General features: G+C 59.6%; 59 protein-coding genes and 2 tRNA genes (1 of these 61 only partly in view). 43 read left to right on the top strand and 18 right to left on the bottom strand.

Annotated features, from left to right (window positions below):
• Positions 1-21 precede the first annotated feature (21 nt).
• From GTP58_RS24695 to GTP58_RS24660, 8 genes are all read left to right on the top strand, one after another.
• Complete coding sequence (locus GTP58_RS24695; RefSeq protein ID WP_202413844.1) at positions 22-2,985, top strand: TonB-dependent siderophore receptor; 2,964 nt, start codon at positions 22-24, stop codon at positions 2,983-2,985.
• A gap of 38 nt (positions 2,986-3,023) precedes the next feature.
• Positions 3,024-4,385 (top strand): Gfo/Idh/MocA family protein, encoded by a 1,362-nt coding sequence (locus GTP58_RS24690; RefSeq protein ID WP_161079707.1) that lies wholly within the window; start codon positions 3,024-3,026, stop codon positions 4,383-4,385.
• Between the two features lie 57 nt (positions 4,386-4,442).
• Positions 4,443-5,357, top strand: coding sequence for a patatin-like phospholipase family protein (locus GTP58_RS24685; RefSeq protein ID WP_161079706.1), 915 nt, complete (start codon positions 4,443-4,445; stop codon positions 5,355-5,357).
• A 13-nt stretch (positions 5,358-5,370) separates the two neighbouring features.
• Positions 5,371-5,781, top strand: a complete 411-nt coding sequence (locus tag GTP58_RS24680) for a heme-binding protein (RefSeq protein WP_072786702.1) — start codon at positions 5,371-5,373, stop codon at positions 5,779-5,781.
• A gap of 221 nt (positions 5,782-6,002) precedes the next feature.
• Entirely contained in the window at positions 6,003-7,187 is a 1,185-nt protein-coding gene (gene carA / locus GTP58_RS24675; RefSeq protein ID WP_161079705.1) for a glutamine-hydrolyzing carbamoyl-phosphate synthase small subunit, read from the top strand.
• Positions 7,180-10,398, top strand: coding sequence for a carbamoyl-phosphate synthase large subunit (gene carB / locus GTP58_RS24670; RefSeq protein ID WP_161079704.1), 3,219 nt, complete (start codon positions 7,180-7,182; stop codon positions 10,396-10,398). The genes carA and carB overlap by 8 nt, the downstream gene beginning before the upstream one ends.
• Before the next feature lie 100 nt (positions 10,399-10,498).
• Entirely contained in the window at positions 10,499-10,975 is a 477-nt protein-coding gene (gene greA / locus GTP58_RS24665; RefSeq protein ID WP_072786705.1) for a transcription elongation factor GreA, read from the top strand.
• On the top strand, positions 10,975-11,454 hold the full coding sequence (locus GTP58_RS24660) for a DUF4149 domain-containing protein (protein WP_072786706.1): 480 nt from the start codon (positions 10,975-10,977) through the stop codon (positions 11,452-11,454). Before greA ends, GTP58_RS24660 begins: the two co-directional genes overlap by 1 nt.
• Before the next feature lie 34 nt (positions 11,455-11,488).
• Here the strand turns inward: GTP58_RS24660 and yhbY are convergent, their stop codons facing one another.
• Positions 11,489-11,953, bottom strand: a complete 465-nt coding sequence (gene yhbY / locus GTP58_RS24655; RefSeq protein ID WP_072786707.1) for a ribosome assembly RNA-binding protein YhbY — start codon at positions 11,951-11,953, stop codon at positions 11,489-11,491.
• A 44-nt stretch (positions 11,954-11,997) separates the two neighbouring features.
• Between yhbY and GTP58_RS24650 the strand changes: the two genes are divergently transcribed.
• The 6 genes from GTP58_RS24650 to GTP58_RS24625 all read left to right on the top strand — a co-directional run bounded on the left by GTP58_RS24650 (position 11,998) and on the right by GTP58_RS24625 (position 17,349).
• The gene (locus tag GTP58_RS24650; protein WP_161079703.1) at positions 11,998-12,690 is read left to right on the top strand and encodes an RlmE family RNA methyltransferase; all 693 of its coding nucleotides are present in this window, start codon (positions 11,998-12,000) and stop codon (positions 12,688-12,690) included.
• Positions 12,691-12,886: 196 nt separating this feature from the next.
• A complete protein-coding gene (gene ftsH, locus GTP58_RS24645) occupies positions 12,887-14,770 on the top strand; it encodes an ATP-dependent zinc metalloprotease FtsH (protein WP_072786709.1) in 1,884 nt (627 codons plus the stop codon).
• A gap of 68 nt (positions 14,771-14,838) precedes the next feature.
• Complete coding sequence (gene folP, locus GTP58_RS24640; RefSeq protein ID WP_161079702.1) at positions 14,839-15,678, top strand: dihydropteroate synthase; 840 nt, start codon at positions 14,839-14,841, stop codon at positions 15,676-15,678.
• A gap of 25 nt (positions 15,679-15,703) precedes the next feature.
• Positions 15,704-17,053, top strand: coding sequence for a phosphoglucosamine mutase (glmM, locus tag GTP58_RS24635; RefSeq protein WP_161079701.1), 1,350 nt, complete (start codon positions 15,704-15,706; stop codon positions 17,051-17,053).
• Positions 17,054-17,124: 71 nt separating this feature from the next.
• Positions 17,125-17,201, top strand: a tRNA-Pro gene (locus tag GTP58_RS24630).
• A gap of 71 nt (positions 17,202-17,272) precedes the next feature.
• Positions 17,273-17,349 (top strand) — tRNA-Arg (locus tag GTP58_RS24625).
• A gap of 81 nt (positions 17,350-17,430) precedes the next feature.
• Here the strand turns inward: GTP58_RS24625 and GTP58_RS24620 are convergent.
• The 15 genes from GTP58_RS24620 to GTP58_RS24555 all read right to left on the bottom strand — a co-directional run bounded on the left by GTP58_RS24620 (position 17,431) and on the right by GTP58_RS24555 (position 26,719).
• Entirely contained in the window at positions 17,431-18,501 is a 1,071-nt protein-coding gene (locus GTP58_RS24620; RefSeq protein ID WP_202413842.1) for an integrase, read from the bottom strand.
• Complete coding sequence (locus tag GTP58_RS24615) at positions 18,494-18,712, bottom strand: DUF4224 domain-containing protein (protein ID WP_161079700.1); 219 nt, start codon at positions 18,710-18,712, stop codon at positions 18,494-18,496. The genes GTP58_RS24620 and GTP58_RS24615 overlap by 8 nt, the downstream gene beginning before the upstream one ends.
• A 433-nt stretch (positions 18,713-19,145) precedes the next feature.
• The gene (locus tag GTP58_RS24610; protein WP_161079699.1) at positions 19,146-19,322 is read right to left on the bottom strand and encodes a hypothetical protein; all 177 of its coding nucleotides are present in this window, start codon (positions 19,320-19,322) and stop codon (positions 19,146-19,148) included.
• A 55-nt stretch (positions 19,323-19,377) separates the two neighbouring features.
• Positions 19,378-20,817, bottom strand: a complete 1,440-nt coding sequence (locus tag GTP58_RS24605) for an RNA-directed DNA polymerase (protein WP_308937375.1) — start codon at positions 20,815-20,817, stop codon at positions 19,378-19,380.
• Positions 20,781-21,137 carry a four helix bundle protein gene (locus GTP58_RS24600; protein ID WP_161079698.1) on the bottom strand — a complete coding sequence of 119 codons (357 nt, stop codon included), beginning with the start codon at positions 21,135-21,137 and terminating at the stop codon, positions 20,781-20,783. Before GTP58_RS24600 ends, GTP58_RS24605 begins: the two co-directional genes overlap by 37 nt.
• A 17-nt stretch (positions 21,138-21,154) precedes the next feature.
• On the bottom strand, positions 21,155-21,523 hold the full coding sequence (locus GTP58_RS24595) for a DUF1566 domain-containing protein (protein WP_161079697.1): 369 nt from the start codon (positions 21,521-21,523) through the stop codon (positions 21,155-21,157).
• A gap of 180 nt (positions 21,524-21,703) precedes the next feature.
• Positions 21,704-22,294, bottom strand: a complete 591-nt coding sequence (locus GTP58_RS24590) for a hypothetical protein (protein ID WP_161079696.1) — start codon at positions 22,292-22,294, stop codon at positions 21,704-21,706.
• Positions 22,291-23,190, bottom strand: coding sequence for a recombination-associated protein RdgC (locus GTP58_RS24585; RefSeq protein WP_161079695.1), 900 nt, complete (start codon positions 23,188-23,190; stop codon positions 22,291-22,293). Before GTP58_RS24585 ends, GTP58_RS24590 begins: the two co-directional genes overlap by 4 nt.
• Before the next feature lie 9 nt (positions 23,191-23,199).
• Positions 23,200-23,406, bottom strand: coding sequence for a hypothetical protein (locus tag GTP58_RS24580; protein ID WP_161079694.1), 207 nt, complete (start codon positions 23,404-23,406; stop codon positions 23,200-23,202).
• Positions 23,403-23,534, bottom strand: a complete 132-nt coding sequence (locus GTP58_RS31650; RefSeq protein WP_255490731.1) for a hypothetical protein — start codon at positions 23,532-23,534, stop codon at positions 23,403-23,405. Before GTP58_RS31650 ends, GTP58_RS24580 begins: the two co-directional genes overlap by 4 nt.
• A gap of 60 nt (positions 23,535-23,594) precedes the next feature.
• Complete coding sequence (locus GTP58_RS24575; RefSeq protein WP_161079693.1) at positions 23,595-24,242, bottom strand: DUF1566 domain-containing protein; 648 nt, start codon at positions 24,240-24,242, stop codon at positions 23,595-23,597.
• A gap of 66 nt (positions 24,243-24,308) precedes the next feature.
• The gene (locus GTP58_RS24570) at positions 24,309-25,112 is read right to left on the bottom strand and encodes a DUF1566 domain-containing protein (protein WP_161079692.1); all 804 of its coding nucleotides are present in this window, start codon (positions 25,110-25,112) and stop codon (positions 24,309-24,311) included.
• A 129-nt stretch (positions 25,113-25,241) separates the two neighbouring features.
• On the bottom strand, positions 25,242-25,730 hold the full coding sequence (locus tag GTP58_RS24565) for a hypothetical protein (protein ID WP_161079691.1): 489 nt from the start codon (positions 25,728-25,730) through the stop codon (positions 25,242-25,244).
• Positions 25,731-25,768: 38 nt separating this feature from the next.
• On the bottom strand, positions 25,769-25,993 hold the full coding sequence (locus GTP58_RS31970) for an Arc family DNA-binding protein (protein WP_373924776.1): 225 nt from the start codon (positions 25,991-25,993) through the stop codon (positions 25,769-25,771).
• A 306-nt stretch (positions 25,994-26,299) separates the two neighbouring features.
• Complete coding sequence (locus tag GTP58_RS24555; protein WP_161079689.1) at positions 26,300-26,719, bottom strand: helix-turn-helix domain-containing protein; 420 nt, start codon at positions 26,717-26,719, stop codon at positions 26,300-26,302.
• A 92-nt stretch (positions 26,720-26,811) separates the two neighbouring features.
• Here GTP58_RS24555 and GTP58_RS24550 point away from each other — a divergent pair, with 92 nt between their 5' ends.
• Positions 26,812-26,994, top strand: coding sequence for a Cro/CI family transcriptional regulator (locus tag GTP58_RS24550; protein ID WP_161079688.1), 183 nt, complete (start codon positions 26,812-26,814; stop codon positions 26,992-26,994).
• Here GTP58_RS24550 and GTP58_RS24545 read toward each other — a convergent pair.
• Positions 26,991-27,194 carry a hypothetical protein gene (locus GTP58_RS24545; protein WP_161079687.1) on the bottom strand — a complete coding sequence of 68 codons (204 nt, stop codon included), beginning with the start codon at positions 27,192-27,194 and terminating at the stop codon, positions 26,991-26,993. The genes GTP58_RS24550 and GTP58_RS24545 overlap by 4 nt on opposite strands.
• Before the next feature lie 68 nt (positions 27,195-27,262).
• Between GTP58_RS24545 and GTP58_RS24540 the strand changes: the two genes are divergently transcribed.
• The 9 genes from GTP58_RS24540 to GTP58_RS24500 all read left to right on the top strand — a co-directional run bounded on the left by GTP58_RS24540 (position 27,263) and on the right by GTP58_RS24500 (position 34,321).
• Positions 27,263-27,880, top strand: coding sequence for a hypothetical protein (locus GTP58_RS24540; protein ID WP_202413841.1), 618 nt, complete (start codon positions 27,263-27,265; stop codon positions 27,878-27,880).
• A 28-nt stretch (positions 27,881-27,908) separates the two neighbouring features.
• The gene (locus tag GTP58_RS24535) at positions 27,909-28,157 is read left to right on the top strand and encodes a hypothetical protein (protein ID WP_161079686.1); all 249 of its coding nucleotides are present in this window, start codon (positions 27,909-27,911) and stop codon (positions 28,155-28,157) included.
• 155 nt (positions 28,158-28,312) lie between these two features.
• On the top strand, positions 28,313-28,660 hold the full coding sequence (locus tag GTP58_RS24530; RefSeq protein ID WP_161079685.1) for a hypothetical protein: 348 nt from the start codon (positions 28,313-28,315) through the stop codon (positions 28,658-28,660).
• Positions 28,661-28,671: 11 nt separating this feature from the next.
• Complete coding sequence (locus GTP58_RS24525; protein ID WP_161079684.1) at positions 28,672-29,037, top strand: hypothetical protein; 366 nt, start codon at positions 28,672-28,674, stop codon at positions 29,035-29,037.
• The gene (locus GTP58_RS24520; protein ID WP_161079683.1) at positions 29,034-31,190 is read left to right on the top strand and encodes a DNA cytosine methyltransferase; all 2,157 of its coding nucleotides are present in this window, start codon (positions 29,034-29,036) and stop codon (positions 31,188-31,190) included. Before GTP58_RS24525 ends, GTP58_RS24520 begins: the two co-directional genes overlap by 4 nt.
• Positions 31,187-31,984 (top strand): helix-turn-helix domain-containing protein, encoded by a 798-nt coding sequence (locus GTP58_RS24515; protein ID WP_161079682.1) that lies wholly within the window; start codon positions 31,187-31,189, stop codon positions 31,982-31,984. The genes GTP58_RS24520 and GTP58_RS24515 overlap by 4 nt, the downstream gene beginning before the upstream one ends.
• Positions 31,985-31,993: 9 nt before the next feature.
• A complete protein-coding gene (locus tag GTP58_RS24510) occupies positions 31,994-32,764 on the top strand; it encodes an ATP-binding protein (protein ID WP_161079681.1) in 771 nt (256 codons plus the stop codon).
• Entirely contained in the window at positions 32,761-33,801 is a 1,041-nt protein-coding gene (locus GTP58_RS24505) for a site-specific integrase (protein ID WP_161079680.1), read from the top strand. The genes GTP58_RS24510 and GTP58_RS24505 overlap by 4 nt, the downstream gene beginning before the upstream one ends.
• 124 nt (positions 33,802-33,925) lie before the next feature.
• Positions 33,926-34,321 carry a hypothetical protein gene (locus GTP58_RS24500; protein WP_161079679.1) on the top strand — a complete coding sequence of 132 codons (396 nt, stop codon included), beginning with the start codon at positions 33,926-33,928 and terminating at the stop codon, positions 34,319-34,321.
• Between the two features lie 66 nt (positions 34,322-34,387).
• Here GTP58_RS24500 and GTP58_RS24495 read toward each other — a convergent pair whose 3' ends face one another.
• Positions 34,388-34,600, bottom strand: a complete 213-nt coding sequence (locus tag GTP58_RS24495; RefSeq protein ID WP_161079678.1) for a hypothetical protein — start codon at positions 34,598-34,600, stop codon at positions 34,388-34,390.
• Between the two features lie 289 nt (positions 34,601-34,889).
• On the opposite strand from GTP58_RS24495, the gene GTP58_RS24490 reads away from it, so the two are divergent.
• The 19 genes from GTP58_RS24490 to GTP58_RS24405 form a co-directional block, all read left to right on the top strand.
• Positions 34,890-37,712: a hypothetical protein gene (locus GTP58_RS24490; protein WP_161079677.1), complete on the top strand. Its 2,823-nt coding sequence runs from the start codon at positions 34,890-34,892 to the stop codon at positions 37,710-37,712.
• The gene (locus GTP58_RS24485; RefSeq protein ID WP_161079676.1) at positions 37,712-37,936 is read left to right on the top strand and encodes a hypothetical protein; all 225 of its coding nucleotides are present in this window, start codon (positions 37,712-37,714) and stop codon (positions 37,934-37,936) included. Before GTP58_RS24490 ends, GTP58_RS24485 begins: the two co-directional genes overlap by 1 nt.
• Positions 37,937-37,969: 33 nt before the next feature.
• Complete coding sequence (locus tag GTP58_RS24480) at positions 37,970-38,362, top strand: HNH endonuclease (protein ID WP_161079675.1); 393 nt, start codon at positions 37,970-37,972, stop codon at positions 38,360-38,362.
• Between the two features lie 116 nt (positions 38,363-38,478).
• Positions 38,479-38,916: a hypothetical protein gene (locus GTP58_RS24475; protein ID WP_161079674.1), complete on the top strand. Its 438-nt coding sequence runs from the start codon at positions 38,479-38,481 to the stop codon at positions 38,914-38,916.
• Positions 38,917-40,605, top strand: a complete 1,689-nt coding sequence (locus tag GTP58_RS24470) for a terminase large subunit (protein WP_161079673.1) — start codon at positions 38,917-38,919, stop codon at positions 40,603-40,605.
• A 7-nt stretch (positions 40,606-40,612) separates the two neighbouring features.
• A complete protein-coding gene (locus tag GTP58_RS24465; protein WP_161079672.1) occupies positions 40,613-41,935 on the top strand; it encodes a phage portal protein in 1,323 nt (440 codons plus the stop codon).
• A complete protein-coding gene (locus GTP58_RS24460; RefSeq protein WP_161079671.1) occupies positions 41,913-42,761 on the top strand; it encodes a head maturation protease, ClpP-related in 849 nt (282 codons plus the stop codon). The genes GTP58_RS24465 and GTP58_RS24460 overlap by 23 nt, the downstream gene beginning before the upstream one ends.
• Positions 42,762-42,772: 11 nt before the next feature.
• The gene (locus GTP58_RS24455; protein ID WP_373924778.1) at positions 42,773-44,044 is read left to right on the top strand and encodes a phage major capsid protein; all 1,272 of its coding nucleotides are present in this window, start codon (positions 42,773-42,775) and stop codon (positions 44,042-44,044) included.
• Between the two features lie 49 nt (positions 44,045-44,093).
• On the top strand, positions 44,094-44,267 hold the full coding sequence (locus GTP58_RS31140) for a hypothetical protein (RefSeq protein ID WP_202413840.1): 174 nt from the start codon (positions 44,094-44,096) through the stop codon (positions 44,265-44,267).
• Positions 44,264-44,743, top strand: a complete 480-nt coding sequence (locus GTP58_RS24450; RefSeq protein ID WP_161079669.1) for a head-tail connector protein — start codon at positions 44,264-44,266, stop codon at positions 44,741-44,743. The genes GTP58_RS31140 and GTP58_RS24450 overlap by 4 nt, the downstream gene beginning before the upstream one ends.
• A complete protein-coding gene (locus GTP58_RS24445) occupies positions 44,743-45,084 on the top strand; it encodes a head-tail adaptor protein (protein WP_161079668.1) in 342 nt (113 codons plus the stop codon). The genes GTP58_RS24450 and GTP58_RS24445 overlap by 1 nt, the downstream gene beginning before the upstream one ends.
• Entirely contained in the window at positions 45,081-45,563 is a 483-nt protein-coding gene (locus GTP58_RS24440; protein WP_161079667.1) for an HK97-gp10 family putative phage morphogenesis protein, read from the top strand. The genes GTP58_RS24445 and GTP58_RS24440 overlap by 4 nt, the downstream gene beginning before the upstream one ends.
• On the top strand, positions 45,560-45,967 hold the full coding sequence (locus GTP58_RS24435) for a DUF3168 domain-containing protein (RefSeq protein WP_161079666.1): 408 nt from the start codon (positions 45,560-45,562) through the stop codon (positions 45,965-45,967). Before GTP58_RS24440 ends, GTP58_RS24435 begins: the two co-directional genes overlap by 4 nt.
• A gap of 70 nt (positions 45,968-46,037) precedes the next feature.
• On the top strand, positions 46,038-47,249 hold the full coding sequence (locus tag GTP58_RS24430) for a phage tail tube protein (protein ID WP_161079665.1): 1,212 nt from the start codon (positions 46,038-46,040) through the stop codon (positions 47,247-47,249).
• Between the two features lie 94 nt (positions 47,250-47,343).
• The gene (locus GTP58_RS24425; RefSeq protein WP_161079664.1) at positions 47,344-47,790 is read left to right on the top strand and encodes a hypothetical protein; all 447 of its coding nucleotides are present in this window, start codon (positions 47,344-47,346) and stop codon (positions 47,788-47,790) included.
• Positions 47,791-47,822: 32 nt separating this feature from the next.
• The gene (locus GTP58_RS24420; protein ID WP_161079663.1) at positions 47,823-48,107 is read left to right on the top strand and encodes a hypothetical protein; all 285 of its coding nucleotides are present in this window, start codon (positions 47,823-47,825) and stop codon (positions 48,105-48,107) included.
• Positions 48,108-48,122: 15 nt separating this feature from the next.
• A complete protein-coding gene (locus GTP58_RS24415) occupies positions 48,123-54,044 on the top strand; it encodes a tape measure protein (RefSeq protein WP_161079662.1) in 5,922 nt (1,973 codons plus the stop codon).
• A complete protein-coding gene (locus GTP58_RS24410; protein WP_161079661.1) occupies positions 54,041-55,180 on the top strand; it encodes a hypothetical protein in 1,140 nt (379 codons plus the stop codon). The genes GTP58_RS24415 and GTP58_RS24410 overlap by 4 nt, the downstream gene beginning before the upstream one ends.
• A protein-coding gene (locus GTP58_RS24405) for a hypothetical protein (protein WP_161079660.1) crosses the window boundary here: on the top strand, positions 55,180-56,234 show its 5' portion. Its footprint extends 889 nt past the window's final position; only the first 1,055 of its 1,944 coding nucleotides appear in the window; it begins with the start codon at positions 55,180-55,182; the stop codon falls past the right edge of the window. The genes GTP58_RS24410 and GTP58_RS24405 overlap by 1 nt, the downstream gene beginning before the upstream one ends.

The following is a 56,234-nucleotide window of genomic DNA, read 5'->3' as shown; positions in this document are numbered from 1 at the left end:
AAATAAACGAGGGAGATAGTCATGCATATGAAAAAACTGGTGGCCGCGATGATGGCGGTAGGTCTGGCTTCACACGCGCTGGCAGCGGAGGACCCGGAGGATAAAAAGGACGATAAGATCACGCGGGTTGAGGTGACCGGCTCCAGCCTGAAACGCATCAACGCGGAAACGGCGTCGCCGGTGCAGGTCATCGACGCCAGGCAGATCGAGAACATGGGCGCGCGCACGCTGCTGCAGGTGCTGGACAACCTGCCTGCGGCGCGTCCGGCGCAGCAGGACTTCCGCTCGATGTTCACCGGTTCCGACGGCGCCTCGCAAGCCAACCTGCGCGGCCTTGGCGCGCAGGGCACGCTGGTGCTGCTGAACGGCCGCCGTCTGTCGTTCTATGGCGCACCGTCTGGTTTCCAGACCATGTTTGTCAACATCGACGCGATTCCGGCAGCGGCCATCGAACGCATGGAGATCCTGACCGATGGTGCGTCGGCGGTTTATGGTTCGGATGCGGTGGCGGGCGTCATCAACGTCATCACCAAGAAGAGCTACCAGGGCCTCGAGGCGCGCGGCAATATGGATACCGCGCCTGCTGTCAAATCCTACGGCGAACGTCAGGGCAGCCTGATTTACGGCCATGGCGATCTGGGACAGGACGGCTATAACATCTATGGCTCGGTCAACGTGTATCAACGCGACCGCATCTCCACTGCAGACACTTACCTGAAACGTCCCGCAGGCTTCTACGAAAACAATCCGACCTTCGTTCCAGGCTTCCGTGTAGGCGTGGGCAGCGAGCCTGGCGTGATGAACCCGGGGACCTTCTTCGTGTTCGACAAGGCCAACAACAACGCCCGCACCCAGCGTGCTGTGAACGGTTGCAGTACCTATATCACCGAAGCTTCTGGCACCCGCTGCGTGTGGAATTCGCTGCCGTATGCGCTGGACACCGGCCCAACTTCGGACCGTATCACCGGCTACCTGAGCGGCCGCCTGAAACTGGCCGGCGACATGGAAGCCTTTGCGGAAACGGTGTACACCCATATCAAGCTGCGCGGCGAAAATGGCCCGCGTTCGTTCAACAGCGGCACCAACAACAACTGGTTTGCGCGTAATACCGGCACCACGCTGAACACCTTCACGACGCCTTACCTGGGGCCGAACAACTCCTACCTGAAGGGTAAACTGGATGCCGACATGGTCGCCAAGATGGGCGGTGCGGCGGGCCTGAACTACATTCTGCTGGATGCGCCCGGCCACTTCGGCCAGACCAATATCGATGACAGCTACCGTGCGCTGGCTGGCCTGCGCGGCAGCATTGGCAATGGCTGGGACTTTGAAACCGCCGTCACCGTGGCCGGCAGCCACTCGACGCTGTACCAGACCATCAACATCAACACTAAGGGCTTCGAGAAGGCGTTTGGTCCGTTCACCACCGATCCGGCAACCGGCCGCACCTACATCTCGGACAATCCGGCTTACAAGTTTGGCGTCATCAGCGACGCCAACGCGGCGCTGCTGCGTGACGCCTATCCAACCTTCGACATCCAGTCGTGGACCAAGCTGATTACCTGGGACGGCAAGGTGGAAGGCACCATCGCCAAGATCGGCGACCGCGAAGTGCGCGCCGCAGTGGGTGCGAGCCTGATGCGCGAGAGCTTCTCCACGCCGGGCAACCAGGACGCGGCGAACGGCCTGATTACGCAGCAGGGCGGTTCATGGTTCGATGGCCAGCGCAACATCGCTGCCGTATTTGGCGAGGTGGTGGTGCCAGTGACCGACACGCTGGAGCTGAACGCTGCCGCGCGTCTGGACAAATACCCGAACTTTGCCGCCAACCTGGCGCCCAAGCTGGGCGTGCAATGGCGCGCCCGCCCGGAAGTGCTGGTGCGTGGTACCTACTCGGAAGGCTTCCGCGCACCTAACCTGGCGGAGTCGGGCAGTGGCGGCGTGTTCGCGCAGGTGGGCGGCATCCGCGACACCGTGCGCTGCGATGAAACCAATGCGATCGCGCGGGTGTTGATGAAGTCCGTCGCACCGACCGATGTGGACCTGGGCAAGACGCTGCTGAACTCCAACTGCTCGACCACCGTGGGTGGCCTGACGCCGCCAAATCCGCAATTGCGCCCGGAGAAGGCCAAGATCTCGACGGCAGGCCTGGTACTGCAGCCAGCGAAAGACGTCAGCATTTCGGTGGACTACTGGTTCGTCTACCGTCGCAACGAAATCGTGCGCCAGGACTTCAATGAGCTGTTCAAGCAACTGGTCGACAAATACGGCCCAACCCTGGCCGGCAGCGCTGCGGCGACCCGCAACCCGATCAGCGATGCGGACCGCGGCAACATGGCGGCAGTGGCAACCATGTGCCGGAACGCGGCCAATGCGGCTGCTTGCGCAGGTGGCGTGCCAACTTACTCGGTAGGGAATATCGGTGGCCTGATTAACTCCTACTCGAACCGTGGCCGTACGCTGATCGATGGTATCGACGTCGATGCGCGTACCCGTTTCTCGTTTGGCGAAATGGGCAAGCTGAATACCGGCGTATCGGCGACCATCCGCCGCCGCGAAACCTACAACTCGGAAGACGGCACTGGCTTCAGCGGCAACTACGTGGGCTACTACGATTCGCCGCGCATCCGCGCTACCTTCAATGCCGACTGGGCCTACCGTAACTTCGTCACCAGCCTGTTCGTGAACTACACGGGCAAAACCAAATGGGCTGCCGCACCGTGGGATACCGACAACCTGCCAGGTACCTGCATGGCGGCCGGCGTCTCGATGCCGAAAGACCTGTGCGATGGCGCACCTGCTTACTACACGGTCAATCTGGGCCTGAACTGGAAACCGATGAAGAACCTGGAACTGGGCCTGAACGTCAAGAACCTGCTGAACAAGCAGCCTACCTACGATCCGAACGGCTGGGAAGGTTATAACCACAGCACCAATCTGTTCGGACGCCAGTACGCTTTCTCGGCCAGCTACAAGTTCTTTTGATCCGCTACAATGAATCACACTCTCAGAGGTTATAACTGATGGACAAGCAATTCAATCGACGCGACTTTCTCATCACCGGCGCGGCGCTGGCGGGCAGCCTGATGCTCCCGAAAGCGTTTGCGGTCACGCGCCAGAAGGTCCGTCTCGGCATGATCGGCACCGGCATGCGCGGCCAGGTGCTGCTGCAGGAGCTGCTGCGCCGCGATGATGTGGAAGTGGCGGCGCTGTGCGATATCGAACCGGTCATGCTGGGCCGCGCGCTCAAGCAGGTGGAAAAGTTCAACAAGCCCAAGCCAAAAACCTATGGCGAGGACCGCGACCCCCAGGCCTACAAGCGCATGCTGGATGCGGGCGGCCTGGATGGCGTCATCATCGCCACACCGTGGGAATGGCACGCGCCGATGGCGATTGCCGCGATGCAGGCCAAAATCGCCGTGGGCTGCGAGGTGGTGGCCGGCATCACGCTGCAGGATCACTGGGATGTGTTGAACACCCAGCTGAAAACCAGAACGCCGTATATGCTGCTGGAGAATGTGTGCTTCCGCCGCGATGTGATGGCGGTGCTGCAAATGGTGCGTGCCGGCGTGTTTGGCGAGCTGGTACACCTGCAGGGCGGCTATCAGCACGACCTGCGCGCGGTGAAGTTCAATAGCGGCGATCCGGCCAAGCCTTACGGCGGTGGCGTGGAGTATGGCGCCAAGGGCTGGTCGGAGGCGCATTGGCGCACCGAGCATTCCGTGCAGCGCAATGGCGAGCTGTATCCAAGCCATGGCATCGGCCCGTGCGCGATGTACACCAACATCAACCGCGGCAACCGCTTCACGCGCATTAACGCATTTGCGACCAAGGCACGTGGCTTGCACGACTACGTCGTCAAGCAGGGCGGTGCGAATCATCCCAGCGCGAAGACCACCTTCAAGCTGGGTGACGTGGTGACCACCACGCTGGCCTGCGAAAACGGCGAAACCATCCTCCTGCAGCACGATACCTCGCTGCCGCGTCCTTACTCGCTGGGCTTCCGTGTGCAGGGCACGGATGGCTTGTGGATGGATGTGAACCATTCGATCCATATCGAAGGCAAGAGCAAGCCGCACCAGTGGGATGACTTCCAGGCCTGGCAGGACAAGTACGAGCATCCGCTGTGGAAGAAGTATGCCAAAACAGCGGAGGGCGCGGGCCATGGCGGGATGGACTTCTTCGTGATCCACGCGTTTGTGGAGGCGCTGAAGGCCGAGGCGCCAATGCCGATCGATATTTACGATGCGGTGACGTGGAGCGCCATCACGCCGCTGTCGGAGCAGTCGATTGCGCAGAACTTCCAGACGCTGGACTTCCCGGACTTTACCGCCGGCCAGTGGAAATCGCGCAAGCCGATCTTCGCTTTCGACGACCGGTATTAATGCAAGAGGGCGGGGCGGTGTACAATCTGGGCGCTTAAATTCGCTTATACACTGCCCATGCTTGCACGCCGTCTTGTCCTTCTGACTCTTGCCGCAGCCGCACTCGCCGGCTGCAAGACCACGCCCGTCGCGGAGACTTCTGTGCTGCAGCCGCAGCCGATGGCCGAGCCGCTGCCGCCGAAGAAAATCAGGATTGGCCTGGCCTTGGGCGGCGGCGCGGCGCGCGGCTTTGCCCATATCGGCGTCATCAAGGCGCTGGAGGCGCAGGGTATTTATCCGGATATCGTGGTGGGCACCAGCGCGGGCAGCGTGGTGGGCGCACTGTACGCGGCCGGCAATACCGGCTTCCAGCTGCAAAAGCTGGCGATGGAAATGGACGAAGCCTCGATCTCCGACTGGGCCTTGCCGCTGTTCCGCAAATCCACCGGCGTGCTGAAAGGCGAGGCGCTGCAGGCCTACGTCAACAAGGCGGTCAACAACCAGCCGATGGAAAAACTCAAGATCCCGTTTGGCGCGGTGGCGACCGATCTGAAAGACGGCAAGCCTATCCTGTTCCAGCGCGGGAATACCGGCATGGCGGTGCGCGCATCGTCGGCCGTGCCAGGCGTGTTCCAGCCGGTGACGATCTCTGGCCGCACCTATGTGGACGGCGGCCTGGTGGCGCCGGTGCCGGTGCGCTTTGCGCGCGACATGGGTGCGGACTTCGTCATCGCCGTCAATATCTCGACGCAGGCCGATGTGCAGGCCACCGTCAGCTCGCTGGACGTCATCATGCAGACCTTCAGCATCATGGGCCAGCGCATCAACGAATATGAACTGAGGGATGCCGACGTCGTGATCCAGCCGGCGCTGGGCAAGATGGCCGGCAACGACTTCAATGGCCGCAATCAGGCCGTGCTGGCGGGCGAACAGGCCGCCGCGCAGGTGATGGCCCAGATCAAACAGAAACTTGAAGCTAAACGCAAACCGTAACCAAGGAAGCTCTATGCAAACCAAACCTTACCTGTCGCTGGACGACGTCAAGAAAATCGCTGCTGCCGCCGAAGCGGAAGCCGTTGCTAATAAATGGGCAGTGGTCATCGCCATCGTCGACGACGGCGGCCACCTGCTGTGGCTGCAACGCCAGGACGGCGCGGCGCCGCTGTCGTCGCATATCGCGCCAGCCAAGGCGCGCGTGTCGGCCCTGGGTCGCCGCGAATCGAAGATCTATGAAGACATGATCAACAATGGCCGCGTATCGTTCCTGAGCGCCCCGGCGCCACAGACCGATGGCATGCTGGAAGGCGGCGTACCGATCATCGTTGACGGCCATATCATTGGCGCCGTCGGCGTGTCGGGCGTGAAATCGGCCGAAGATGCACAAATTGCAAAAGCCGGTATCGCCGCGCTGAACTAAGCAACAGACGTAAAAAAACCGCCCGGCGCAACACCGGGTGGCCTTGCCAAGCAGGGCAGTTTTGGTTATAATTCAAAGGTTTAGCCAAATCACATCTCTACCGTAGCGACTACCACTCAATCCATCATCAATCTGACCCTCACCCCCGGCGCAAGCATGGCCTGGGTTGCTTGACGGTCGTCTGACGTGGCGCAGCTACGGTAACTTAACAGGAGTTGCCCTTGCCGCCATTTTTTTCTGGCCCCGCCGTTCCAGCCATACTGGCCCTCGCTGACGGAACCATTTTCAAAGGTTTTTCGATCGGCGCTGCCGGCCATACGACCGGCGAAGTGGTCTTTAACACTTCCATGACCGGCTATCAGGAAATCCTCACCGATCCTTCCTACAGCCGCCAGATCGTCACCCTGACGTATCCCCATATCGGCAACTACGGTATCAATCCCGAAGACGTCGAATCCAGCAAAGTGCATGCAGCTGGTCTAATCATCCGTGACCTGCCGCTGATCGCTTCGAACTTCCGCTCCACCCAATCGCTTGCTGACTACCTCAAGGCCGAGAACATCGTCGCCATCGCCGGTATCGACACGCGCAAGCTGACCCGTATCCTGCGCGAGAAGGGCGCCCAGTCCGGCGCTATCCTGGTCGGTACTCAGGGCAACGAGCCGTCGGCGTCGCAAGCGCTGGACCTGGCCCGTTCCTTCCCCGGCCTGTCCGGCATGGATCTGGCCAAGGTGGTCACGGTCAAGGACAAATACGAATACACCGAAACCGAGTGGACGCTCGGCGAAGGCTACGGCAAGCTGGACAGTGCCTCGCCGGCCGCCCAGTTCCACGTGGTGGCGTACGACTTCGGCGTCAAGCGCAACATCCTGCGCATGCTGACCTCACGCGGCTGCAAAGTCACCGTGGTGCCAGCCCAGACCACCGCAGAAGAAGTGCTGTCGCTGAACCCGGACGGCGTGTTCCTGTCGAACGGCCCTGGCGACCCTGAGCCATGCGATTACGCGATCGCTGCCGCCAAGGTGTTCATGGAGAAGAAGATCCCGCTGTTCGGCATCTGCCTCGGCCACCAGATCATGGGCCTGGCCTCCGGCGCCAAGACCCTGAAAATGAAATTCGGCCACCACGGCGCCAACCACCCGGTACAGGACCTGGACAGCAAGCAAGTGCTGATCACCTCGCAGAACCACGGTTTTGCGGTTGATCCGAACACGCTGCCGGCCAACTGCCGCGTGACCCACGTGTCGCTGTTCGATGGTTCGCTGCAGGGCTTCGCCCGCACCGACACGCCGGCCTTCTGCTTCCAGGGCCACCCTGAAGCATCGCCTGGCCCGACTGACGTCGCCTACCTGTTTGACCGCTTCATCGGCCTGATGCAAGCATCTGGAGAAAAAGTACATGCCTAAGCGTTCTGACATTAAAAGCATTCTGATTATTGGCGCTGGCCCGATCATTATCGGCCAGGCCTGCGAGTTTGATTATTCCGGCGCCCAGGCCTGCAAGGCCCTGCGTGAAGAAGGCTACCGCGTCATCCTGGTCAACAGCAATCCTGCGACCATCATGACCGACCCGGAAATGGCCGATGTCACCTACATCGAGCCGATCACCTGGCAAATCGTCGAGAAGATCATCGCCAAGGAAAAGCCGGACGCGATCCTGCCAACCATGGGCGGCCAGACCGCGCTGAACTGCGCGCTGGACCTGCACCGCAACGGCGTGCTGGACAAGTACAAGGTTGAACTGATCGGCGCGACGCCGGAAGCCATCGACAAGGCCGAAGACCGTTCCAAGTTCAAGGATGCGATGACCAAGATCGGTCTGGGCTCGGCCCGTTCCGGCGTGGCGCATTCGATGGAAGAGTCGTGGGCCGTGCAGAAAGAAGTCGGCTTCCCGACCATCATCCGTCCTTCGTTCACCATGGGCGGCAGCGGCGGCGGCATCGCTTACAACGAAGAGGAATTCGAAGCGATCTGCAAACGCGGCCTGGAAGCTTCGCCGACCCACGAACTGCTGATTGAAGAATCGCTGCTGGGCTGGAAAGAGTACGAGATGGAAGTGGTGCGCGACAAGGCGGACAACTGCATCATCATCTGCTCGATCGAAAATCTGGACCCGATGGGCGTGCACACCGGCGACTCGATCACCGTGGCGCCAGCCCAGACGCTGACCGACAAGGAATACCAGATCATGCGTAACGCCTCGCTGGCGGTGCTGCGTGAAATTGGTGTGGACACGGGCGGTTCCAACGTGCAGTTCTCGATCAACCCGAAAGACGGCCGCATGATCGTCATCGAGATGAACCCGCGCGTTTCGCGTTCGTCGGCACTGGCATCGAAAGCCACCGGCTTCCCGATCGCCAAGGTGGCGGCCAAGCTGGCCGTGGGCTTCACGCTGGACGAGCTGCGCAACGAGATCACCGGCGGCGCCACCCCGGCGTCGTTCGAACCGTCGATCGACTACGTGGTCACCAAGATCCCGCGCTTCACGTTCGAGAAATTCCCGACCGCCGACCACCACCTGACCACCCAGATGAAATCGGTCGGTGAAGTGATGGCGATTGGCCGCACCTTCCAGGAATCGTTCCAGAAAGCCCTGCGCGGCCTGGAAGTCGGCGTCGATGGCCTGAACGAGAAAACCAAGGATCGCGAAAAGATCGAAGAGGAACTGGGCGAGCCAGGTCCTGAGCGTATCTGGTACGTGGGCGATGCGTTCGCCCAGGGCTTCACGATGGAAGAAGTACACCAGCTGACCAAGATCGACCCATGGTTCCTGATCCAGATTAAAGAGATCGTCGACCTGGAACTGTGGATGGACACGCAGAAGCTGGAGCAGCTGGACAAGACCGTGCTGTACAAGCTGAAACAGAAGGGCTTCTCGGACCGCCGCCTGGCCTTCCTGCTGCAAACCACGCCGGCCGCCGTGCGCGCCAAGCGCCATGAGCTGAACATCCGTCCGGTGTACAAGCGCGTGGACACCTGCGCTGCGGAATTCGCGACCAACACCGCGTATATGTACTCGACCTACGATGAAGAGTGCGAGTCCAATCCGACCGACAAGAAGAAGATCATGGTACTGGGCGGTGGCCCTAACCGTATCGGCCAGGGTATCGAATTCGACTACTGCTGCGTGCACGCTGCGCTGGCCATGCGCGAAGACGGCTACGAGACCATCATGGTCAACTGCAATCCGGAGACCGTGTCGACCGACTACGATACCTCGGACCGCCTGTACTTCGAATCGCTGACGCTGGAAGACGTGCTGGAAATCGTCGAGCTGGAAAAACCAGTGGGCGTGATCGTGCAGTACGGCGGCCAGACTCCGCTGAAACTGGCGCTGGACCTGGAAGCCAATGGCGTGCCGATCGTCGGTACCTCGCCGGACATGATCGATGCTGCGGAAGACCGCGAGCGCTTCCAGAAGCTGCTGCAGGACCTGGGTCTGCGCCAGCCGCCTAACCGCACCGCGCGTACCGAAACCGAAGCGCTGGCGCTGGCACAGGAAATCGGCTACCCGCTGGTGGTGCGTCCTTCCTACGTGCTGGGTGGCCGCGCAATGGAAATCGTCCACGAGCAGCGTGACCTGGAGCGCTACATGCGCGAAGCGGTCAAGGTATCGAACGATTCGCCGGTGCTGCTGGACCGCTTCCTGAACGACGCCATCGAGTGCGACGTCGACTGCATCTCCGACGGAGAAACCACCTTCATCGGCGGCGTGATGGAGCACATCGAACAGGCTGGCGTGCACTCGGGCGACTCGGCCTGCTCGCTGCCACCGTACTCGCTGGCGCAGGAGACCATCGATGAACTGAAGCGTCAGACTTCGCTGATGGCCAAGGGCCTCAACGTGGTCGGCCTGATGAATGTGCAGTTCGCGATTCAGAAGCAGGACGGCCAGGACGTGGTCTATGTGCTGGAAGTGAACCCGCGCGCCTCGCGTACCGTGCCGTTCGTGTCGAAGGCAACCGGCCTGCAGCTGGCCAAGATCGCCGCGCGCTGCATGGTGGGCCAGAAGCTGGCGGACCAGGGCGTGACCGAAGAAGTGGTGCCGCCTTACTACAGCGTCAAGGAAGCCGTGTTCCCGTTCGTGAAATTCCCAGGCGTGGACACCATCCTCGGCCCTGAAATGAAATCGACCGGTGAAGTCATGGGCGTCGGCAAGACCTTCGGTGAAGCGTTCGTGAAATCGCAGATGGGCGCGGGCGTCAAGCTGCCGAAATCGGGCAAGGTATTCCTGTCGGTGAAATCGTCGGACAAGCCGCGTGCCGTGAAAGTGGCGCGCGACCTGGTCGACATGGGCTTCACGCTGGCGGCGACCAAGGGCACTGCTGCGGTGATTTCGGCGGCTGGTATTCCAGTCACTGCGGTCAACAAGGTGGTGGAAGGCCGTCCGCACGTGGTCGACATGATCAAGAACCACGAAGTCGTCCTGGTGATCAACACCGTGGAAGAAAAACGTAGCGCCATCACTGACTCGCGTGCCATCCGCACCTCGTCGCTGGCGTCGCGCGTGACCACGTACACCACCATCGCCGGCGCCGAAGCGGCGGTCGAAGGCATCCGCCATCTGGACGAATTGCGTGTGTACGATTTACAAGGGCTGCATAAAACCTTACACTAAGCCTTAATAGGTTTAGGTAGTACCCGGACCACAGAGCTCGCGCTGCAGTTTGGCGCGGCCTCTGTGGTTTTCCATTGTAAAAACAGAGTAAATAGACAACATGACTTCAGTTCCACTTACCAAGTTCGGCGCCGAACTCTTGAAAGAAGAGTTGCACCAGTTGAAGACCAAAGAACGCCGTATCGTGATCGACGCGATTGCCGAAGCACGCTCGCATGGCGACCTGTCGGAAAACGCCGAGTACGATGCCGCCAAGGAGCGCCAGGCGTTCGTGGAAGGCCGTATCGCCGAACTGGAAGGCAAACTGAGCGCCGCGCAAATCATCGACCCGACCACGCTGGACGCGGAAGGCCGGGTGGTGTTTGCTGCGACCGTGGACCTGGAGGACCTGGAGTCCGGCGACAAAGTCAGCTACCAGATCGTCGGCACCGATGAAGCCGACCTGAAACTGAGCAAGGTCTCGGTGACGTCGCCAATCGCCCGCGCGCTGATCGGCAAGTCGGCCGGCGACGTGGTGGAAGTGCAGGCCCCGGCGGGTCCGCGCGAGTACGAAATTCTGGAAGTGCGTTACGTCTGATGTTACTCGCCCGCACACGTTTGCTGGTCGCCACCTTGTGGGCCGGCAGTCTTTGGGCGGTGGGCTATCTGGCTGCGCCGACCCTGTTTGCCACCCTGAGTGACCGCGTGCTGGCCGGCAGTATTGCCGCCAGCCTGTTTACCAACCAAGCCTGGCTGTCGATCGCCTGCGCGCTGGTGATGCTGGCGCTGCTGTGGGCGACCCAGACCAGTACGGGCGGCATCTTTGCCGGTCCCGCAGCCAATATGGCCGCCAAGGCGCGCCGTACGCTGTTGATTATTGTGCTGGTGATGCTGGCGTGTACGCTGGTGTCGCACTTTGGCCTGCAGCCGATGATGGCGTCGCTGCGTGCAGCCGCAGGGCCGGGCGGGGTGATGGAAGGTGCTGCGCGTAATGAGTTCGGCATCCTGCACGGTATTTCCAGCACCATTTACCTGGTACAGAGCCTGCTGGCCGCATGGCTGGTGGTGAAGCAGTAAAAAAATCGGGGGCCTGATGGCCCCCGTGACATGATTAGCTCAATACACTCTTCTTGGTCGACTTCTGGCGTGCTTTGGCGCGCTTGATGTTGCCGCCCTGGGTAACGCGTTCATTCCCCTTCAGCAGAACCTTGGTCACCGACGGACGTTTGGTGCCGCTGGCACTGGCTTTGACGATGGTGACTTCACGCATGCCTTTGCCGGCCGAGGCGCGGGTCTTTTCGGTTTCCACTTTCGGGCGGTACAAGACCAGCAGTTTGCCAATGTGCTGTACCGGCGCCGCTTTCAGTTGTTCGCAGATGGTTTCGTACATCGCGATGCGGGCTTCGCGGTCGTCGCCGAACACACGGACTTTAATCAGGCCGTGCGAATCCAGCCCCAGCGAGATTTCTTTGATAACGTTGGCAGTCAGGCCATCGGAGCCGATCAGGACGATAGGTTTCAGGCCATGGGCTTCGGCGCGCAGTGCGCTGCGCTCGGCTGGTGTAAGTTTGATCATAAAATTTCTTTTTGTAGGTTCCTTAAAGGCAGTATTCTACGCGAATGGCTAAGAACAAAATAAACAAAAACTGGATTCACGACCATATTAACGATCCTTACGTGAAATTGGCCCAGAAAGAGGGCTATCGCGCCCGTGCGGCTTTCAAGCTGAAAGAGATCGATGAGGACGAGAAGCTGATCAAGCCCGGCCAGGTCATCGTCGACCTTGGCTGTACGCCGGGCAGCTGGGGCCAGTACGCCCGCCGCAAGCTGGCTGGCAAGGAGGGCGGCGGCATCAACGGCACCCTGATTGGCCTCGACATGCTGCCGATGGCGCCGATTGCTGACTTCCATTTCATCCAGGGCGATTTCCGCGAAGCGGATGTGCTGCAGCAGCTGGAAGCCGTGGTGCAGGGGCAGAAAGTGGACCTGGTGCTGTCGGATATGGCGCCCAACCTGTCCGGCATTCACGATTCCGATGCCGCGCGCATGGAGCATCTGATCGATCTGGCAATCGAATTCTCCCAGGCCCATTTGAAACCGGGCGGCGCCTTGCTGGTCAAATGTTTTAAAGACATGGGCTTCAACGATATCGTGCTTAAATTCCGCGCCGAGTTTAAAACCGTGATCCAGAAGAAACCCAAAGCCAGCCGCGACAAATCGTCCGAGATATTCCTGCTCGGCCGCGGCCTGAAGAATCCGACTGACGGCATGGCCTCGGCGCAACCGTTGGATTCTGATGGCTGGCACCCTTGATATTTGCTGAAATACCCGCACATCCAACCCGGGAAAAGCATTTTTGCCTTGATTGCATGGTTTTTTGGGGGGAATAATGCGCTTTTCAGCCGGTTTTAAGCTGGCGCACGGCAGGTTTCTGGCAACGCCTGCTTATTGCGAGTAAAATCGAAGTTCGGCCAGATTTATCGATGCGCCTCGCATCCAAGGAGTTTTCGTGAATAACATGTTTTCTAAATCAGCCATCTGGGTAGTCGTGGTGTTGCTGCTGCTTATGCTGTACAAGCAGTTTGACAGCCATGGCGTAAGCGGAGGCGCCAAGTCCATTGCGTATTCCGACCTGCTGGATGACGTGAAAGCCAAGCGCATCAAAGATGTGACGATTGAAGGTGGCAACATTACCGCCACCCGTAGCGATGACACCAAAGTCCGCACCACCGCCACGCTGCTGGACCGGGGCCTGATCGGTGATCTGCGCGACAACGGCATTCACTTCGACGTCAAACCGCCTGAGGAACCATCGTTCCTGTCGCAGGTATTCGTCTCGTGGTTCCCGATGCTGCTGCTGATCGGCGTATGGATCTTCTTCATGCGCCAGATGCAGGGCGGCGGCAAGGGCGGCGCGTTCTCCTTCGGCAAGTCGAAGGCGCGCATGATGGACGAGACCAATAACACCGTCACCCTGGCAGACGTCGCCGGTTGCGATGAAGCCAAGGAAGAAGTGGCCGAGATCGTCGATTTCCTGAAAGACCCGAGCAAGTTCCAGAAACTGGGCGGCCGCATTCCGCGCGGCGTGCTGATGGTCGGTCCTCCAGGCACCGGTAAAACCCTGCTGGCACGCGCCATTGCCGGCGAAGCCAAAGTGCCGTTCTTCTCGATTTCCGGTTCGGACTTCGTTGAAATGTTTGTCGGTGTGGGTGCATCCCGTGTCCGCGACATGTTCGAGAACGCCAAGAAGCATTCGCCGTGCATCATCTTCATCGACGAGATCGACGCGGTCGGCCGTCATCGTGGCGCCGGCATGGGCGGCGGTAACGACGAGCGCGAGCAGACGCTGAACCAGCTGCTGGTGGAGATGGACGGCTTTGAAGCCACCTCCGGCGTGATCGTGATTGCCGCCACCAACCGTGCTGACGTGCTGGACAAGGCGCTGCTGCGTCCGGGCCGTTTCGACCGCCAGGTCACCGTTGGCCTGCCGGACATCCGCGGCCGCGAGCAGATCCTGAATGTGCACATGCGCAAAGTGCCGATTGGCACCGACGTCAAGGCTGACATCCTGGCCCGTGGTACGCCAGGCTTCTCCGGCGCCGATCTGGCCAACCTGGTCAATGAAGCCGCGCTGTTTGCTGCGCGCCGTACCAAGCGCCTGGTCGACATGCAGGACTTCGAAGATGCCAAGGACAAGATCTACATGGGTCCTGAGCGTAAATCGATGGTCATCCGTGAAGATGAGCGCCGCAATACCGCCTACCATGAGTCGGGCCACGCGGTGGTTGCCAAGCTGCTGCCGAAGGCTGATCCGGTCCACAAAGTGACTATCATGCCGCGCGGCTGGGCCCTGGGCCTGACCTGGCAGCTGCCGGAGCACGACAATATCTCGGGCTACAAGGACAAGATGCTGGAAGAAATTTCCATCCTGTTTGGCGGCCGTATCGCGGAAGAGATTTTCGTGGGCCAGATGTCGACCGGTGCGTCGAACGACTTCTCGCGCGCCACCAAGCTGGCCCGCTCGATGGTGACCAAGTTCGGCATGTCCGATGCGCTGGGTGTGATGGTGTATGAAGATACCCAGAACGACGGTTTCATGGGCGGCACCAACAAGACCATCTCGGAAGCCACCCAGCAGAAAGTGGATGCGGAAATCCGCAATATCCTGGACACGCAATATGCGCTGGCCCGCAAGCTGCTGGAAGAGAACCGCGACAAGGTTGAAGTCATGACCAAGGCACTGCTGGAATGGGAAACCATCGACGCAGACCAGATCAACGACATCATGGCAGGCCTGGAGCCACGTCCGCCGAAAGCTGGCGTGACGATCCGCAAACAGCCTCCGGGCGACGGCGGCAGCGGCGTATCGCCTAGCGTGACGGCGCCGGCTTAAGCGCGCGGTCACCGCATTAACATAAAAGGGTGAGGAGCAATCCTCGCCCTTTTTCATTATCGCTACACATGCAATCTACCTTACAGTTTGGCCGTTTCAATTTCCCGTGGCGGGGGCAGGGCGCGCGTGCGCGCGTCATGGGCATTCTCAACGTGACGCCTGATTCGTTTTCCGATGGCGGCAGCTACCAGGCGCTGGAGTTTGCGCTATCCCACGCTGAGCAGATGATCCAGGATGGGGTTGACATCATCGACGTAGGCGGGGAGTCGACCCGTCCTGGCTCACCGCCAGTCCCGCTCGAAGACGAGCTGCAGCGCGTCATGCCGGTGCTGTATGCCGTGCGTGACATGGGGCCGGCGATTTCGGTCGACACCTACAAGCCGCAAGTGATGCGCGAAGCTATCATTGCTGGCGTTGATATGATTAACGACATCAATGGCTTCCGCGCACCGGGCGCTATTGATGCAGTGCGTGATAGTGATTGCGCATTGTGTATCATGCACATGCAAAGCGATCCGCAGCACATGCAGCTGGCGCCAGCCTACGGCGACGTGGTGGCGGAAGTGATCGCGTTTTTACGTGAGCGCGTTGAAACGATGCTGGCGGCCGGAATCGATCCGCGCCGGATTTGCATCGATCCGGGCCTTGGCTTCGGTAAAACAGTAGAGCATAATTACATGTTGCTAAAATCTACATCCCGGCTCATTGCCGAGCTGAATCTGCCGCTGTTGGCAGGTCTGTCGCGCAAATCCATGATCGGTGCGGTGACCGGCAAACCGGTAGAGCAGCGCATGGCGGGCAGCGTCGGCGGCGCACTGGCGGCAGTTGCGCAGGGGGCAGCGATCGTGCGCGTGCATGACGTTGCCGAGACGGTGGATGCGCTCAAAGTTTGGCAAGCCGCGCAATAAAACCTACAACCACGAAGAGTACACAATGACACGTAAATATTTTGGCACCGATGGTATCCGTGGCCTGGTTGGCGAAGCGCCTATCACTCCTGACTTCGTAATGCGTCTTGGTTATGCAGCCGGTCAGGTTCTGGCCAGCAAACGCACCGGCTCCGGCCGGCCGACCGTGTTGATCGGCAAAGATACCCGCATCTCGGGCTATATGCTGGAAGCGGCGCTGGAAGCCGGCTTCTCGGCCGCTGGCGTGGACGTCATGCTGGCCGGCCCCATGCCGACCCCGGCCATCGCTTACCTGACGCGCGCGCTGCGCCTGTCCGCAGGCGTGGTGATCTCCGCTTCGCACAATCCATTCCAGGATAATGGCATCAAGTTCTTCTCCGCCCAGGGCACCAAGCTGCCGGACGCCGTCGAACTGGATATCGAGGCTGCACTGGATCAGCCGATGAGCTGCGTGCCGTCCGAAAAACTGGGCCGCGCCAAACGTCTGGACGACGCCCAGGGGCGTTACATTGAATTCTGCAAGAGCACCTTCCCGAACGAACTGGACCTGCGTGGCCTGAAAATCGTGGTCGACTGCGCCCACGGCGCCGCGTACAACATCGCGCCGCATGTATTCCACGAGCTGGGTGCGGAGGTGATTTCGATTGGCAACAAGCCTGACGGCTTCAACATCAACCTGGAACATGGCGCCACCGCGCCCAAGGCCATGGCTGCCGCCGTGCAGGCCCACGGCGCAGACCTGGGTATCGCGCTCGATGGCGATGCCGACCGTCTGATCATGTGCGACCACAACGGCCGCCTGTACAACGGCGACGAGCTGCTGTACCTGATGGTCATGGACCGTCTGGCCACTGGCCCCGTGGCCGGCGCAGTCGGTACCCTGATGACCAATATGGCAGTGGAGGTCGCGCTCAAAGAGAAGGGCATCGGCTTTGCCCGCGCCAAGGTCGGCGACCGCTACGTACTGGAAGTGATGCAGGAGAAGGGCTGGCTGCTGGGCGGCGAAGGTTCGGGCCACCTGCTGGCACTCGACAAGCACACTACCGGCGATGGCATCATCTCGGCACTGCAGGTGCTGTCCGCGCTCAAGCGCGCCGGGAAATCGCTGGAAGAGTGCTGCTGCGATCTGACCATCTTCCCGCAAACCCTGATTAACGTACGCGTGAAGCCAGGTTTCGACTGGACCAAGAACGCCGCCATGGTCGCGGAAAAGGAACAGGTTGAAAGCGAGCTGGGCGATAGTGGCCGCGTGCTGATACGCGCTTCCGGCACCGAACCGTTGATCCGTGTGATGGTCGAGGCGCGTGACCCCGAGGCCGCCCAGTCGATGGCACGCCGCATTGCCGACAAGGTAGAGAGCAAGTTGGCGGCGTAAAATTGCGGCCTATAATTAAATCACATGCTTTGATTGACGTATTTGGCGAGAGCGACTAGAATACTGGTCTTCGGAGTGTAGCGCAGCCCGGTAGCGCACCTGGTTTGGGACCAGGGGGTCCAAGGTTCGAATCCTTGTACTCCGACCAAGAACTTCTAAACGGGTTGTCGAAAGACAGCCCGTTTTTCATTTCCACCGCAGATTCCTGTGGTTTCCTCTCTGCCCATAGCTCAGTTGGATAGAGCATCAGCCTTCTAAGCTGAGGGTCGCTGGTTCGAACCCAGCTGGGCAGGCCAAAATACATATTTAAATCAATGGCTTACGCTGTGAGTAACCAGCCTTAAATTCGGGCATTGTGTTATTCAAATTGTGATGGGTTATTCGAAGCCGATTTTCCCCGGTTTCACGCGCTCAGGTTTGCGGCGATAAATACGATCTGTGACGCGGCTATCCACGTGTGAGAGGAGTGCGCGGGCATGGTCCAGCGACTCGGCGTCGCTGGCGCACTTGGCGCGCAGGTCATGCTCGGTGAAACGAGCTGTGAGTGTTGTTTCCTCCATGACACGAATCATGAAACGTTGCCACATGGAGTCCCAGCCGCTGGCGGTCTCCTTAACTGGATCGATGTAGCATTCGCCGACGCGGGTACAGAACAGCAGGTGATCTACTCTTGCTGGTCGAACCGCGGTGGCGGTTGCTACAGCAGCGCGTAGATCGTCGTTCCACTCATAGATCGTCGATTTTCCAGTTTTGCCGGCCGTCTTGTGCCTGGTCACGTGGATGCCATCTTCCTTGAAGGCTTCGGCCGGGTTCAGGCGTAATAGGTCGCTTCGGGCCAAGCCGGTGAGCAGCTTGAGTCGGATGTAAGCCTGCAACATCAATACGCTACCCTGCTTGCGCTTGCTGGGCAGTGCCAGTACCTCGATCAGCTCCCAGTCCTCCACGTAGCGCACGCGCGGCGCCTCGCCCTCCAGGCGAACCTCGCCTTTGAAAGGGTGACGGTCGATCAGCCCCCATTCCACGGCCTTTGTGAAGGCGTGCGAGAGCGCGTCGACAGCTCGGTGGGCGGCGATACGTGTTGCCTTGCGAGATTCGACGTACTGGTAGACGTTCTGCGGCCGAATCCAGTCGAGCGGCGCATCGCCAAAAACAGCCTTAAGGTTGCGCAGCGCGCGGCGCCGCTCGACCTGGTGCCGAGGTGACTTTTTCGGCAGTTCCTCCAGCGAATAGCGGTCGAGCAGCGCGCCGATCGTCTTGGCTGAGTCAGTCACTTCCAGACGCTTTGCCCATTCCGCATAGGCATCGGGTAGCGTGGCGCCCAGCCGGAATTTTCTCTTGCCATCCCAGCGCTCCTCCAGTCCAGCAGGTACCTGATAATAGTAAGCACCATGCGCAAACACCCAACGGGCAGGTAGCCCAGCATTTTCCTTTAATCTCTTTCTAGGCATTCGCCGCGCTCCAGTTTGGTACGAATTCTTTCTTGCGCGCTGCAGCCGCTGGTGCGCCGCCCAGTTCACGCTCCACGTGCGATCGCAGCACCAGCAGACCACCGTCGGCGCGGATGCGGTAGACGATACCCAGGGCGTTCAGCATGCGTCGCTGTGCCACGCGCGTCTTGCGGTCGGTCATCTCGCGGATCTCTTCCGCGTCTAAAAACATTGTTCCCATTGCTCAATCCCCCGTCTGCGTTGCGGATACGGAAACCAGGAGGGTGTGCGAGACAACCCAATGTGAATTCCCACCCCAGCGCCGCGACCCAGCACTTCGATTTACGGTTCTGACGCTGCAAGAGTCATGGCAATATCTGCTTATGCTCATTTTTTTACTCCTTACTAATTATTCGCGCGCTGTGAGCGCCACGCGATGAATGGCTCGCGGACAAGCTGGTGGAACCGCAGCGCAGCAGCGGTGTTCAAATCAAGATCACGGCGGCTGCCGACACCGCAAATGCGGAGCACAAACTCCTTTGCGCCGCTCTCGGCCCACGCCTCATGCTATGGATCGATCTCCTGCAGGTAGGCCAAGAAACCGGGGTCGCGGCAAAATGCGCAGGCCATGATGCATAGTTCTCGGGTTCGCATCTCGACTCCGATCACGTCACTTCCGGCGCCAGCGTAACTTCGCTGGCTGGCACCGGGTCTTTCCTGCCGGTCAAGTACACCTCGGTTTCAATGGCACCGCCGGACGGCCCGGTGCGCAGCACGTGGATGTGGTTGTACTTGCCCTGGTAGAACACGCGCTGACACTTGTGAATAGCGCGCAGCAGCATCTGGTCGTGTTTAAACGCCTCCGCCCTGGCAAGCTCAGAAAGACTCTGACACGGTTCATTCGCTCCCATGTGGCCTCCGATAGGTTTTAGTCAAGGCGCCGTTGACGGCATGACCGCGCCGCAGTACGGCGCGTGCAACGCGCGCCCGGTCGCGGTGGCTGTTGCTGGACTGACGTAGCAGGCCGAAGTAGCTGTTGGCTGAGGTGAAAACGTCGATGTGGTCCAGGGCGCCAATGCGGCTCACAGCCTCCCGCACGGTGCGGCGGCGCGTGCTGGTGTGCCAGGGTTTGATGACGTGCCCGACGAAGTCGACGCCGCGCGCTACCGGCTGCAGGATCGTCTTTGAAGGATTCAGCCGCGCATGTAGCGTGTCAGGCAAGAAGGCGCCGATCCGCGTGAGCGCAGCGCCCAGCCATTGCGGCGATTCGTGCAGCAGTACGAAGTCATCGACGTACCGCACATAGTGCCGCGCGCGTACCTGGTGCTTGGCGAACTGGTCCAGGGCATTCAGGTACACGTTGGCGAAGAACTGCGACGAGAGGTTCCCGATTGGCAGCCCAAGGTGGCCTGGCTGGTTCATCAAGCGCTTGTGCGGCGGCACACGCGCCAGCAGGGCAGGCGCGCCGCGTAGTTCGAAGTCCTCGCGCGGATCGTGATGCAAGACCGTGGCCGCCAGCTGCATCCACCACGGCTCATGGATGCGCTCGGCCAGTTGGCCGTCCAGCACGCGCTTGTCGATCGTCACGAAGAAATTGGCCAAGTCGCACTTCAAGTACCACAGCGGCTTCGACCAGTTCTGGCTCGCGCTGCGGATCTTCGCTGCGAGCCGCTGGGCGGCGTAGAGCGTGCCGCGCCCAGGAATGCACGCGCAAGTATCGGCAATGAAGCTGCGATAGAATCGAGGCGCGATGCGGTTGTACAGCAGGTGATGCACAACCCGGTCACGGAAGTCAGCCGCCCAAACCTCGCGCGCCTTGGGCCGCGTGACCACAAAGCAAATCGATTTGCCTGGCTTGTACTCTCCGCTGACCAGCTCCTCGTTCAGCGACATCAGGTTATGCTCCAGGCGCTCTTCGAAGTGAAGAGCGCTCTGGCTGTTGCGTTTGTTGCGCCGGCAGTCGAAGTATGCGACTACCAGATCCTGCAGCGTGAAGTCTGCAGGGATTGCATCGTTTCGATCTGCGGACGACGCGCACACGGCCCTCGTTGTCCTTGTGGTTGTAGTTCTGGTTGCCATCGTTGAAGTTCTGGTTCCACGCATAGGAAGGGTTGGAGGCGTGCTGCGTCCGTTCGTGCTATCTACGTCGCCCCGGCGAAGGCTGTAGCCGATCAGCGGGGAAACTGCGCCAGACCTGGCCAAACACCGTTGGCCGGTTTCTGCGACGCGCATGGCGGTGGCCTTGTGAGCCAGCGGCACGACCAGATTTAAAAATCGCACAGACATGACAGCCTTGACGGTCAAGTAGCGGGCGACGATGCGGAGTGCTTGCGCCATCCATTTGCCTGGCGGCCAATCTTGCTGGTCAGCTCGATTGCCTTGGCATACTGCCCCTTCGATACGAGCGCCAGATCGACCGCAAGGCGGAACAGCAGTTCCGTGACCTGCACACGCTCCAAGAGGCGCTCCAGGTGCGGTACCTTGTCGCGAGCGCAGTTCGCCTTGTAGACGAGCAGCGACAGCTCCAGGCACTCGGCATTGATCTTCTGGCCCACGGTACCTTTGTAGTCGCGGCGCATGTTCTTGATCAACTCCATGGCGAGCAACATCAGTTCGTAGGTCAGCTTGTAGATCGGCAGTTCGGTATGGATGGCCATGATGAATGACTAAATGGTTAAATGACTAATCTGCGGACGACGCGCACACGGCCCTCGTAGTCCTTGAGGCAGTAGTACTGGAAGCCATCGTCGAAGTGCTGGACCCACGCATAGGAAGGGTCGGAGGCGTGCTGCTCGCCAGACCAATACCAGCGCGGCTCGAACTCCTCTTTCAGGTTGGCAGACAGCAGCGCATGTTCGCGGCGGGTCGGCAGTTCACCGCCAGCCTCGGCGGCAAACGCCACCGCCTTGTCCCAGCTCAGGCCCTCGGCCTTGTTTGGCAGCAGGAACAGGTGATAGTCCTGCTCGCCGTTCTTGCCCAGAATCAGGCCGGCATACATCTCGCCGGGGCGAACGTTCTGCTCCATGAATAACGCTTTGCTCATGTAACTCTCCTAGTGTTGAATCAAAAAATAGCGGCGCGCCGCCGGCTGACTACGGACTACTGAACACCTACCACCAGTTCCAGATCACCAGCGCGATAAACACGCCGTAAATGGCAAGGATCTCGAGCCAGGTGATGCGCCGGAAATTGTGGTTCTTGGCGGCGCGAAAATCGTCGTCGTTCATGTGACCTCCATCTGATTTGCGGCAAACGCGATATCAACGCCCTTGATGGGCTTCCCGGTGATTTCGCTGTAGCGGCTCAGGAACGCAGCTTTTGCCGCGCGCGGCGCCAGCGGGGCAATCACCAACGGAAGCGGCACCACGCCCGCCAGGCATGCCCACTCGCCGGCGCCGGCGGGCATCAAGTCACGCTGCTCAGTCGCCAGCAGCACCATGTCCGCAGCCTTGATCTGCGGCGGAAGCGGGAGTGACAGACCGAAGCGCGCGAGCACGGCCTGCTCGACGTTCCGTTCGATTGCCTTGTAGTCAGGCAGCAGTGCTTTCAGCGGTCGCGAGACGTCGCCAATGAACGCCTCGGCGGCATCGTGCAGCAGCCCGTGGAGCGCGAACTCTGGCGGCACCACCTGACTGACCAGCACCGAGTGCTGGGCCACCGAATAGAACTCGCGCACGTGCCCGGTGAAGCGACACACATGCGCGAGAGCGTGCGCGATGTCCTCGATGCCGAAGACTGATTGCGCCGGCGCAGTGAAGTCAAAGTAGTGTCCGGACTGGGTATAGATGTTCGAGCGCAGCTGTGCGTGACTCATGCCCGTGCCTCCCCGCCGAGCGCCGCGACCACGTCCGCCAGCATCTTGGACAGTTCGCCCGTCATCAGCATGAAGTCGCCGTCGAACCGTTCTTCGTCGTTGCGCACGCCAGCGTCTTTCTCGTCGAGCACGTCGAGTGGCTTGACGCCCTTGATGGCCAGCGACTCGGTCAGCACGAACGAGATCTTGCTGTCCCACGTCATGGCCAGGCGTGTGCACTGCTTGCCGTTGGCGATGTGGCGGCGCACTTCTTCCGGGTCCAGCGAGTGCTTCACATAACGCACGGCCGCCTTGCTCTCGCCAGTGGCGCGCAGTTCGGTATCCATGTCGACGGTGAAACCGGCTGGCGCCTCATCGGTTTGCAGCCATTCGGTCATCACGCCCACCGGCGAGCGCTGCACGCGCAGGCTTTCCAGCGGCATGCGGTCGACCGCTTTCAGCAGCAGCTTGATGACTTCATCGGCCCTGGCGGGGCTGGCAGCATCCACCACCAGCCAGCCGTTGATGGGATCGATCCACACGCCGGTGAAGACTGCCGTGCTGAGTGCCGTTGGCAGCTTTTCGTCCGCGATGCGCTCCCTCAACTCCTTCATCGCCTTCTTGCCAGGCGCGAAGCCCTGTTTGAGCTCCATTTCAGCAGCGCGCGCCTTCGCCAGCTGGTTGATCGCCTTCGCTGGCAGCAGCTTCTTCTCCGTCTTGAGCATGAACAGCATCTGACGATTGACCGTGTGCACCAGGTCACCGCCCTCGCGCGGCGGCACCCAGCCCTGGCGCATCAGTTCGTTGCTCGACAGCGGCACGAACCACTGCGGCGCCAGATGCTCGATCAGCGCTGCCGGCGTCATCGCCCAGTTGAGTGGCAGTCGAAACACCTGCAAATTTTTAAACCACGACATCTTGCTCTCCTATTTTTCTGAACTGAGGACTGCTTCCATGCGCTCGCCCGCCGCACGCTCGGCTTGAAGAGCCTTGAGAAGCTCCGTGCCGATAGCGCGGTGCTGGCTATACAGGGCAAAGGCCCGCGCGTTCGCGTGGCGATACGCACTCATTGCGCGATGCCGGCGCAGCTTGCGCCGCGCATAGATGAGCAGGAGAAAAAGCCATCCGATCATCGCTGCACCATCGCGGTCACGCCCAGCGCGCCGCCGTCATAGGCGGCATCAATCAGCAGGCCCAGATCACCGATGGCGGCATAACTGCGCGTGCCATCGGCGGTTCGTTCGGTGATGAGGTATTTCATGTGCACCTCCATCTGGTTGGCTTACGCGCCGCTGCCGGCGCGCCTGTCGAAATTGATGAATTACTGAATAGGCAATCTGCGGACGACGCGCACACGGCCCTCGTAGTCCTTGTGGCCGCAGCCCTGGTAGCCATCGTCGAAGATCTGGTCCCACGCATAGGAAGGGTCGGAGGCGTGCTGCGTGCTGGACCAGTACCCCCAGTCTTCGAACGCGTCAGGTTCGCCTTCCTTGAAGCCTGCAACGACCGTCTGCTCCGGCAACTCTTCCGTGTATGCCTCACCCACCGGCACGCTGCTCGGATTGACGCCGTCCTCGCCGTCGGCGTAGTTCGCTTCCGCCGTTGGCTTGAATGCGCGGTACTGCAGTTCCTGCTCGTCGCGCGCCGGGATGTACCAGTCGCTAAAGCCATTGATGCTCAGTGCCAGTGCGGCCTGTGCCAGTTCGCTGCCGGCGCCAGCCAGCGTCTCGGTGTTCGCCTGGCCGTCGGCGCGATGATCGGCGCCGTCTACCTTGGCCAGCGATGGCAGCAGGCGGCCGCGCAGCTGGCCAGCGGCGCCCGCGGTGATCAGCGCGTACTGCTTTCCTTCGATCTGGATGACGCCGGTATAGAAGCCGCCTTCGAACGCTGCGCCGATGGCGGGGAGGGCGGTTGCCGAGACAGCGGCGATTACTGCGCTTTCGATTTCAACAGGCGTAGCGGTGCTCATGGTGAGACTCCATAGGTGAGAACGTGAACCGGCGCGCCGCGCCGGGCTTAGGGAATTACTGAATGACTAAATGGGCAATCTGCGGACGACGCGCACACGGCCCTCGATGTCCTTGAGGTTGAAGTGCTGGATGCCATCGCCGAAGCCCTGGATCCACGCAAAGGAAGGGTCGGAGGCGTGCTGCGTGCTGGACCAGTACCAGTGCGGTGCGAACGCATCGACGCCACCGGAACGGAAGTTTGCGGCCTTGGTCTGCTGCGGGAAGTCGCGCGTGTAGAGTTCGCCGGTAGGGGAGCTGCTCGGGTTCACGCCGTCGCCGCTGGTGACTGCGTTGCGGTCGGTGGTGGGCTTGAGGTTGCGGTACTGCAGCTCTTGCTCGTCGCGGCTCGGGATGTACCAGTCGCGGTGGCCGCCGATGTCCAGCGCGAACGCCTGCGCAGCCAGGCCGCTGCCAGCCATTGCCATGGCGCGGGTGTTGGCGTGGCCGTCATTGCGGCTGGTGGCGCCCTCGACGTCAGCCAGGCTCCAGGCGCCGTGCAGATCGCCCTCGGCGCCAGCGGAAATCAGGGCGTAGCGTTTGCCGTCGACGGTGATGATGCCGGTGTAGTAGCCGCCCGCGAAGGCCTCGCCGAGGTCAGGCAGGCCGACGGCGTGGTTGACCAGGTTCAGCTCGGCGACCAGGTCGAGCGATGCGGTGATGACGCGCTGATCGACGTCCAGCACGATCAGGTGCGAGCCATTGCGGTCGGTGTACTTCGTGAAGCCCTCCCACGCCGAGGCGACGGCCAGGCCGGTCACGGTTCGGTCGCCTAGGCGGGCGCAGTAGGTGCGTTCTTCGGTGATGCTCAGGACTGCGGAGGCAGGGGACATCGGATTCTCCATCGGTTTAGAAAAGTGATGGAGTCAAGTGTAGATCGCTAAACCATATAAAGTCAAGGGTACTAAACCATTTATTCGTTAGCGATTACTGGTCCACTTACCAGCTGCTATAGCCGGAAGCTAATTACAGATTTTTTTCCAGTGATCTTCAAAGACTGCTACGCGCGCCTGCTCATACTGCTCAGACTCGGATAGCAATGCTATTTCCGGCGCGAGTCCTTTCTTCGCGTTGAACGACTCAAGGTAGTCAACTTTCTTGGCCAGTACCAAAATGAATTCGTCGGTGGACTCTTTGCCGATCATCCCGGTGCCCTCCAGGTAGATGACCTTACTCAATCGCCCGGAGATAAACCGTTTATAGCCGGTGTACGCGCCCATGCCATTTTTCGCGTTGATCTCACCGCAATACCAATCATAGTCAATGAACCGTTCGTTCCTAAATTGTGCGCTGGAAGGGTCCTTCATTAAAGAGCTGAGCGACAGGCGTGCCGACCGGTAGACAAACCAGTCGTCATATTTAAACCACAGGGTGAGACTGAGCGCAGCTATGGCTAGTGCTGCTGAAATGAGTGTTTTTGTCATTGGGGGGGGATTGAGGTCAAAGCCCAATGATATTGCAGTTTTAGAAACTCGCGGCGATTGCCGGCCTACATTTGATCTAGGACTTTTCGCAACATAGATTTCAACTCAGCGATCTCAGCTAATACCTCTTTAGATGGTCCAGCCTCAAGTCTGGCAAGAATCTCGGTATTCAAGCTACGACCGTTTTCGTCGGCGGATGCCTTCAGTTGCGCATGGAGCTTCGGGGGGAATCTGACCGCAGATTGGATGTAGTCTTTCTGCAACAGTTTTTTTGCGGGCGGTTTTATCATCGCCCGATTTTTTCATGCTGTTGCTAATCTGAGTACAAAGTGCTTCCATGCATGGAAGCGCATAGGTGAGAATCTGTTACAATTCATTTTACAACTAGCAGTACTTTACCCGTGTACTTTCCAAATGAAACCCTATCCAACTTGTAATATAGTTGGCACATTGTAAACAATTGATAGTTTGGTGCAATGAATAACTTGGATAGGATAGTTGCCGCATATCGTGCAATGGACGAACGGCGAAGAGCTGAGGCCGTCGTTAAGCTAGAGAGAATGGCAGCCAGACATCCGGAGCCGAAGGCGCCTAAGCTATACCTCGTTCCTCGCAAGTCTCGGTGAGACGATTCGCTTTGACTCTTCTGCAGTCGCCATGATGTCGTCTCTACCATCATCGTCTGTAGTACGGTAAAGGGTGAGCAAACGGGCCTCTGCAGTGCTAATCCAGGAATAGGTGGGCTGCTGCTGGACAATTCTGTCTACATAGATGATCTTGCTCGCGTCTAGTTTTTTCTCACCTTCCCCTGTCATTAACCAGACGTGGCTATAGCCGGAGTTGCGCTCTATCGCCAGTGCAAACCTGATGTCGATAGACTTAATCTTTCCACTGAGCCATTGATTAACGACACTCTTCGATGCGCCCGAGGCTTCGACCAACGCAGTTTGCCCACTAAGCGTTGCGGTGGCTAGATGGGCGCAGACCTCTTCTAAACGGCTAATCAGGTTTTCCATGTAAAGAATTCTAAACAATGATAAGTGAAGTGTGCTTGACCTCTTTCGGTTTAGCGTTCTATACTCGCATCAAACAGTTTTTGAGGTCGGTCATGAGTTCTTCCGAAGCGGCAGAAGCCAACCGCATTATCGATGCCTTAGGCGGCCCGTCTAAGGCTGCCTTGCTACTCGGCATCACCAAGAGTGCTGTATGCCAGTGGCGCAAGAATGGTGTGCCGAAAACCCAGCTGAAGTACTTAAGGCTTGCACATCCCCAGGTATTTCAATCCAACTAGGGAATCCCGTGCTCCTCTTCACATGCCAATCCTTGCTGGCAGCCCTCGCTGGACTCGCTCTTGGTGAGTGGACGGGTCGGCGGCGTGCCGCGCGCGAGCGCCGCAAGCGAGACGAGTTGTTCGGCATTTTGAATAGTGAAGAAGACGGTTAGCCAGTTGTTCGAGCGTTCGAAATTCTTCCTTGCCAAATAGTAACTCATTTGCAATTCCGGTCTTTATTTGTTGTTTTGTAGATGTTTCAAGATTAGTCACTTCGGAGTTAGAAAGCATGCGCAACGAATCGCACACCACCATGATCGGCATACTGCGCGGCCACGTAATCGACTGGCGCAAGCGCGAAGGATGGAGTCGGGAGGCCGTGGTGCAAATGATCGTCGAAGCGCACGAGCGCATCGAAGGTCCGTCCACTACAGGAATCGTGTTCGACCCCACCACTCGCGACGCATTCGAACGCCAGAAGGTCAACGCCGACCGCGTGTTCCGTTGGCTGGACGACGAAAGCAAAGACACCAACCTGCTGCCGGCCAACTTCATGCATTCGATTTGGGCAGCCATGCCAATGGAAGTGCGCCTGCCGTGCATCGCAGACTGCGTGCGCCCGCTCGGCGTAATGGTTGGCAGTAGCGACGGTTTCGATGAGGTTGAATTCGACGCACAGGAGCACTTGCGCCAGCTCGTCAAAGAATCGGCCGAGGCGCAGCTGGCGTTGATCAATGTGCACGCCGGCGCAACGCTGCCTCAGCTTGAGGCGGCTCACCGTGAAATTGAGGATGTACACGAGGCCACCAGCCGCACCCGTCGCGCGCTCGCTGGCGCGATTGCACGCCTACGCGCTGGAGCATCCAAAGTCCGCAAACTGAATCCATTGCGCCGTAGGCAAGCGTGACACTTCCACCCCCAATAAGGAGAGATCCATGAGCAAGGCAGTACTGAATACAGCCCCGCGAAAAATCGAGCGAAACCCGCTGCTCGATCATTTGCTGGACATGAATAACCTGGTTAACGATGCGGCGCTTGCGCGTGTGCTGGAAGTCGCGCCTCCGGTCATCAGCAAGATTCGTAATAACCGCATGCCCGTTGGCGCGTCGCTTCGTATTCGCATCATGCGCAAGCTTGGCACTACGCTGGAGACACTGGACAAGCTGGCACCGGAGGCAGCTTGAGTGCGCCGGCGCCGGCAGCGCCGCTGCCGATCGAACCAGGTCAGGTGATGACACACAAGCAGTACCAACAACTGATTCGCGACGCTGCGGGTCAGAAATAGAAAAAGCCCGCGTGCAGGCGGGCCTCGGTAAAACACACAACAAGGACATTATCCATGAAATTTCCTTCCTCGAATAGTCGTGCAGTTGTCGTACTGCGCGCGTTGCTTTCCCAGCCAGCAACCATCCATCAGGGTATTGAGCGTCATAGCCTCCTCGGCGTCGGCGAGCAGAAGATCCGCGAAATCTACGAGCGGCTTGAGGTCGACGGTCACCTGGTAAAAAAAGGAATCGTCTATGAGGTCAGCCCGGATGCCCGAGACCGGTTGATGCCGACGTCGAATGGTGCACCGGATGTGCCGCCCACCGAACCGGCATACCGCGGTAATTGGCATGGGTCAGTGCTCACCGCAGCTAGTGCTCGTCGAAGTGGCGCTGCATTCGGCCTCAACTTCCGTCAGTAATCGAGGCCGCCATGGGAGCGTTTTGCGTTTTCGGCGTCAGCCGTGCTGTCAGCAAGCAGATTGCTGAGAAAAAGACCAATGAGTACGAAGGGCGCCGCGCGCTGTCGATTACCGAGTGGGCATCTCGTCGTGATGCTATGGCAGCGGCCCTATTTGAAAGCTGCACGAAGCCATATCGTATTAGCCCTGAACTGGACAGCCCTCAGTTTTGCGAGGACTGGATTGCAGTAAATCCCAACGAAATCAAGTTGGCCAAGGTGATGGTGCGCGGTCCGAAAATCGACAAGGGGGGGGGCGGTCGTAAAACGCAACGGGGCCGTGTGCATGACCTGGCACGAGTACACGGGCGTCAACCAGTTCGCGGGAGTGCTCGATGAAGCGTGATTGCCATACCTTTTCGCTCGACCTTGGGCACGAGCTGATCATCGACAACTTTGCCGGCGGCGGAGGAACAAGCACTGGCCTGGAAGCAGCATTCGGCCGTCCGGTCGACATCGCCATTAACCACGATCCTGAGGCTCTGGCGATGCATGCCATCAACCACCCGCACACGAAGCATCTGTGCGAGAGCGTGTGGGATGTCGACCCCATTGCTGTCACCAACAACCAGCCAGTAGCAGTGGTCTGGCTGTCGCCGGACTGCAAGCATTTCAGCAAGGCCAAGGGAGGCACGCCGGTAAGCAAGAATATCCGAGGCCTGGCGTGGGTCGGCCTGCGCTGGGGGTATCAAACCAAGCCACGGGTGATCCTGCTGGAAAACGTCGAAGAGTTTCGGACTTGGGGACCGCTGAAGGTCGGCGACGATGGTGACATGTATCCAGATCCACAGTTCAAGGGTCGTCTTTTCGAGGCGTTCAAGGCTGCATTGTCGACGGGCGTTCCCGCCGATCATCCGGATCTGGACGAGATTTGCGAGGTACTGGGCGATAGCGTACCGCGCAGTGTACTGGTGAAGGGCCTTGGCTACATCGTGGAGTTTCGCGAATTGCGTGCGTGCGACTACGGCACGCCGACAATTCGAAAGCGCCTATTCATGATAGCGCGCCGCGACGGCCTGCCGATCCGCTGGCCAGCGCCGACCAATGGCGCGCCGACTTCTGCAGGCGTGCTGGCCGGGCACTTGGCGCCGTGGCGCACGGCCGCTGAATGCATCGATTGGTCCATCCCGTGCCCGTCAATCTTCGAACGCAAGCGCCCACTGGCCGACGCCACGCTGCGCCGCATCGCGAAGGGCATTCAGCGCTACGTGGTGGACGCGGAAACACCGTTCATCATCGGCCAGGGCGGTCCGATCTACTCGGGCAAGCCGGTGCCGGCTGACCAGCCGTTCGGCACGCTGACGACGGAGAACCACCGCGCCATTGTCGTGCCCAGCATCGTCCCTGTTACGCATCAAGGAAGTGACCGCAGCGAATCGGTTCACGAGCCATTCCGCACCATCACCAGCGCGCAGCGCGGAGAGAAGGCGCTGGCCGTCGCTACCATGGTGCAGACTGGCTACGGTGAGCGCGATGGCCAGACGCCCCGTACGCTGGACATCGAGAAGCCGCTGGGCACGGTCGTGGCCGGTGCCAGCAAGGCGGCGCTGGTGACCGCGTTCTTGAACGAGCATGCCAATTCGAGCAGCCAGCGCACGATGCCCGCTGACGAACCGCTTCGCACCATTTGCGCGCAGGTCAAGGGTGGGCACTTCAGCGCAGTTGCCGCCACGCTGGCGCCATTCGTCATGACCAACACGACTGGCCATCCCGGCACACAGGTAGGCGCTCCAATCCCAACAGTCACCACGGCGGAAAATCAGACTCTGGTCACCGCGCACATCACCAAGTTCCGCACCGGCGCGACCGGCAGCGATATGAACGACCCGGTGCCGACGATCACGGCTGGGCCGAAAGAAAACCCGGCCGGCGCGCCGCACGCGTTGGGCATCGTTACAGCACATATCCAACGCGACATGGGGCAGAGCGTCGGCCATGCCGCAGACACCCCGCTCGGCACGGTGACGGCCGGCGGTGGCGGCAAGTCCGCATTGGTGGCTAGCAGCCTGGTGAAGTTGCGCGGCACCAGCAGCACTGCGGGCATGGACGAGCCGTTGCACACGGTCAGCGCTGGTGGCCAGCACCATGCGGAGGTGCGCGCTTTCTTGGTGAAGTACTACGGCACCGACCAAGACCCGCGCCTTGAAGAGCCGCTGCATACTGTCACCACTAAGGATCGCTACGGCCTGGTGACAATTGAAGGCGTGGACTACCAGATTGTCGATATCGGTCTACGCATGCTGGAGCCAGCTGAGTTGTACCGCGCGCAGGGCTTTCCGGCAGACTACATCATCACGGAGATCCCGGATCCAGAACTGTTGTTCAAGGACGGAGAACAGGCGCCTGGTGATCCTCTAGCACTCCCTCGTGTTCGACTGACAAAGTCTGCTCAGGTTCGCATGTGCGGTAATAGCGTGTGCCCCCCGTTGTCCGAAGCGCTGATCAGGGCCAACTTTGCGCATGAGCGTGAGATGGGGCTGGTGGCCGCATGAGTATTGCTCTGATGACCCTCGCCTGGAAGATGGATTTGCCGACACATCCGAAGATGGTTTTGCTGGCATTGTGTGACAACGCAAACGATCAAGGCGAGTGCTATCCATCCGTCGCCATGCTCACCGAAAAGTGCAGCATGTCCGAGCGCAGCGTTCAAAAACACATCGCTGACATGGAAAAAACGGGTGTTATCACCCGCGCTTATCGCGCCGGCCGCAGCACGGTGTACCAGATCAACCCCCGCAAACTGTGCACCCCCGCAGCAGATGCACCCCCGCAGAATGCGCACCCCACCCCCGCAACTGGTGCACCCACACCCCCGCAACTGGTGCACCCCACCCCCGCAACTGGTGCACCCATAACCATCATAGAACCATCAATAGAACCATCAAGTAAACATCATAAGCGCCGACAAGCCGGCGCCGACGCGTTCGACGCCAAGAGCGCGTTGCTTGCAGAAGGCGTTTCCGTGCAGGCGGCGGATGACTGGCTGATGGTCCGCAAAGCGCATCGCGCGCCACTGACGTCGACCGCACTGGCCCAGATGAAGCGCGAGGCAGACAAGGCCGGCATGTCGATGGATTCCGTGGTGACGCTGTGCTGCTCTCGCAACTGGCGGGGCTTCCAGGCGGATTGGGTGGTTGATGGCAACCGCATGGCAGGCGGGCAGGCGAAGCAGAGCGGCAAGTTCGCTGTCGGAAGGCTCGATCACAGCAGCAGTCGTGCTGCGATGGACGAAAGCATGCGGCAGAGGGGCATCCGCGCCGGCAACGATGACGACCAACCCTTGTAGGAGAACTGAATGAAGGAATTTTCGAAAGTGCTGGGCGTGGATAGCGTGCTGAACATGCTCCGTGAGGTGCCTGGCACCTGCGTATATCACGGGCCGAGCATCGCACTGCTGCCGAAGAACCCGCGCAGCGGCCGTACCGAGTGGTACTGCGGCGTCTGCGCCGAGGAAAAGCGTCGCGAGGAAGACCACGCCGCCTATGTGCGTGGCCGAAACGAAACGCTCTACCGCATCGCCAACATCCCACAGCGTTATCGTGGGCAGCTGTTCGTTGCAGCCACGGACCGGCAGAAACAGGTCCGCGCTACAGTGCGCGCGTTCCGCGATGCTATTGTCGCCGAACAGCGTTGGGCGGTGCTGATGATGGTGGGGACCACCGGTACCGGTAAGACGCTGCTGGCCTGCGAGCTGGCCCAGGCACTGATCGACAAATGCTCGATGTCCGTCCGCTATTGCACCGCGAGCCAGATGATTTCCGAAGTCCAGAGCACTTACGGACGGGAAGGAAAGACAGAAGAGCAGGAGCTGATGCGCCTGGCGCAGTACGACCTGCTCATACTCGACGAGGTGGACGCTATCCGCTCGACGGAGAATTCCATCCTGCTGCTGACCGAAATCATCAACCGTCGTTACAACGCTGAAAAGCCAGTGCTGGTCATCAGCAATCAGCCGACGGCATTGCTGCGCACTTACGTTGGTGACCGCGTTTTCAGTCGTTTTAGCGAGAATGCACTCGTGTGTGCACATGACTGGGAAGATCAGCGCTCAGCGATGGCGGCATGACGGTATCCCTGTTCAAGATTGGTGGGATCTGGCACTACCGATTCCAGGTGGCGCCAAATCCTCGCGTCCAGCGTAGCACCAAGCTGCGCAGCAAGGCTGCCGCCCTGCAGGTAGCGGATCGTGCGTACAGCAATGCGGTTGAGCGTGCCAATGGCGGCGAGCCGATGCCTACGCTGTCCGAAGTCATCGTTGAATGGTTCGAGTTGCGAGCGCCGATCTCCAGCGCGGCGCACATCCGTAGCGTCGACGTTTTCAAGCGCCTTCACACCTACGATCTGGGTGGCCGGCTCATCAGCGACATCGATACCGAGGCCGTCGAGCGCGCCCGCGCCCAGCACCTGGCGACGCACAACTTTGCATCGGCCAACCACTGGTTGCGCGTGCTCAAGCTGCTGGTGAACTGGGCGGTAAAGCGTCGCATCCTTGCCCGCCTGCCATGGGATGTAGCAATGCTCAAGGTGCAAAAACGCCCCCGCGCCATCCTGCCGATGTCCGTAGTGATGAATTGGTTTGAGCAGGTCGACCGCGCCTCCTCGCGCGCCGCCGGCGTAGGCATCGCTGTCCGTCTCATGTTGTGGCTGGGACTGCGCGAGTCGGAAGCGATCACGGCGCGCTGGGAGTGGTTTGACTGGGAGCGCAGGACATACACACCTGGCATAACGAAGGGGCGTGAGGCCGACGCCCTGCGCCTGCCGCGCCGGCTTGCCGAATACCTTGAGCCGATGCACCAGATTGACGGCCTTGTCGCCTGCCAGCCTGATGGCCAGGCATTCGGCCCTGGCTTCTGCCGTTTAGCCATCATGGCTGCAAACGCCGCCTGCGCGATCAAGGGAATCACGCCGCACCGCTTGCGGGGCACCATCGCCACGATGATGAGCGAGGAGGGAGTACCGGTGCAGGATGTCCAGCGATACCTGCGGCACAAAGATGTTCGCACGACCATGGCCTATCTCGAAATCAACATGGACCGCGTTACTCAGGCGCAGGACCGCATCACGGGAAAAATCGAAAACCATGGCGAAAAAATGGCGAAGTAATTTGAAGTAAGCCTTATACAGACTGGTGGTCACGATTATTGCGGATCATCAGAATGAGTCAGCCGAGCGCCAAGAATGCGCTGTGCCAAAGAGTAAAGAATCAACTGCCAAACGAGGAATCATCATGCTGCAGCGAGTGAGAAAACAAGATGCTAAAGTCACAGCCTGGTCGCGACCAGACCCGCTGGAATACTGCCTGGAGCTGTGGAAGGAATGGATGCAGAAAGGCGGCTGCCGCCGCGCTGGCTCGCTAGTGATGGGGGGGCTAGTTGGTGACGCCGACGGCCATGGGCATGACTTGCACGAGGCGCAACACAGCCACGATATGCAGGTAGCCGCGGCCGTCGATGCGATGGTCGACAGCTTGAGCCGTATTCATGTCTGGGCGATCTATGCCAGTTGCAGTATTGCCACGACTTGGCGATTTCCGCACGCGAACTTGATCCTCACTGCCGAAGAGGCACGTGCAGCGCTAGTAGCGAAGTTGAAAAAAAACGAGTGCACGAGGAATTTTTTCTGATATAGTGCGTGCACCGGGGAGTTCGCTCGCCTGAAAAAAGTAAGCCCGCATCTTCGCGGGCTTTTTTTATTTCGGGAACCACATACGAAGTACTTTGTCGGCGGCAAAGAAAATCGGCGCCGACTTTGTGCCTTCGATTACATAGTGGTCGCTTCCGATGTTTTTTACCGTTCCGCTCCTTGTTTCGCCATCGAGAAAAGTTACGTTCCAAACCGTGCTCTCGTTGGAGCCAGGGTTTGCGTCAGAATGCTCGCGGGCAGCACGAACAATATTCGTCATCTCTATTCCTCTTGTAGTCAAAAGAACATTTTAGCAGGGCCGCATCCATGCGACACCATCAGTTCCGCGATTTGATCGAGCACGCTCTCAATGAGCCTAGTGGAAAGATGCTGAATGCCTTGATAGAGCAGCTTCGCGACGCGGAGCGTTCTCGCGAAATCCTGCGCGCCAAGGGCTACGGCTCCAGCGGCATGTCGGCGAGCGCTACAGCTGCACAAGTACCAAACCGAAACTGAAATACTGAGACACCAGACTGGCCGCCTTGAGCGGTCTTTTTTTTGAGGGCCATATGACCGTTAAACTGCTCAAGCCGTATGGCGCACGGCCAGCAAACGCCATTACCAGCACGTTGGATGCTAGCACTGAGGCAGCAATGATCGCCTCTGGCCAGGCAACGCTCGACTTGACCGGCGGAATCAAATACTTCCTATCACGGCCCGGCTTAGCGCTGCAGGCGAAGCAGGTGGCAGTCGGTTCAATTGCCTTAAGGATGGAAGAGCAAGCCGTTCTGATTCTTCCTGAGGGGCAGGTTCTGAAGGTGACGGGCGACACCGGGACTGTTGGTGAGATTTCGCGGGTGTTTGGATCAGACAAGTGGGCTGTCGGTGTCGGCGTTCTTGCCCCAATCGGCCCGTTCACCGGGTCGCATAAGCTGCTGATCACCTGCACCACTGGCGCCATCAGCGCATCGGTTGCCGAGGCTTCCGTCACGAGTCTGCAGCCGGCAAAAAATGCAGACCTTACCCCTGCCTTCTCGTCGCCAGGCTCGAAAAATATTTCCTTGGGCAACCCGCTGGGATTTGTTGGTGCTGACCGCCCGACCCTGGTGTTTGGCCGCGACCACCCAATCAAGCAGATTGTCGGTGACAACTCGCATGATGGTACACATCAATGGTTCAAGGATTACGGCTTGTGGCCCTACTACTTGACCGTCTGCACGGAGGTTGGCGGCGCTTCGACGCCGGAGACAGACAGTACGAAACTGTCCTGGTCGGATGTACGCGCGTTGCAAGCGGACGGTGTAGAGATTACCAGTCATGCCAATCGCCACCTGACCAACCTGGCGCGCCTGTGCACCGGTTTTGGCCTCCAGTACACCGGCGCCAATGCCACAGCAACGGCTTATGTGACCGACAATCCACGCACACTGGTACTGTCGGATGCTGCTGCTGTTTCGTTTGATCTGACCAACACCAGCTACGATACGATAGCGAAACTGCAAGCAGCGGTGCTTGCAGTTTCCGGCTGGCGCATGAGTGTTGCTGACGAGCTGACTGGCGCCGAGCGTTCGGCTGACCTGCTGGTCGTGGCCGCACCAGGCAAGAACTGCAAAGCTCAATACGCGCTGTTTGCTTTGTCGGGCGGCCTGCTTGTGCGCTATAAGGGCACTGCATACCGCACCGCATTCACTCGCTGCCTGAGTGGCCAGTACCTCCAGTTCTTCGGCGACGGCGTGCTGGTTGCCGAATTCGATTTTTCCAGCGGCAGCTACAATACTTTGGCCAAGCTTGCCACGGCCGCCAGTGCGCTGGACTCGGGCGACTGGGAGGTCAACCTGCTGAACAACGCCGCGGCGCAGCCGATGTATTGCGATGGCACGGAGAGCCCCACCGGCGTCATCACTGGCGGTAACGCGCAGGACTGCTTCCAGAAGTTCGTCTGGGTTGCCGGCGGCATTCCGATTGCGCAGGTGTGGCGCAAGGTGCTCAAGCGGGCGCGCGACGTGGCGAAGGCGAACGGCGTCAATTTCCAGAACTTCTCCGATGTCGGTGGCGGCGCATATACGCCGGCCATGTGGCAGATTTCTGAGTTCTCCAACCTGTCGCGTGCAACGAACCTGCTGACGACCATCCGGCCCGCTGCTGTCCCAGCATATTCGGCGGCGACGCTGCCGAACTTCACTTACGACACCAGCACCACAACCGTGACCGCCGCGCAGTTTGCTGCAATCGTACCGGCGCTGGCCGATTCGCCTGGTCATGTGGTGTGCAGTTTCCTGCACGATGTCCTCAAGGACAACAGCTCCGGGCGCAACTTCCTCGACTGGCAAGCATCGGACGGCCCAGGCTACATGATGGAAGCGAACATGCTGGGCTTCCTGCAAAACGTCAAGGCTGTGACGGATACGAATAATCTGAATGTGCTGACCCAGCAGGGTTTCTTCTCGGTGAAAGGGCGCTTGCCGAAGCCACCGAACTTCCTGTTTAATCCGCGATGGAAAAACAGCGGTAACGCAGGAGCCGAGTCGCTGGTTGGTCTCGTCGGCACAGACTCCGGCTGGCGTGTGCCGGGTTGGCGAATAGCAACGACGAACACCACTGCGCTTGCGATCGATAACGACGGGGTGATGACCTTCACGTCGATTGGCGCGAACTACCTGCAGGCCCAGGTGTGGCTGGAACCCGGAAAGACCTACCACATTGGCATGCTGGCCGAGGCCATGGCTTACACCTCCGGTCAAGGCATTTCGATTCAACTGGTTCCGCTGGCCGGCTGGGAGTATCTGAACGAGATCCCTAGCACGCAGGGCATTGTGTTTGATGAGTACGCAGCCAGCGCTGCGGGCGTGCACAAGTACTTCAACGGGGTGCTGACGGTGCCGGTACCAACACGCAAGCGGGCTTATATTCGCGCTCGCAGTGGTGGCACGTTCAATCTGTCGGCGAACAAGAACATCCGAATCAATATCGACAACATTGGTCAGACGGCGGATATCGACTGCTCGGCAGGCGCGGCATCATCGGCAGCTGTGTACGCCTACGAGATGGCTGCAGCGATCAACGCGGCGATCAAGGCAACGGCCGCGTATGCCACGCATTCTGAATACCACAATATTGCCCGGGCCGAGAATGGGCGTCTCATACTCGAATCGCCGTACAACAGCGCCAACACGACCACCGCAGCGCGCATCGTTGTGTCCGCAGGAACGACCGCCAGCGCCGCCCCCGCAATTTTCGGGACCTCCGGCGGCACCACGCAGCCCATTGGTTACTTCAGCCCGCAGGGCTCGCAAGGCCTGGTGCCGTACAACTTCACCATCAACATCAACCTGGTTGGTTCGGCGCGCATTCAGGCGCCAGTGATTAAGGAAGTAGAAGGGGGGACCTACTGATGAAACTGTCTGACCTGACCTTCATAGAAGGCTGCGGCTGCTGCCATGTCTACGAAGAAGCGAAGTTCCAGGCTGGTGATGCGAGTATCGTCGTGATGCTAATTCCCCAGGAAGAAGGCCCGGCCCTCTATACGGTCTTGATTGATCGCCCCAGCGTTTCGCAGGAGCGTCACTTCAAGCTCGATACGGATAGCACTGAGGCGCTCTTAGCGTCGATTGCCTGACTCATTGTTGGCGGTCTGCAAGGCAGCACAAGCATGAAGTTGAGCACTTTGAAGTATCCAATGCAGCAGCTGCGAAATACGCTACCCGTCGCGCAGCCTACGTCATGGCGCGCGGGGAAAGAGAGTAGCACCAAACGCGGCTACGGCTACAAGTGGCAGCAGGCCCGCGCAGGCTACCTTCGCAGCAATCCACTCTGCGTGTACTGCGCGCAGTCTGGCCGGACGACGGAGGCGACGGTAGTCGACCACCGCGTACCGCACCGTGGTGATCAGAAACTGTTCTGGAGCAAGGCGAACTGGCAGGCGCTGTGCAAGCCTTGTCATGATGGGGAAAAGCAGCGCGAAGAAGCGCGGATGGTTGGGGATGCGATCGATGGCGATCACCTCATCAGCGATGCTAGCGAAAGACATTTCATCGGAGAATGATTTCGCTGGGGAATCATTGATGGGGGGCGGCCAAAAGTTTTGGCCGCCGATTTTTCTAGACCGCACACTCTCCCACGCGCGGAAAAAAATCCCTTTTTTAAAACGGAATTCAGCAAATGGCAGGCGTCAAAGGAAAAAGCGGCGGCGCCCGCGCCAATGCGGGCGGGGCGCGTGCCGGGGCTGGCCGCAAGCCCAAGGAAACTGCCGCGAAATCAGCAAATGCGGGCCGGTCGAAATCAGCAAATGCCAATGCTGTGGTGACTGCACTTGAAAAGCAGCCGCACGGTGGTTCGTTGAAGCGCTCAAAGTCACAGACAGTGAAAATCTCTGAGCGCAGCATGCTGCAGTTGTTGCAAGACATAGCGCTGGGCCAAGTTGAAGCGAGCGGTTTGCAGGTGCGCGCCGCAATCGCTGCTGTTCAGTACACCCACACCAAAAAGGGTGATGGCGGAAAAAAGGACGAGGCAGCCGAGAAAGCGCGAGCAGCTGGCGCCGGCAAGTTCGCCGCTACTGCGCCTCCGAAGCTGGTTGCCGCTGGCGGAAAGAAGGTCTAAATGGTTGAGTGGTCAACTGCTTGCCCCGATTGGGTGGAGCGCATTATTGCTGGCCGGACCATCATCCCACCGCCGATCTTTCCAGCGCAGGCTGAACAGGCGCTGGAGATCTTCAAGCAGCTTAAGATCGTCGACGCGCCGGGCAGCCCGACGTTTGGCGAGTCCTGTGCGGAGTGGGTGTTTGACTTGGTGCGCTGTATTTTTGGCGCATACGACGCGGAGAGCGGTCGGCGCCTCATTGTCGAATTCTTCGTGCTGCTGCCGAAGAAAAATTCGAAGTCGACGGTCGCAGCCGGCATCATGATGACGGCGCTGATCTTGAACTGGCGCCAGTCGGCGGAGTTCTCGGTGCTGGCGCCGACGGTCGAGGTAGCGAACAACGCGTACACGCCGGCGCGCGACATGGTACAGAAGGACGATGATCTGGATGCGCTCATGCACGTCCAGTCGCATGTGAAAACGATCACGCACCGGGAAAGCAACGCAATTCTCAAGGTGCTGGCGGCGGACCAGAACACCGTCGGGGGCAAGAAGTCAGTCGGCACGCTGGTCGATGAGTTGCACCTGTTCGGGAAAATCTCCAGCGCGGAGAATATGTTTCGGGAGGCGTTGGGCGGCCTGGCGTCGCGCCCGGAAGGCTTCGTCATCTGGCTGACGACACAGTCTGACGAGCCGCCAGCTGGCGTATTCAAGCAAAAACTTGAGTATGCCCGCAAAGTGCGCGATGGAGAGATAGTCGACCCATCGTTCGTGCCGATCATGTTCGAGCATCCGCCAGAGATGTTGAAAAGCGGCGACTGTTTGCTGCTCGAAAACATGGCGATGGTCAACCCGAACATCGGATTTTCAGTCGACCAGGCATTCCTCGAACGCGAGTACACGAAGGCGAAGCAGGCCGGTATGGAGTCCTTCCGCGGCTTCATGGCCAAGCACGCCAACGTGGAAATCGGCTTGAACCTGCGCTCCGACCGCTGGGCAGGAGCGGAATTCTGGGAGGCCGCCGCAATTGCCGTGTTCACGCTGGAAGAGCTGATTGCGCGGTGTGATGTAGCTACCATCGGTATCGATGGCGGCGGCCTGGACGACCTGCTTGGACTGGCGGTAACCGGTCGTGAACGCGGTACCGCCCGCTTGCTGGCTTGGTTCCACGCCTGGGCGCATGAAATAGCACTGGAGCGCCGAAAGGAAATTGCGCCGGCACTGCTGGATTTCGTCAAACAGGGTGATCTGACGATTGTCAAAGTGCCTGGTGACGACGTCATGGAGCTCGCTGACGTCGTCTGCAAGATTAACGATGCGGGCTTGCTCCCCGAGAAAATGGCGATCGGTGTCGACTCCGCCGGCATCATCGATATCGTCACCGAGCTGGTCAGCGATGCGCGCGGCGTCACGATGGAGCAGATCATCTCAATCCGTCAGGGCTATTCGCTCAATGGCGCGATTAAGAGTACCGAGCGTCAGGTAGCGGCAGCGACGCTGGTGCACACAGGTAGTCCGATGATGAATTGGTGTGTCGGTAACGCACGCATCGAAGACAAGGGCAACGCCATCCTGGTGACCAAGGCCGCCTCCGGCAAGGCCAAGATTGACCCGCTCATGGCGCTGTTTAACGCGATCTCGTTGATGGTCCTGAACCCGGTTGGTAAAGGCGACTCGGTCTACGAGACGCGTGGCATCCGCATGATTTAAGGAACACATGAGAATTTTTGATTTCTTCGGATCGCGTGAGCAGGCCGAAGTGGACGCACGCCCTGTTGAGCCGCATCTCGAAGAGTTGGTCGCGCCGACGGTTGTGGAGCAGGCAGCCAGGCCCAATGCAGCGGTCGGACAGCTCTTCTCAGGCTTGGATGATCCGGACTTGTTGGCTTTCATGCGTACTGGCAGCGACACAGCGTCAGGCGCATATGTCAGCGCCAGCAAGGCGTTGCAGAACATGGCCCTGTTGCGCTGCGTAACGCTGATTTCCGAGTCCATCGGCATGCTGCCGCTCAATGTACTGGAGCGCGGCGAAGAAAAGAAACACGCGGTCGATCATCCGCTCTACAACCTCTTGAAACGCCGGCCCAATGGCTGGCAGACGCCGTATGAGTTCAAGAGCCTGCTGCAATCGCACGTGCTACAGCATGGCAATGGATATGCCAGGATCATCCGCTCACGCGGCCAGATTACAAATCTGATCCCGATGCACCCGACGCGGACCGTTCCAACCCAGAACGACGACTGGAGCCTCACCTATCGCTACACGCGTCCCAATGGGACGTACATCGACCTGCCGGCATCAGAGGTATTTCATCTGCGAGACCTGTCTGATGACGGAATTATCGGCCTCTCGCGTGTCAAGCTGGCCCGTGAGGCACTGGGCATCGCGCTGCAGGCCGAGCGCGCTGCGGCGCGGCTATTTAAAAATGGCGTGATGGCCGGCGGTGCGCTGGCATCGCCAAATGCACTCAGTGACCAGGCATACAAGCGCCTGCAAGACTCTTTGGAGGGCAAGAGTGGCGCAGACCAGGCGCACAAGTGGATGATCCTCGAGGAGGGATTGAAGGCAGAGAAATGGGCGGCCTCCGCTTCGGATTCGCAGCACCTGGAGAACAGGAAGCACCAGATTGAGGAGGTCGCACGGGCCTTCGGCGTCCCACGTCCACTGCTGATGATGGACGACACCTCTTGGGGTAGCGGCATCGAGCAGCTTGCAATCTTCTTTGTCCAGTATGCGCTCCAGCACTGGTTCACAGTCTGGGAAGAAGCGGCGGCTAGGTCGCTGCTGACGCCGGCCGAAGCGGACACGCACTATGTGAAGTACAACGAGCGCGCGCTACTGCGCGGCACGCTCAAAGACCAGGCCGATTTCTTCGCCAAGGCACTCGGTTCTGGTGGCCACGCGCCATGGATGACGCAAAACGAAGTACGTGATTTGCAAGACGTGTCTCGCTCAAACGACCCTGGTACCGACACGGTACGCCCACCAAACACATCCAGTACGACAAGGACAAAAAATGAGCCTGATAAACCTGCCTGAACTTAGCGCCTCGCCGAAGCTGGGCGCTGTTCAGTTCGACATGCGCCCTGACGCCCTGGAGCGATGGGAGCCGTCGATTCGTGCAGCTGCTGATGATGGTCCGTCCATTTCGATCTACGACCGCATTGGCGACTCGTACGATGGCGAGGGTGTTACCGCCAAACGCGTGTCGGCCGCGCTGCGCAACATCGGCGCCCGTGACGTGACTGTGAATGTCAACTCACCAGGCGGTGACTTCTTCCAGGGCGTAGCAATTTACAACATGCTTCGGGAGCATAAGGCAAAAGTCACGGTCAAGGTGATGGGCCTGGCTGCATCGGCAGCGTCGGTCATTGCGATGGCCGGCGACGAGATTCTGATGGGCGATGGCGCTTTCCTGATGATCCACAACGCCTGGGCTGTCGCTATCGGTAACCGCCACGACATGATGGCCGCCGCCGAGCAGCTGGCGCCGTTCGACGCTGCGATGGCACAAGTCTACGCTGCCCGCGCTGGCATGAAGCCGGCCGATGCTGCCGCCATGATGGATAAGGAAACCTGGATCGGCGCACAGCAGGCTATCGACGATGGGTTTGCCAGCGGCCTGATCCAGCGGGAGCAACTCTCTCAGGATCCAGAGGCGCACGCACACACGAAGTATCTCGCAATGGTCGAAGCGTCGATGGCACGCGCCGGCCACTCCCGGTCGGTGCGGCGCGAGGCAATCAAATCCCTGTTTTCTGGCATGCCGGGCGCTGCCGAAAAGAAGGGCGCCATGCCGAGCGCTGGCGCCGACGTAGCAGCTTCGCTGCAAACCCTGATCAACAACATGAAAGGTAGTGTATGAAGAAGAATGCAATGATCGCCAGCGCCCTGATTGCGCATGCGTTGTCCGCGCATGCCGGTCACGCAGGCCAGCCAGTCCCACGTGGCATTGTCTGCGTGCGCGCCGACGCCACCGGCGATGTCAAGGCGCTGATCGACGGCGTCAATAAGGCGTTCGCCGACTTCAAGGCTGAGCACAGCAAGCAGCTGGAAGACGTTAAAAAAGGCCAGGCAGATGCTCTACAGGCGTTGAAGGTCGACCGCATCAACGCGGACATCGAGAAACTGCAAGCTGCTGTAGACGATGCCAACCTGAAAATTGCAGCCGGTCAAATGAACGGCGCAGCCGCTGGTCCAAAGGATAAGGAATACACCGACGCGTTCAGTGCCCACTTTAAAAAAGGCGAAGTACAGGCCGCGCTGAATAAGGGCGCGGCCAGCGAGGGCGGCTATCTGGCTCCAACCGAATGGGACCGCACGATTACCGATCGCCTGGTACTGGTCTCGCCGATGCGTGCGCTGTGTACTGTACAGCCAGTCAGCACCAACGGCTTCAGCAAGCTGTTCAATAATCGCGGCACCACTTCGGGCTGGGTTGGTGAAACTGACGCTCGCCCACAGACCGGCACGCCGACGTTTGGCAGCCTCACCTACAACACTGGTGAGCTGTACGCTAATCCGGCTGCAACTCAGCAGATGCTGGACGACCCGGCCATTGACCTGGAAGCCTGGCTTGCCGGCGAGGTTGAAACCGAGTTCTCGCTGCAGGAAGGCGTCGCGTTCTTGAGCGGCAACGGCAACAATAAGCCCTCCGGTCTGCTGACCTACATCACCGGTGGCTCGAATGCCGCGGCGCACCCCTGGGGTGATATCAAGACCGTCAAGAGCGGCGCGGCGGCAGCGCTGACCGCAGATGGTTTGATCAACCTGGTGCACGAACTGCCCGATGTTTATACCGGCAATGCCCGTGCAATCATGAATCGTAACACCCAGCGCGAGATCCGGAAGCTGAAGGATGGTCAGGGCAACTACCTGTGGCAGCCTTCCTTCCAGGCCGGCACTCCAGCAACCCTGCTGGGCTACGGCATCACCGAAATGGCGGGTATGCCGGACATCGCCGCCAACTCGAAGCCGATCGTTTTCGGCGATTTCAAACGCGGCTATCTCATCGTGGACCGCGTTGGTGTGCGCGTACTGCGTGACCCGTTCACGAACAAGCCATACGTCCACTTTTACACCACCAAGCGCGTCGGCGGCGGCCTGTTGAATCCGGATACGCTCAAAGCCCAGACGATCAGCGCTTAAGCGCGATCCATCCGCCCGGCAATGCGCCGGGCGTTTTCAAGGAGTCATCATGAAATTCAAAGCACAGTTCCAGGGTGTACCGAACGGCGAGATTTACCCTGTTCAATATGAGCCAGGTGACGAGTGCCCGCCAGAGCTGTTGAATGCCGCGATTGAGCTGGGAGCCGTTGCCACCAAGAAGGGTGGTGACAAGAACGACAACCCACCTGCAGAAACCGAATGAGTCTGATCTCGATGGACGTCGCGAAGTCCCACTTGCGCGTGGTGGGAAGCGACGAGGACGCCGATATCGAACTGAAACTGCAGGCTGCGGAACAGGCGGCATCGGCCTACCTGAATCGCAACCTGTATGTCGACCAGGCTGCACTCAACGCCGCGCTCGAGTCTGCGCCTGGCGCGTTCGCCGCTGCATGTGAGGCGCACCGCACCGCGATTGACGCTGCCAATGCACTGTCAGATGACGCGCAGCGTGGCATGGCCCTGTTGGGGGCGCATGAGCGATTCGACGCGGCCAACCTGGCCAGCATCCTGATTTATCGTGGCATGGTCGCCAACAGCGCCATCAAGGCGGCAATACTGCTGACGCTAGGTCACCTGTATGAGAACCGTGAGGATGCGGTGGTTGGCCTGGTCATTACAGAGCTGCCCGCCGGCGCCCGTTCGTTGCTCCGGCCGTACCGTATTGGTGTGGGGCTGTAATGCGGGGATCGCAACTGGATCGCCGCATTACGATCGAACGCCCGACGCAAGTCGAATTGCCGGGGTATGGCATGCAGCCTGGGCCGTGGGAACCGGTGGCGTCGCGCATTCCTGCCCAGGTATTCGATGACTTGCCCAGTAAATCAGAAACGGTACGCGACGGGCTTGCGCTCGCTAAAAAAACGGCGCGTGTCCGCATCCGCTATATACCGGGGCTTTCCTCCGATCTGCGCGTTGTTGTCCATGGCGAGGCGGACCAGCAGTTCCAAATTGTTGGCGGACCGGCGGAACTGGGCCGGCGCCGCTGGATCGAGATGACTGTGGAGAGCTTTTCGTCATGAGCGATGAAACTATTGTTGGCGGTCGCCAGCTCGACGCATTCCTGCAATCGCTGCCGGCGAAAGTGGAAGCGAACATCCTTCGCTCGGCACTACGCGCCGGAGCCAACGTGTTCAAGGACGAAATCAAGGCCACGATTCCGGTGCAACTTGGCGAGCTGCAACGAAGCGTTCGTGTGTCGACCAGCTCGAATCGCGGCACGGTCACGGCGAAGGTCAAGGTTGGCAATGAGAAGGCTTGGTATTGGCGCTTTGTCGAGTTCGGTACCGCTGCCCACCGTATCGGTCCGAAGAACGCCAAGGCGCTCGCGCTGGCGGGCGTCATCGTCGGTTGGGTCCATCACCCTGGTGCGCGGCCAAAACCGTTTATGCGCCCCGCCTTTGACGGGCGTTCTGGTACGGCACTGGAGGCCGTCGGCACCCAAATTCGCGCACGCCTGGCCTCTGTGGGCATCAATGCATCTGAACCGGAGGCCTCGTGAGCAGCGCAAAAATCATCCGGGCGCTGCTGGTCGCAGATGCCGCGGTCACTGCATTGGTTCCTGCGGCCAAGGTGGTACTGGGAACAATCAAGCAGGGCACCGTGCTGCCTGCGATCAGTGTTAAGCACATCAGCACCATGCCGATGGCCGCGATCGATGCGCAGGCCGATTTTTCCCTTGTAAGCAGCCGAGTGCAGGTCACCGTTGAAACCAAGGACCGCGTCACCCTGGATGCCGTGCTGGAGGTCGTTCGGAAGTGCTGCAACTACCAGCGCGGCATCATCGCTGGTTTGACCGTCGTGAGCGTTGTCAGGGACCTGCTCGGACCTGCTCCTGACGACAACGATGCCGGTATCTACGATCAGACGATCGATTTCAGAATCACCTACTACGAAGCAAACTGAATACTTCATCAATTTAACCTCAGCCCGCGCAGCAGCAGCTCGCGGGCTTTTTTTTCGGCCAAGGAGAAATATGGGAACCGCGAGCGGAATTTACAAACAGGTCGCCTACAAGGAAGAAGTCGTGTATGGCGTCATCCCGGCCGCAGGCGCGGCCCAGGCGGTGCGCCGCGTTACTTCGTCGTTGGACATGACTAAAGACACGTACCAATCGAACGAAAGCCGCACGGACTTCCAGTTGGCCGACTTTCGTCATGGCGCTCGTAAAGTCGCTGGATCGATTAACGGCGAGCTGTCGGCCAAAACCTACGCCGACTTCATGGCTGCTGCGCTGAAGAAGCCATTTGCGGCTACCGCGCCGATTGTCGGCGCATCAATCACAATCGCTGGCGTTGATGGGGCATATACCATCACGCGCGCCGCAGGGTCTTTTCTGACAGACGGCGTAAAGGTCGGCGACGTGGTTCGGTTGACTGCCGGCGCGCTCAACGTGGCGAACATCAACAAGAATGTGCTGGTGACCGACGCAACCGCTTTGGTATTGACCGGCCTGGTGCTCAACGCCACTCCCTTGGTCGCGGAAGGACCAATTGCCGCCTCCACTGTGACTGTCGTCGGCAAGAAGACGATGATTCCGCAGTCCGGCCACACTGATAAGTCTTTTTCTATCGAGCACTGGTACCCGGACGTGCCTGCGAACGAAGTCTACAGCGGCTGTAAAGTGTCGAAGATCGGCCTGTCTTTGCCGCCGACGGGCATGGCCACCTGCACCATCGAATTCATGGGCAAGGATGCTCTGCCAGGTGCAGCGCAGTACTTCGTGGCGCCCAACCCTGTCACAACGACCGGCACGATGGCTGCAGTCAACGGCGTTTTACGCGTCGGTAACGCGACTGTTGCCAATGTCACCGGCTTGAGCATCGATATTGCTTCTGCTCAGAGCGGCGATCCGACTGTGGGCTCGAACACTGTTGCATTCATGGCCGCCGGCCGTGTCCTGGTTACCGGACAGATGACTGCCACGTTTAATAGTACGGCGCTGCGTGATGCGTTCTACAACGAGACGGAGATCAGCTTGTACGCGGTCTTCACCGCAGACAATAGCGCCGCAGCTGACTTCGTCGCATTTAGCATCGGTCGACTGAAAGTCAGCGGCGCATCCAAGGACGATGGTGAGAAAACCATCACCCAGACCATTCCATTCCAGGCACTGCTGAACGTCGCCGGCGGCGCCGTCAAGGCAACTGACCTGACCACCATCGCAATTCAAGACTCCGCGGTGTAACAGCCGCTTCACCAGCACCGGCAGGTCCGCTGTCGCCCTTCGTGGGGCGCGGCGGGCCCGCGCGGGCATTTATTTCACCCCACGAAAGAAGCCAATGAGCAACGAATACCCAAGCACCCTCATCTCGAACCTGATCGCTTCCCTGGACCTGAACGATTACGAAGACATCCCAACCGGCAAACTGGTGCTGCTGGACCCGAAGACCAAAGCGCCGACGTCGTCGTTTATCGAGCTGGCCAGCCCAGAGCACGAGTCCCGTAAGCGCATCGATCTGGCGCGCACGCGCCGCCTGCGTGCTGAATTTGCCAACAACGGCAAGATCCAGCAGACCGACCCAATCGACGACTTCAATGAAGAAACTGATTACCTGGTCGCTGCGACGCTGGGCTGGAACCTGACCCAGGGCGGCCAGCCATTGTCGTTCTCGGCATCGGCGGCGCGCACGCTGTACGAGGACCCTAAAAAGAAATGGCTGCGTGCGCAGGCGCTGGACGGCCTGAACAAGACCCAGCTTTTTATCAAAGACTCCGCAAAGTCCTAGCGGATTGCTGCCGCGCTGAGTTCGAGCTCAGTGTGCGCCAGGGTGATGGCGCCAGCCTGCGTACTCATCTGCAAAGGCTGGCAGTCAACACTGGCAAGGTTGATCCGCGACTCCAGATCGAATGGCCAGCGCTTGGCCTTCCGGTCTGGAACATCTTCCAGCGGCTGAGCCGGCCGGCATCAATGAGCGGCGCACTGCCTATCAGCATGCAGGAAGTGGCCGCTTATCAGGCATTGCGTGGCATTCGGCTCACCGAGTGGGAGCTGGATGTCATTGAGTTGTTTGACTCAATCGCACTAGAAATCTTAAACAAGTAGAGAACGGAACTCCGGATGATCGTTGGCGACATGGAAATTCGGCTGCGCGCCGACATCGCTCGTCTGCAGCGTGATATGGACCAGGCACGCCAGGTGGTTGGGGATGCCGCCAGCGGTATCGCGCGCGCGGCGGACCAGATGAAGGCGGCGCTGGGCGCCATCGGCCTTGGCGCAGGCCTTGCTGAGATCGTCAAAATGTCCGATCAGTACACGAAGTTTACGGCGCAGTTAAAGCTTGCGACACAGTCGCAAAACGAGTACGCGCAGGCAATGGCCGATGTAAAAAGGATTTCTACGGATGCGCAGTCGAGCATGGCCGGCGCCGGCACGTTGTATGCGCGTATTGCCAATGGAGTGCGTGAGCTTGGTACTTCCCAGCAGCGCGTCGCCGAAATTACTGAGGTGGTCAGCCTGTCGCTTAAGGTGAGCGGCGCTACAGCGGAAGAGTCCGCATCTGCGATGCTGCAGCTCTCCCAGTCGTTTGCGTCCGGCACGCTGCGTGGTGAGGAATTCAATGCCGTCAACGAGGCGGCGCCACGCCTGATGAAAGCTCTTGCTGACGGTATGGGTGTTCCTATCGGAGCGCTAAAGGATATGGCCAGCAACGGCCAGATCACGTCCAAGATCATGGCCGATGTCTTGCCTGGTGCGCTCGAAAAGCTGCGGGACGAATCGAAGCAGGTGCAGACCATCAGTGGCGCATTCCAGGTATTGAAGGACCGCGTGATGGAGTACACGGCTGTGCACGCTGAGGCAAACGGCACGGTCGCCGCGCTGACGACGGGCATCGGCTTGCTGGCTGATAATCTGTCGTTGCTGATGGGCACCGTGACAACGCTAACGGCCGCCAAGATGGGTGCTTCGCTTGCCGCGTGGACGGTGAAAACCTATCAGCAGATCGAGGCAGCGGCAGCACTGCGGGCAGCGAACATTGCTTTGCTGGAGTCAGAGCTGGCCAGCAATGGCGCCAAGATCGCGCAGCTGGGAAACACGGAAGCAGCCATTGTCGCTGAGCGGCAGCTCGTTGTCGCGAGACTGGCGGAGGCACGCTCGAACATCGCGTCGGCCGAAGCGGCAATTGCGGCAGCCAGCGCTGCTGGCGCGCAGTCCTTTGCGTTGCGAACGCTGCAGTTGGCGACGGTGGAACTAGCTGCCGCAGAAGCGCAGCGCGCTGCCATGATGGCAGAGCTGGTGGTGCTGGGGCGTCAGCAGACGTCTGTATCAGCGCAGCTCACCGCAGCGAAACTTGCCGAGACTGCTGCTCAAGCGGGTCTAAATGCGGCAACGAGTGCAGGTGCTGCCGCTGCCGGTCTTGCGTCGCGTGTCGTCGGGTTCCTGGGCGGGCCGGTCGGCGCACTCATCACCGTGCTTGGGCTCGCTGCCGTCGCCTGGACCCGGTGGGGAGGGTCAGCCAAGGAGGCAACGGACCAGGCCAAGAGCGCCGCGGAGGACAGCTTCGGTACGGTCATCAAGAGCCTGGACGCACAGATTGAAAAGCACGAAGCACTCATTCGACTGCGCAAGCAGGGTATGAATCTGGATGATGCCAAAAAAGTCGACCAGAAACCCCTTAACGAGCTGGGGGCACTGAGCGCGCAACTGAACGCGCTGAACGCTGGCACGTCCACTGCCGGCATGAGCAAGGATGACGTTTTCTTCAAACGGCAGGAACTCCTTCAAAAAATCCTGGAGCTCACGGGAAAAATTAACAAGGCTGAATCGACGGGCTCAGAAGCCGAGGCGCTGACTCAGAGCGAGGCGCGCAAGAAATTCATGGCCGATTATGCGACCAAACAGGAGCAGCTGGCCAGTAAGCTCGCCGAAGCGCGCAAGTTGCTGGGTTCGGCCTTCACTCCGGACGACGAGGCCCGCATCCGGGCCGCATTCGCCGACAAGGGGGCAGAGTCTGCGATCAAGAAAGAAGTTGCGGCCTATGAGAGCCTGATTTCAGCCATTCGCAGCAAGACTGTGGAGAACCAGCTCGAAATGGCAACGGGCAAAGATGCGACCGAGTCGGAAAAAACGGCGATCAAGGTCGCCGAAGAGCTGGCGAGCGGAAAGCTCAAACTGACGGCAGAACATCAGCGCGCGATCGCTGCTGCGCTGGCCGAACAGGCGGTCACTGAGAAATCACTGAAATTGCAGGAGGCCCAGGCCAATATTACGAAATTCATTGTGGCCAGCACGCTGGCACGCGATGATTCGGCGAGGGCGCTCGATGTTGAGTACGGTCTGTTTGGCAAGAGCGCTGACGCCCGCGAAATGGAAACCGTTGCGCTCAGGTCGCAGGCTGAGACGCAGAAAAAGCTGTCGGAACTTGAGCTGGCGAAGCTGCCAATCACCGATCAGATCCTCGCACAGTTGAAAGCGGAAGAGGCTGCGCGCACGCTCGTTGGCCAGGCAACGCTGGGGCAGACGAAGGCGCTGCAGTACGCCGCCTCACTGAAAGTCGAGAACACCAAGTTCGCTGCTGAAAATTTGTCTGATCCGAAAGCGCGTGCCGATGCATTGCTGGCCATTGACGCCAAAGTGTGGGAGGAACGCATTGCGCTTGCCGGTCAAGGCACCGAGGCGCAGAAGTTGCTGCAGGATGAATACAACACCTGGTACGCCAATCAGCAGAAAAAGATACTGGTTGATGTCGACCTGACGCGCGCCACTGAGCTGCTTAAAGTGATGGAGGCTGTTGACGATGCTGCACGCCAAGCAGCGCAAGGCATGGCGGCGTCGTTCGGCTCGGTTGGCAAGGCTATCGGTGCGCTGACCACTTCGCTGACCGGCTACCAGCGCTCCCAGGCGGCTGTCGCTGCGCAGCTGGCTGCGTCGCTGCAGGATGCCAAGGGTGATCCAACCAAGATCGCGCGCGCGAATGCACAGGCCGCCCAGCAAGGCGCTCAAGCGCAGATCAAGTCGTATGGCGATATGGCTAGCGCCGCCAAGGGCTTCTTCAATGAGAACTCCAAAGGGTATAAGGCGCTGGAGGCGACTGAAAAAGCCTATCGCGCTGTTGAGATGGCGATGGCCGTCGAGGCGATGGTACGCAAGCTGTTTTCTGTCGATGCCGTTACTGCCGCAACCGTCGCAGGCGAAGTCACGAAGAGTGCTGCCATTGCCACCGGTACCGCTGCCCAGTTGGCAGCAGACACGGTTAAGGGCACATCAGCCGCCGCGCTGGCGATAGCCACGCAGGCGCAGGGAGACCCATATAGCGCCTGGGCGCGCATGGCCGCGATGGCAGCAGCCATGGCGGCCCTTGGCTTCGCGGTCACTGGAGGGGGCAGTGGTGGTGGTCAGTCGGCCGCAGACGTTCAGAAGTCTCAGGGCACAGGCTCGGTCTTTGGCGACAGCTCGGCGAAATCCGATTCTATCCGTCGCTCCATCGAGCAACTGGCCGCAAACTCGAATGACATGCTGCCAATTAATCAGGGCATGCTGACGGCGCTGCAGAATATTGAGTCTGCAATGACTGGCTTGACGAACCTGGTGGTTCGCACTACCGGCCTTACCGATGGCACGAACATGGGTATCCAGACCGGTACGATCGCGACGGGCGGCCCGGTGGCGCTCGCCGGCAGCGCACAGGTGGGCAGCATGATCGGTGGCGCGCTAGCTGGCCTGCTAGGTGTTTGGATCGGCGGCGCCATTGGTGGTGCGGTGTCCAAATTGTGGGGTAAGACCACCCAGAACATCGTGGACTCCGGGCTTCAGTACGGCGGCAGTGTACGCTCGCTGCAGCAAGGCCGGGGCTTTGACCAGTACGCGAGCATCGACACGACGAAGTCGAGCTTCTTCGGCCTGTCGAAGAGCACGAGCAACCGTGTCGAGGTGCAAGGTCTGAATGACGAGCTGTCGAAGCAGTTCGGGCTGATCTTTACGAACCTCGACAAGTCGCTACAGGCAGCAGCCACCGCCATGGGCGGATCGGCCGCCGACGTGACCAAGGCGCTGGACGACCTGACGCTGGGGAGCACGAAGGTGTCGCTGAAGGGGCTGAAGGGCACCGAGCTAACTGACGCGCTTAATGCGGTGATTTCAAAGTCGATGGATGACATCGCGCAGGCGGCCTTCCCGCAGCTTGACCAGTTCCGTAAGGTAGGCGAGGGATATGCCGAAACCGTCATGCGCCTGGCTGGCGATTATGCGAAGCTCGATTCGATCCTGGCTTCCAGCAGCTCCACCTTCGGGGCTACCGGCATGGCCAGCATCGCGGCACGTGAACGCCTGATTGAACTTGCCGGCGGTATCGATCAGCTGGCCAGCCAGAGTAACGCCTTCAACCAGAACTTCCTGAGCAAGGCCGAGCAGCTGGCGCCTGTGCAGAAATACGTTACCGATCAGCTGGCGGCAATGGGCTTGCAGAGTCTTGACACGCGGGACAAGTTCAAGGACTACGTGCTGGGCCTGGCAAAGTCTGGCGCTTTGATGACGGAAGCTGGGGCGCAGCAGTACAGCGCGCTGCTTGCGTTGTCTGAGGCGTTTGCAAAGACACATGCTGCAACCATTGATTTGAGCAAGACTCAGCAGGAAATCGCGGACGAGCATACCGATCTGCAGGCCAAGCTGGACGAGTTGACCATGACGCAGACGCAGCTCGCGGCGAAGGCACGCGCTGCAATCGACTCGCATAACCTGGCGCTGTACGACCAGGTGATTGCGGCGCAGGCAGCGAAGGACGCGCTCGATAAGCTGAAGGAGGCCGGGCAAGGCCTCCTTAACGATGTCAACCAGGCATATACGAATTTGCAGGCCGTGGTGAATCGTCAGAAGGATTTGCTCAATAACGCATATCAAGCCGCTTCCGCTGCGGTGCAGGCAAGCATCGAGCGTGTCAACACATCCGTAAGCAAATTGCAGAGCCTGTCGCAGGCATTGCACTCGACGCTCGATTCGATGAATCTGGCGGGCAATGACAAGTCTGATCGTCAGAGCGCGCAGGCGCAGATTGAGACAGCGCTTGCTATCGCTAGAGCAGGCGGCCCGCTACCGGACGCTGATGCGTTGAAGAACGCCTTGTCGGTGGTCAGCAAGGACGCATCGGATCAGTTTTCCTCCTATCTGGAATACCAGCGAGATCAGTACCGCACCAAAAATAGCGTCGCGGGTTTGGCAGGCTACACCGACACGCAGTTGTCCATTGAACAGCAATCGCTCAAAACGTTGCAGGCGCAGAAGGATGCGCTCGACGAGGCGCACAAGGCTGAAATTGCTCGGCTGGATGACATGCTGGCCGTCGCGAAAAATCAGGTCGACCTGCTCAACGGAATTTCGACTGTACTGGTGTCGCTTCCTCAGGCACTTGCCGAGCTTGCCACTTCCATCAAGGCAGCCATGGCGAATGCGGCCGCCGCCGCGCTGTCGAAGACTGCCGTCGCTTATCAGCAGTACCTGGGGCGCAGCGCGACGAGCACGGAGATTGACTACTGGCAGAACCAGGCGACCAAGGGCGTAGATGTCGTGGGCGCCATCAAGGGCTCTGATGAAGCGCGTATTCAGGATCTCTACAAGACGCTGCTGGGGCGTACCGGCGAAGCTGCTGGCGTCGACGCATGGGAGGCGTCGCTAAAAGCAGGCTTTACCTGGGATCAGATCACCCAGGCGTTTAAAGGCAGCGACGAGTACAAGAAACTGCACCCGTTTGCCGTCGGCACGAATTCCGTGCCTGAGGACATGCCGGCCTTTATTCACAAAGATGAGCGAATCATCCCGGCGGCGGATAACCGCGAACTGATGGCGCGGCTGCGCAATCCTGCATACGACAGCTCGGAGCTGATTGGCGAAATTCGCGCACTACGCGCGGAGAACAGCCAGCTGCGCACGATGGTCGAATCGCACCTGTACGCGATTGCAAAGAACACCAGGAATGCCGCAGATTCGCTCGATGGCGCGATCAACGGCGAGACGCCGCTTGCAACCAAGGAAGTGGAGGTGACTACGTGATCGTATTAGATCCGATTCCGGTGTCCGCTCCCGGTGTGTTTGTCAGTTCAAACGTTCCAGAGAACGACGCGCCCGTGCAGAGCATGACCCGTGTATATGCCGCTGGTGACAGGGTGATGGATTCAGCTGCGCATGCGCTGTTTGAGTCTGCCGTCGGCGTACGGGCTGTCGTGACAATCTCGGTTGGATCGCCTGGTGTGATTACCTGGCCTGGTCATGGGCAGGCTGCCGGAACACCGGTGTCGTTTGAAAGCACCGGCGTACTGCCTGGCGGCCTGTTGCCTAACGTTGTCTACTACATCGTATCCCCAGCAACGAACACGTTGTCCGTCAGTGCGACGATGGGTGGTGCGGCCATCGCAACAACTGGGCCGCAGTCTGGAGTGCATAACGCGACCGCTGGGCAGAACTTCAACCGGCCCGTTTCTGACAAGGCCTATTGGGTTGGTTCTGGTGCGACCAATCGCTGGAAAATGCTCGACTCCTACAACAATACCCAGACTGAATACGCCGAAGCGATTGTGCTGGAGGTTGAGCCCAAGGCAATCGCCCAGGGTATTTTCCTTGGCAACGTCGACGCGACAGAGGTCACCATCACTTCGACAGACCCGGCAGCCGGCGTGGTCATGCATGAGACGACCAGTTTGCTTGTGTCGAACTCGGGCAGCAGTTTTTATCGATGGCTTTTCACGCGGCGCCGGCGCAAGTCGCAGTTCCTGACGTTGAGCCTGCCGCTGTATTTCAACACCCGCGTCAAGATCGAGATCAAAAAGCCAGGCGGTATCGCGAAGTGCGGCATGTGCTGTATTGGTCCGATCGAGGACGTTGGCTTCTCCCAGTATGGCCTCAGTACCGACATCAAGGACTACTCCACCACGCGTTTCAATTTCGATGGTACGAGCGAAACCACCGAGCGCGGCTTCTCGAAGCGGATGTCAATTGACGTGGTGCTCGATAACGAGATGATTGACTACGTGCAGGAAAAACTTGCTGCCGCGCGCCAGCGCACGATGGTGTACATCGGCGCCACGGCTTTTGGTTCGACTGTCCTGTGCGGGAAGTTCTCTTCATTCAAGAACGTTATCGAGGGTCAAACCTATTCCAAAATGGCACTACAAATTGAAGGGACTGTTTAATGCCGATCACGAAACTGATGGATGGGTTGCCAAATCCATCCATGGCGCAGGCTGACTTCGATCAGGCTGTCGGCAAGTACATGGCCGATCTCCCAGCTTGGGGCGCGGAAGCGAATGCGCTTGAGGCTAATGTCAACGCGAAGGAAGTATCTGCGGCGCAGAGTGCCGTGGTTGCGAGCACCAAGGCGGGAGATGCCGCATCCAGCGCTGACAGCGCGCTGGCCAGCAAGAATGCTGCTGCTACCCAGGCTGGCAATTCGGCGACAAAGGCGGGCGAGGCAGCCGCCAGTGCCGTTGCAGCAGCAAACGCCGCCGCCGCCCTGGTCGGCACCAGTTCGACGCTGAACACCATCGCTACCGGTCCGATGGTCTTTTTGACTCAGGCGGGTAAGCAGTTCCAGTCTGGCGTGGACATGAAGGCCGTCAGCGCTTCTAACTCTGCCAATGCGGTCTACGGCAAGGTCGCAGCGTACGCCGGCACCAGCCTGACGATCAACGTCACTTCGTACGATGGTGTCGGCGATGTGTCGGACTGGAATCTGGCCGTCGTAGGGCAGCGGGGGCCGCTCGGGCCGGCTGGCGGCATTGCCGGCGGCAACTGCACCGGCGCGATCAATGAAGCGAAAGGCGCGGATGTTGCCAGCGCTGCGATGGTCGATGTCTGGAGCGGTAATGGCAATTACGAGGTGCTCATCGGTGCGGCGGCAATTATTGGCTTTACTGCGGCGCCACAAGCAGGAGCACGACGTCGAGTACTGGTAGGCGGTACGCCAACTCTCACAGCAGGCGCCAATCTAATCATCAAGGGCGTGCAAAGCGGACTGTCGTTCACGTGCGCCGCAGGTGACGAGATCGACGTGTGGGCGGAAACCACGACCAAGTTCCGGGTAACAATAACGAAAGGCGACGGCACCGCCATGGCCGCGCTGTACGGCGCATTCCAGATCGCCATGCTGCTGACCGGTACCGGCACGTACGTCGCCAAAAAAACCGCTTGGCACCGCATTACGCTCGTTGGCGGCAGCGCGCGTGCGGGTATGGCTGTGAGCGGTGG

Origin of the sequence: Duganella sp. CY15W (genome assembly GCF_009857555.1) — a bacterium.
GTDB lineage: Bacteria > Pseudomonadota > Gammaproteobacteria > Burkholderiales > Burkholderiaceae_D > Rugamonas > Rugamonas sacchari.
The sequence above is the reverse complement of the archived record's forward strand: the minus strand, read 5'-3'. Positions and strand labels throughout refer to the sequence as shown.

Excerpts from the sequence above, each read along its gene's own strand:
- carB (WP_161079704.1), top strand. The coding sequence starts at position 7,180 with ATGCCTAAGCGTTCTGACATTAAAAGCATTCTGATTATTGGCGCTGGC.
- folP (WP_161079702.1), top strand. The coding sequence starts at position 14,839 with ATGCAATCTACCTTACAGTTTGGCCGTTTCAATTTCCCGTGGCGGGGG.
- GTP58_RS24610 (WP_161079699.1), bottom strand. The coding sequence starts at position 19,322 with ATGCTGCTGCGCGCTATTCACAAGTGTCAGCGCGTGTTCTACCAGGGC.
- GTP58_RS24425 (WP_161079664.1), top strand. The coding sequence starts at position 47,344 with ATGAGCAACGAATACCCAAGCACCCTCATCTCGAACCTGATCGCTTCC.
- GTP58_RS24575 (WP_161079693.1), bottom strand. The coding sequence starts at position 24,242 with ATGAGCACCGCTACGCCTGTTGAAATCGAAAGCGCAGTAATCGCCGCT.
- GTP58_RS24535 (WP_161079686.1), top strand. The coding sequence starts at position 27,909 with ATGAGCAAGGCAGTACTGAATACAGCCCCGCGAAAAATCGAGCGAAAC.
- GTP58_RS24475 (WP_161079674.1), top strand. The coding sequence starts at position 38,479 with ATGGCAGGCGTCAAAGGAAAAAGCGGCGGCGCCCGCGCCAATGCGGGC.
- GTP58_RS24585 (WP_161079695.1), bottom strand. The coding sequence starts at position 23,190 with ATGTCGTGGTTTAAAAATTTGCAGGTGTTTCGACTGCCACTCAACTGG.
- GTP58_RS24530 (WP_161079685.1), top strand. The coding sequence starts at position 28,313 with ATGAAATTTCCTTCCTCGAATAGTCGTGCAGTTGTCGTACTGCGCGCG.
- GTP58_RS24465 (WP_161079672.1), top strand. The coding sequence starts at position 40,613 with ATGAGAATTTTTGATTTCTTCGGATCGCGTGAGCAGGCCGAAGTGGAC.
- GTP58_RS24545 (WP_161079687.1), bottom strand. The coding sequence starts at position 27,194 with ATGAGTTACTATTTGGCAAGGAAGAATTTCGAACGCTCGAACAACTGG.
- GTP58_RS24440 (WP_161079667.1), top strand. The coding sequence starts at position 45,081 with ATGAGCGATGAAACTATTGTTGGCGGTCGCCAGCTCGACGCATTCCTG.
- GTP58_RS24515 (WP_161079682.1), top strand. The coding sequence starts at position 31,187 with ATGAGTATTGCTCTGATGACCCTCGCCTGGAAGATGGATTTGCCGACA.
- GTP58_RS24595 (WP_161079697.1), bottom strand. The coding sequence starts at position 21,523 with ATGAGCAAAGCGTTATTCATGGAGCAGAACGTTCGCCCCGGCGAGATG.
- GTP58_RS24455 (WP_373924778.1), top strand. The coding sequence starts at position 42,773 with ATGATCGCCAGCGCCCTGATTGCGCATGCGTTGTCCGCGCATGCCGGT.
- GTP58_RS24520 (WP_161079683.1), top strand. The coding sequence starts at position 29,034 with ATGAAGCGTGATTGCCATACCTTTTCGCTCGACCTTGGGCACGAGCTG.
- GTP58_RS24450 (WP_161079669.1), top strand. The coding sequence starts at position 44,264 with ATGAGTCTGATCTCGATGGACGTCGCGAAGTCCCACTTGCGCGTGGTG.
- GTP58_RS24525 (WP_161079684.1), top strand. The coding sequence starts at position 28,672 with ATGGGAGCGTTTTGCGTTTTCGGCGTCAGCCGTGCTGTCAGCAAGCAG.
- GTP58_RS24445 (WP_161079668.1), top strand. The coding sequence starts at position 44,743 with ATGCGGGGATCGCAACTGGATCGCCGCATTACGATCGAACGCCCGACG.
- GTP58_RS24485 (WP_161079676.1), top strand. The coding sequence starts at position 37,712 with ATGAAACTGTCTGACCTGACCTTCATAGAAGGCTGCGGCTGCTGCCAT.
- GTP58_RS24540 (WP_202413841.1), top strand. The coding sequence starts at position 27,263 with ATGCGCAACGAATCGCACACCACCATGATCGGCATACTGCGCGGCCAC.
- GTP58_RS31970 (WP_373924776.1), bottom strand. The coding sequence starts at position 25,993 with ATGATAAAACCGCCCGCAAAAAAACTGTTGCAGAAAGACTACATCCAA.
- GTP58_RS24605 (WP_308937375.1), bottom strand. The coding sequence starts at position 20,817 with ATGGCGCAAGCACTCCGCATCGTCGCCCGCTACTTGACCGTCAAGGCT.
- GTP58_RS24480 (WP_161079675.1), top strand. The coding sequence starts at position 37,970 with ATGAAGTTGAGCACTTTGAAGTATCCAATGCAGCAGCTGCGAAATACG.
- glmM (WP_161079701.1), top strand. The coding sequence starts at position 15,704 with ATGACACGTAAATATTTTGGCACCGATGGTATCCGTGGCCTGGTTGGC.
- GTP58_RS24680 (WP_072786702.1), top strand. The coding sequence starts at position 5,371 with ATGCAAACCAAACCTTACCTGTCGCTGGACGACGTCAAGAAAATCGCT.
- GTP58_RS24470 (WP_161079673.1), top strand. The coding sequence starts at position 38,917 with ATGGTTGAGTGGTCAACTGCTTGCCCCGATTGGGTGGAGCGCATTATT.
- GTP58_RS24500 (WP_161079679.1), top strand. The coding sequence starts at position 33,926 with ATGCTGCAGCGAGTGAGAAAACAAGATGCTAAAGTCACAGCCTGGTCG.
- GTP58_RS24550 (WP_161079688.1), top strand. The coding sequence starts at position 26,812 with ATGAGTTCTTCCGAAGCGGCAGAAGCCAACCGCATTATCGATGCCTTA.
- GTP58_RS31650 (WP_255490731.1), bottom strand. The coding sequence starts at position 23,534 with ATGAAATACCTCATCACCGAACGAACCGCCGATGGCACGCGCAGTTAT.
- GTP58_RS24620 (WP_202413842.1), bottom strand. The coding sequence starts at position 18,501 with ATGCCTAGAAAGAGATTAAAGGAAAATGCTGGGCTACCTGCCCGTTGG.
- yhbY (WP_072786707.1), bottom strand. The coding sequence starts at position 11,953 with ATGATCAAACTTACACCAGCCGAGCGCAGCGCACTGCGCGCCGAAGCC.
- GTP58_RS24580 (WP_161079694.1), bottom strand. The coding sequence starts at position 23,406 with ATGATCGGATGGCTTTTTCTCCTGCTCATCTATGCGCGGCGCAAGCTG.
- GTP58_RS24590 (WP_161079696.1), bottom strand. The coding sequence starts at position 22,294 with ATGAGTCACGCACAGCTGCGCTCGAACATCTATACCCAGTCCGGACAC.
- GTP58_RS24555 (WP_161079689.1), bottom strand. The coding sequence starts at position 26,719 with ATGGAAAACCTGATTAGCCGTTTAGAAGAGGTCTGCGCCCATCTAGCC.
- GTP58_RS24650 (WP_161079703.1), top strand. The coding sequence starts at position 11,998 with ATGGCTAAGAACAAAATAAACAAAAACTGGATTCACGACCATATTAAC.
- GTP58_RS24495 (WP_161079678.1), bottom strand. The coding sequence starts at position 34,600 with ATGACGAATATTGTTCGTGCTGCCCGCGAGCATTCTGACGCAAACCCT.
- GTP58_RS24510 (WP_161079681.1), top strand. The coding sequence starts at position 31,994 with ATGAAGGAATTTTCGAAAGTGCTGGGCGTGGATAGCGTGCTGAACATG.
- GTP58_RS24600 (WP_161079698.1), bottom strand. The coding sequence starts at position 21,137 with ATGGCCATCCATACCGAACTGCCGATCTACAAGCTGACCTACGAACTG.
- GTP58_RS24570 (WP_161079692.1), bottom strand. The coding sequence starts at position 25,112 with ATGTCCCCTGCCTCCGCAGTCCTGAGCATCACCGAAGAACGCACCTAC.
- GTP58_RS24615 (WP_161079700.1), bottom strand. The coding sequence starts at position 18,712 with ATGTTTTTAGACGCGGAAGAGATCCGCGAGATGACCGACCGCAAGACG.
- GTP58_RS31140 (WP_202413840.1), top strand. The coding sequence starts at position 44,094 with ATGAAATTCAAAGCACAGTTCCAGGGTGTACCGAACGGCGAGATTTAC.
- GTP58_RS24430 (WP_161079665.1), top strand. The coding sequence starts at position 46,038 with ATGGGAACCGCGAGCGGAATTTACAAACAGGTCGCCTACAAGGAAGAA.
- GTP58_RS24415 (WP_161079662.1), top strand. The coding sequence starts at position 48,123 with ATGATCGTTGGCGACATGGAAATTCGGCTGCGCGCCGACATCGCTCGT.
- GTP58_RS24685 (WP_161079706.1), top strand. The coding sequence starts at position 4,443 with ATGCTTGCACGCCGTCTTGTCCTTCTGACTCTTGCCGCAGCCGCACTC.
- GTP58_RS24695 (WP_202413844.1), top strand. The coding sequence starts at position 22 with ATGCATATGAAAAAACTGGTGGCCGCGATGATGGCGGTAGGTCTGGCT.
- GTP58_RS24505 (WP_161079680.1), top strand. The coding sequence starts at position 32,761 with ATGACGGTATCCCTGTTCAAGATTGGTGGGATCTGGCACTACCGATTC.
- GTP58_RS24660 (WP_072786706.1), top strand. The coding sequence starts at position 10,975 with ATGTTACTCGCCCGCACACGTTTGCTGGTCGCCACCTTGTGGGCCGGC.
- GTP58_RS24690 (WP_161079707.1), top strand. The coding sequence starts at position 3,024 with ATGGACAAGCAATTCAATCGACGCGACTTTCTCATCACCGGCGCGGCG.
- GTP58_RS24490 (WP_161079677.1), top strand. The coding sequence starts at position 34,890 with ATGACCGTTAAACTGCTCAAGCCGTATGGCGCACGGCCAGCAAACGCC.
- greA (WP_072786705.1), top strand. The coding sequence starts at position 10,499 with ATGACTTCAGTTCCACTTACCAAGTTCGGCGCCGAACTCTTGAAAGAA.
- GTP58_RS24460 (WP_161079671.1), top strand. The coding sequence starts at position 41,913 with ATGAGCCTGATAAACCTGCCTGAACTTAGCGCCTCGCCGAAGCTGGGC.